This window comes from Sulfurospirillum multivorans DSM 12446 (assembly GCF_000568815.1).
Taxonomy (GTDB): Bacteria; Campylobacterota; Campylobacteria; order Campylobacterales; family Sulfurospirillaceae; genus Sulfurospirillum; species Sulfurospirillum multivorans.
In genome coordinates, this window is record NZ_CP007201.1 from 2,688,955 (window position 1) to 2,746,625 (window position 57,671).

The 57,671-nt window shown below is 42.4% G+C and carries 56 protein-coding genes and 2 pseudogenes (2 of these 58 only partly in view); 26 read left to right on the forward strand and 32 right to left on the reverse strand.

Annotated features, from left to right (window positions below):
* The 6 genes and pseudogenes from SMUL_RS13955 to SMUL_RS13975 form a co-directional block, all read right to left on the reverse strand.
* Positions 1 to 1,206: the 5' portion of a PAS domain-containing sensor histidine kinase gene (locus SMUL_RS13955; protein WP_025345873.1), read on the reverse strand. Its footprint begins 486 nt before the window's first position; the window shows 1,206 of its 1,692 coding nt (coding positions 1-1,206); it begins with the start codon at positions 1,204 to 1,206; its stop codon lies off the left edge, out of view.
* Positions 1,207 to 1,214: 8 nt separating this feature from the next.
* Entirely contained in the window at positions 1,215 to 1,583 is a 369-nt protein-coding gene (locus SMUL_RS13960; protein WP_025345874.1) for a response regulator, read from the reverse strand.
* A gap of 3 nt (positions 1,584 to 1,586) precedes the next feature.
* Positions 1,587 to 2,021, reverse strand: a complete 435-nt coding sequence (locus tag SMUL_RS17580) for a CZB domain-containing protein (RefSeq protein WP_235674122.1) — start codon at positions 2,019 to 2,021, stop codon at positions 1,587 to 1,589.
* Positions 2,013 to 2,411 (reverse strand): annotated as a pseudogene (locus SMUL_RS17830) (methyl-accepting chemotaxis protein); the annotation flags it as partial. The gene SMUL_RS17580 and the pseudogene SMUL_RS17830, both read right to left, overlap by 9 nt.
* A 612-nt stretch (positions 2,412 to 3,023) precedes the next feature.
* Positions 3,024 to 3,554 carry a hypothetical protein gene (locus SMUL_RS13970; RefSeq protein ID WP_148295310.1) on the reverse strand — a complete coding sequence of 177 codons (531 nt, stop codon included), beginning with the start codon at positions 3,552 to 3,554 and terminating at the stop codon, positions 3,024 to 3,026.
* A gap of 6 nt (positions 3,555 to 3,560) precedes the next feature.
* The gene (locus SMUL_RS13975; protein ID WP_025345877.1) at positions 3,561 to 4,061 is read right to left on the reverse strand and encodes a NifB/NifX family molybdenum-iron cluster-binding protein; all 501 of its coding nucleotides are present in this window, start codon (positions 4,059 to 4,061) and stop codon (positions 3,561 to 3,563) included.
* Between the two features lie 256 nt (positions 4,062 to 4,317).
* On the opposite strand from SMUL_RS13975, the gene SMUL_RS13980 reads away from it, so the two are divergent.
* The gene (locus SMUL_RS13980) at positions 4,318 to 4,902 is read left to right on the forward strand and encodes a DUF134 domain-containing protein (RefSeq protein WP_025345878.1); all 585 of its coding nucleotides are present in this window, start codon (positions 4,318 to 4,320) and stop codon (positions 4,900 to 4,902) included.
* A 1-nt stretch (position 4,903) separates the two neighbouring features.
* Here the strand turns inward: SMUL_RS13980 and SMUL_RS13985 are convergent, their stop codons facing one another.
* Positions 4,904 to 5,671, reverse strand: coding sequence for an undecaprenyl-diphosphate phosphatase (locus SMUL_RS13985; RefSeq protein ID WP_025345879.1), 768 nt, complete (start codon positions 5,669 to 5,671; stop codon positions 4,904 to 4,906).
* A gap of 266 nt (positions 5,672 to 5,937) precedes the next feature.
* On the opposite strand from SMUL_RS13985, the gene SMUL_RS13990 reads away from it, so the two are divergent.
* The 11 genes from SMUL_RS13990 (at position 5,938) to SMUL_RS14040 (ending at position 17,708) form a co-directional block, all read left to right on the forward strand.
* The gene (locus SMUL_RS13990) at positions 5,938 to 7,257 is read left to right on the forward strand and encodes a double-cubane-cluster-containing anaerobic reductase (RefSeq protein WP_025345880.1); all 1,320 of its coding nucleotides are present in this window, start codon (positions 5,938 to 5,940) and stop codon (positions 7,255 to 7,257) included.
* Positions 7,257 to 8,015, forward strand: a complete 759-nt coding sequence (locus SMUL_RS13995) for an acyl-CoA dehydratase activase (protein ID WP_025345881.1) — start codon at positions 7,257 to 7,259, stop codon at positions 8,013 to 8,015. The genes SMUL_RS13990 and SMUL_RS13995 overlap by 1 nt, the downstream gene beginning before the upstream one ends.
* A 56-nt stretch (positions 8,016 to 8,071) precedes the next feature.
* Complete coding sequence (locus SMUL_RS14000) at positions 8,072 to 8,743, forward strand: hypothetical protein (RefSeq protein WP_025345882.1); 672 nt, start codon at positions 8,072 to 8,074, stop codon at positions 8,741 to 8,743.
* 89 nt (positions 8,744 to 8,832) lie between these two features.
* Positions 8,833 to 9,093, forward strand: coding sequence for a type II toxin-antitoxin system prevent-host-death family antitoxin (locus SMUL_RS14005; RefSeq protein ID WP_025345883.1), 261 nt, complete (start codon positions 8,833 to 8,835; stop codon positions 9,091 to 9,093).
* A complete protein-coding gene (locus SMUL_RS14010; RefSeq protein WP_025345884.1) occupies positions 9,083 to 9,358 on the forward strand; it encodes a type II toxin-antitoxin system RelE/ParE family toxin in 276 nt (91 codons plus the stop codon). The genes SMUL_RS14005 and SMUL_RS14010 overlap by 11 nt, the downstream gene beginning before the upstream one ends.
* A gap of 106 nt (positions 9,359 to 9,464) precedes the next feature.
* Entirely contained in the window at positions 9,465 to 10,895 is a 1,431-nt protein-coding gene (aspA, locus tag SMUL_RS14015) for an aspartate ammonia-lyase (protein WP_025345885.1), read from the forward strand.
* Positions 10,896 to 11,076: 181 nt separating this feature from the next.
* Positions 11,077 to 12,483, forward strand: coding sequence for an aspartate ammonia-lyase (aspA, locus tag SMUL_RS14020; RefSeq protein WP_025345886.1), 1,407 nt, complete (start codon positions 11,077 to 11,079; stop codon positions 12,481 to 12,483).
* Between the two features lie 123 nt (positions 12,484 to 12,606).
* Complete coding sequence (locus SMUL_RS14025; protein ID WP_025345887.1) at positions 12,607 to 13,908, forward strand: anaerobic C4-dicarboxylate transporter; 1,302 nt, start codon at positions 12,607 to 12,609, stop codon at positions 13,906 to 13,908.
* 229 nt (positions 13,909 to 14,137) lie between these two features.
* Positions 14,138 to 15,130 (forward strand): type II asparaginase, encoded by a 993-nt coding sequence (locus SMUL_RS14030; RefSeq protein WP_223809829.1) that lies wholly within the window; start codon positions 14,138 to 14,140, stop codon positions 15,128 to 15,130.
* Positions 15,131 to 15,213: 83 nt separating this feature from the next.
* Entirely contained in the window at positions 15,214 to 17,064 is a 1,851-nt protein-coding gene (locus tag SMUL_RS14035; protein WP_025345889.1) for a sensor histidine kinase, read from the forward strand.
* Positions 17,061 to 17,708, forward strand: coding sequence for a response regulator transcription factor (locus SMUL_RS14040; protein WP_025345890.1), 648 nt, complete (start codon positions 17,061 to 17,063; stop codon positions 17,706 to 17,708). The genes SMUL_RS14035 and SMUL_RS14040 overlap by 4 nt, the downstream gene beginning before the upstream one ends.
* Here the strand turns inward: SMUL_RS14040 and SMUL_RS14045 are convergent.
* Entirely contained in the window at positions 17,703 to 18,323 is a 621-nt protein-coding gene (locus SMUL_RS14045; RefSeq protein WP_025345891.1) for a lytic transglycosylase domain-containing protein, read from the reverse strand. The two genes, SMUL_RS14040 and SMUL_RS14045, sit on opposite strands and share 6 nt — an antisense overlap.
* Positions 18,324 to 18,724: 401 nt before the next feature.
* Here SMUL_RS14045 and SMUL_RS17530 point away from each other — a divergent pair, with 401 nt between their 5' ends.
* The 7 genes from SMUL_RS17530 to SMUL_RS14075 all read left to right on the forward strand — a co-directional run bounded on the left by SMUL_RS17530 (position 18,725) and on the right by SMUL_RS14075 (position 28,511).
* On the forward strand, positions 18,725 to 19,180 hold the full coding sequence (locus tag SMUL_RS17530) for a hypothetical protein (protein ID WP_223809718.1): 456 nt from the start codon (positions 18,725 to 18,727) through the stop codon (positions 19,178 to 19,180).
* Positions 19,158 to 21,011 carry a putative bifunctional diguanylate cyclase/phosphodiesterase gene (locus SMUL_RS14050; protein ID WP_223809719.1) on the forward strand — a complete coding sequence of 618 codons (1,854 nt, stop codon included), beginning with the start codon at positions 19,158 to 19,160 and terminating at the stop codon, positions 21,009 to 21,011. The genes SMUL_RS17530 and SMUL_RS14050 overlap by 23 nt, the downstream gene beginning before the upstream one ends.
* Positions 21,012 to 21,151: 140 nt before the next feature.
* Entirely contained in the window at positions 21,152 to 22,231 is a 1,080-nt protein-coding gene (locus SMUL_RS14055; protein WP_025345892.1) for a Fic family protein, read from the forward strand.
* Between the two features lie 9 nt (positions 22,232 to 22,240).
* A complete protein-coding gene (gene rhuM / locus SMUL_RS14060) occupies positions 22,241 to 23,173 on the forward strand; it encodes a RhuM family protein (protein WP_025345893.1) in 933 nt (310 codons plus the stop codon).
* Positions 23,174 to 23,221: 48 nt separating this feature from the next.
* Positions 23,222 to 26,056, forward strand: coding sequence for a type I restriction endonuclease subunit R (locus SMUL_RS14065; RefSeq protein ID WP_223809720.1), 2,835 nt, complete (start codon positions 23,222 to 23,224; stop codon positions 26,054 to 26,056).
* A gap of 136 nt (positions 26,057 to 26,192) precedes the next feature.
* Positions 26,193 to 27,029, forward strand: coding sequence for a universal stress protein (locus SMUL_RS14070; protein WP_025345895.1), 837 nt, complete (start codon positions 26,193 to 26,195; stop codon positions 27,027 to 27,029).
* 12 nt (positions 27,030 to 27,041) lie between these two features.
* The gene (locus SMUL_RS14075) at positions 27,042 to 28,511 is read left to right on the forward strand and encodes a potassium/proton antiporter (protein WP_038534062.1); all 1,470 of its coding nucleotides are present in this window, start codon (positions 27,042 to 27,044) and stop codon (positions 28,509 to 28,511) included.
* A 9-nt stretch (positions 28,512 to 28,520) separates the two neighbouring features.
* Here the strand turns inward: SMUL_RS14075 and SMUL_RS14080 are convergent, their stop codons facing one another.
* From SMUL_RS14080 to SMUL_RS14150, 15 genes and pseudogenes are all read right to left on the reverse strand, one after another.
* Positions 28,521 to 29,030: a hypothetical protein gene (locus SMUL_RS14080; protein WP_025345897.1), complete on the reverse strand. Its 510-nt coding sequence runs from the start codon at positions 29,028 to 29,030 to the stop codon at positions 28,521 to 28,523.
* Positions 29,027 to 29,980, reverse strand: a complete 954-nt coding sequence (locus SMUL_RS14085) for a hypothetical protein (RefSeq protein ID WP_025345898.1) — start codon at positions 29,978 to 29,980, stop codon at positions 29,027 to 29,029. The genes SMUL_RS14080 and SMUL_RS14085 overlap by 4 nt, the downstream gene beginning before the upstream one ends.
* Positions 29,977 to 30,654 carry an ABC transporter ATP-binding protein gene (locus SMUL_RS14090; RefSeq protein WP_025345899.1) on the reverse strand — a complete coding sequence of 226 codons (678 nt, stop codon included), beginning with the start codon at positions 30,652 to 30,654 and terminating at the stop codon, positions 29,977 to 29,979. Before SMUL_RS14090 ends, SMUL_RS14085 begins: the two co-directional genes overlap by 4 nt.
* Positions 30,651 to 31,763: an ABC transporter permease gene (locus SMUL_RS14095; RefSeq protein ID WP_025345900.1), complete on the reverse strand. Its 1,113-nt coding sequence runs from the start codon at positions 31,761 to 31,763 to the stop codon at positions 30,651 to 30,653. The genes SMUL_RS14090 and SMUL_RS14095 overlap by 4 nt, the downstream gene beginning before the upstream one ends.
* Complete coding sequence (locus SMUL_RS14100) at positions 31,753 to 31,941, reverse strand: hypothetical protein (protein WP_025345901.1); 189 nt, start codon at positions 31,939 to 31,941, stop codon at positions 31,753 to 31,755. The genes SMUL_RS14095 and SMUL_RS14100 overlap by 11 nt, the downstream gene beginning before the upstream one ends.
* A complete protein-coding gene (locus SMUL_RS14105) occupies positions 31,938 to 32,804 on the reverse strand; it encodes a nitrous oxide reductase accessory protein NosL (protein WP_223809721.1) in 867 nt (288 codons plus the stop codon). Before SMUL_RS14105 ends, SMUL_RS14100 begins: the two co-directional genes overlap by 4 nt.
* A gap of 21 nt (positions 32,805 to 32,825) precedes the next feature.
* Positions 32,826 to 33,659 (reverse strand): SEL1-like repeat protein, encoded by an 834-nt coding sequence (locus SMUL_RS14110; RefSeq protein ID WP_025345903.1) that lies wholly within the window; start codon positions 33,657 to 33,659, stop codon positions 32,826 to 32,828.
* Between the two features lie 21 nt (positions 33,660 to 33,680).
* On the reverse strand, positions 33,681 to 36,374 hold the full coding sequence (gene ccsA, locus SMUL_RS14115; RefSeq protein ID WP_025345904.1) for a cytochrome c biogenesis protein CcsA: 2,694 nt from the start codon (positions 36,372 to 36,374) through the stop codon (positions 33,681 to 33,683).
* Positions 36,375 to 36,404: 30 nt separating this feature from the next.
* A complete protein-coding gene (gene nrfD, locus SMUL_RS14120) occupies positions 36,405 to 37,367 on the reverse strand; it encodes an NrfD/PsrC family molybdoenzyme membrane anchor subunit (RefSeq protein ID WP_025345905.1) in 963 nt (320 codons plus the stop codon).
* Between the two features lies 1 nt (position 37,368).
* On the reverse strand, positions 37,369 to 38,040 hold the full coding sequence (locus SMUL_RS14125; RefSeq protein WP_025345906.1) for a 4Fe-4S dicluster domain-containing protein: 672 nt from the start codon (positions 38,038 to 38,040) through the stop codon (positions 37,369 to 37,371).
* A 36-nt stretch (positions 38,041 to 38,076) separates the two neighbouring features.
* A complete protein-coding gene (locus tag SMUL_RS14130) occupies positions 38,077 to 38,859 on the reverse strand; it encodes an FKBP-type peptidyl-prolyl cis-trans isomerase (protein ID WP_025345907.1) in 783 nt (260 codons plus the stop codon).
* An 81-nt stretch (positions 38,860 to 38,940) separates the two neighbouring features.
* Positions 38,941 to 41,010: a cytochrome c gene (locus tag SMUL_RS14135; RefSeq protein WP_025345908.1), complete on the reverse strand. Its 2,070-nt coding sequence runs from the start codon at positions 41,008 to 41,010 to the stop codon at positions 38,941 to 38,943.
* A 166-nt stretch (positions 41,011 to 41,176) separates the two neighbouring features.
* Complete coding sequence (locus SMUL_RS14140; RefSeq protein WP_025345909.1) at positions 41,177 to 42,592, reverse strand: ATP-binding protein; 1,416 nt, start codon at positions 42,590 to 42,592, stop codon at positions 41,177 to 41,179.
* A pseudogene (locus SMUL_RS14145) lies at positions 42,582 to 43,270 on the reverse strand (response regulator transcription factor). The gene SMUL_RS14140 and the pseudogene SMUL_RS14145 overlap by 11 nt, the downstream one beginning before the upstream one ends.
* Positions 43,271 to 43,391: 121 nt before the next feature.
* Positions 43,392 to 45,020, reverse strand: coding sequence for a methyl-accepting chemotaxis protein (locus SMUL_RS14150; protein ID WP_025345910.1), 1,629 nt, complete (start codon positions 45,018 to 45,020; stop codon positions 43,392 to 43,394).
* A gap of 203 nt (positions 45,021 to 45,223) precedes the next feature.
* Between SMUL_RS14150 and SMUL_RS14155 the strand changes: the two genes are divergently transcribed.
* From SMUL_RS14155 to SMUL_RS14170, 4 genes are all read left to right on the forward strand, one after another.
* Complete coding sequence (locus SMUL_RS14155) at positions 45,224 to 45,448, forward strand: hypothetical protein (protein ID WP_025345911.1); 225 nt, start codon at positions 45,224 to 45,226, stop codon at positions 45,446 to 45,448.
* Positions 45,449 to 45,551: 103 nt separating this feature from the next.
* A complete protein-coding gene (locus SMUL_RS14160) occupies positions 45,552 to 46,976 on the forward strand; it encodes a hypothetical protein (RefSeq protein WP_025345912.1) in 1,425 nt (474 codons plus the stop codon).
* 129 nt (positions 46,977 to 47,105) lie between these two features.
* Positions 47,106 to 47,360, forward strand: a complete 255-nt coding sequence (locus SMUL_RS14165) for a type II toxin-antitoxin system HicA family toxin (protein ID WP_025345913.1) — start codon at positions 47,106 to 47,108, stop codon at positions 47,358 to 47,360.
* Positions 47,353 to 47,697 carry a type II toxin-antitoxin system HicB family antitoxin gene (locus SMUL_RS14170; protein WP_025345914.1) on the forward strand — a complete coding sequence of 115 codons (345 nt, stop codon included), beginning with the start codon at positions 47,353 to 47,355 and terminating at the stop codon, positions 47,695 to 47,697. The genes SMUL_RS14165 and SMUL_RS14170 overlap by 8 nt, the downstream gene beginning before the upstream one ends.
* Before the next feature lie 60 nt (positions 47,698 to 47,757).
* Here SMUL_RS14170 and SMUL_RS14175 read toward each other — a convergent pair whose 3' ends face one another.
* Positions 47,758 to 49,059 (reverse strand): DNA polymerase Y family protein, encoded by a 1,302-nt coding sequence (locus SMUL_RS14175; protein WP_025345915.1) that lies wholly within the window; start codon positions 49,057 to 49,059, stop codon positions 47,758 to 47,760.
* Positions 49,060 to 49,387: 328 nt separating this feature from the next.
* On the opposite strand from SMUL_RS14175, the gene SMUL_RS14180 reads away from it, so the two are divergent.
* Complete coding sequence (locus SMUL_RS14180) at positions 49,388 to 49,960, forward strand: DedA family protein (protein ID WP_025345916.1); 573 nt, start codon at positions 49,388 to 49,390, stop codon at positions 49,958 to 49,960.
* Here SMUL_RS14180 and SMUL_RS14185 read toward each other — a convergent pair.
* From SMUL_RS14185 to SMUL_RS14220, 8 genes are all read right to left on the reverse strand, one after another.
* Positions 49,957 to 50,307: a hypothetical protein gene (locus tag SMUL_RS14185; protein ID WP_025345917.1), complete on the reverse strand. Its 351-nt coding sequence runs from the start codon at positions 50,305 to 50,307 to the stop codon at positions 49,957 to 49,959. The two genes, SMUL_RS14180 and SMUL_RS14185, sit on opposite strands and share 4 nt — an antisense overlap.
* Positions 50,308 to 50,446: 139 nt before the next feature.
* Positions 50,447 to 52,432, reverse strand: coding sequence for a TonB-dependent receptor (locus SMUL_RS14190; protein ID WP_025345918.1), 1,986 nt, complete (start codon positions 52,430 to 52,432; stop codon positions 50,447 to 50,449).
* Positions 52,433 to 52,518: 86 nt separating this feature from the next.
* Positions 52,519 to 53,160, reverse strand: a complete 642-nt coding sequence (locus tag SMUL_RS14195) for an energy transducer TonB (protein WP_025345919.1) — start codon at positions 53,158 to 53,160, stop codon at positions 52,519 to 52,521.
* The gene (locus SMUL_RS14200) at positions 53,157 to 53,525 is read right to left on the reverse strand and encodes a biopolymer transporter ExbD (RefSeq protein WP_025345920.1); all 369 of its coding nucleotides are present in this window, start codon (positions 53,523 to 53,525) and stop codon (positions 53,157 to 53,159) included. Before SMUL_RS14200 ends, SMUL_RS14195 begins: the two co-directional genes overlap by 4 nt.
* Positions 53,512 to 53,928 (reverse strand): MotA/TolQ/ExbB proton channel family protein, encoded by a 417-nt coding sequence (locus SMUL_RS14205; protein ID WP_025345921.1) that lies wholly within the window; start codon positions 53,926 to 53,928, stop codon positions 53,512 to 53,514. The genes SMUL_RS14200 and SMUL_RS14205 overlap by 14 nt, the downstream gene beginning before the upstream one ends.
* 206 nt (positions 53,929 to 54,134) lie before the next feature.
* Positions 54,135 to 55,166: a selenide, water dikinase SelD gene (gene selD / locus SMUL_RS14210; protein ID WP_025345922.1), complete on the reverse strand. Its 1,032-nt coding sequence runs from the start codon at positions 55,164 to 55,166 to the stop codon at positions 54,135 to 54,137.
* 115 nt (positions 55,167 to 55,281) lie between these two features.
* A complete protein-coding gene (gene yedF, locus SMUL_RS14215; protein ID WP_025345923.1) occupies positions 55,282 to 55,869 on the reverse strand; it encodes a sulfurtransferase-like selenium metabolism protein YedF in 588 nt (195 codons plus the stop codon).
* 77 nt (positions 55,870 to 55,946) lie between these two features.
* The gene (locus tag SMUL_RS14220) at positions 55,947 to 56,135 is read right to left on the reverse strand and encodes a hypothetical protein (protein WP_025345924.1); all 189 of its coding nucleotides are present in this window, start codon (positions 56,133 to 56,135) and stop codon (positions 55,947 to 55,949) included.
* Between the two features lie 122 nt (positions 56,136 to 56,257).
* Between SMUL_RS14220 and SMUL_RS14225 the strand changes: the two genes are divergently transcribed.
* Both SMUL_RS14225 and SMUL_RS16825 read left to right on the forward strand, forming a co-directional pair.
* Positions 56,258 to 57,040 carry a substrate-binding periplasmic protein gene (locus SMUL_RS14225; protein ID WP_025345925.1) on the forward strand — a complete coding sequence of 261 codons (783 nt, stop codon included), beginning with the start codon at positions 56,258 to 56,260 and terminating at the stop codon, positions 57,038 to 57,040.
* A gap of 9 nt (positions 57,041 to 57,049) precedes the next feature.
* On the forward strand, positions 57,050 to 57,671 hold the 5' portion of the coding sequence (locus SMUL_RS16825; protein WP_025345926.1) for a diguanylate cyclase domain-containing protein. 1,622 nt of this gene lie beyond the right edge of the window; only the first 622 of its 2,244 coding nucleotides appear in the window; it begins with the start codon at positions 57,050 to 57,052; the stop codon falls past the right edge of the window.

The following is a 57,671-nucleotide window of genomic DNA, read 5'->3' on the forward strand; positions in this document are numbered from 1 at the left end:
ATTGACCTTCTCTTTTTGTTCACGACTCTTTTGCGATGCCTCACGCATCGTCTCGATAATGCTTTCTATTCGCTCAATGCCCTCTTGAATGGATTTGCTATCTTTGAGCATCAGATTTTTACGAGAAGAATCCGGCAGCGCCGCCATAATGTCTTCCACCAGCATCTCAAAATTGCCTTTGACATACGTCAGTGGCGTGTTGATCTCATGCGTAATGCCCGCTGCCATTTGACCAATGGCGCTAAATTTGGCATTGCGTACCATCTCTTCTTGGTAGATTGCTTGAATTTTAAGATTTTTATCCAGCTCTTCACGAATACGATTTTGCAGGTAGATTTCTTGTTTTTCCGCTTCGGTCATATCGATGAAAACACCCACAAACCCGTCAAAAATACCATTGCGCATCATCCGTTTTTTTTGGATTTCCAACGTTACTTCTTGGTTGGTAAGGGGTGCGATGGTCGTGGTTTTATAGACGTGAAGGTTACATGTAAGCATCTCTTGGTCTTTTTTAGAGAGCCTCTTAGCGATCTCGGCAGGGTAGAGATCAAACACCGTTTTGCCCAGAACATCCTCTTTTTTCAAACCAAAATAGGCACAATACGCCCGACTGCATCCGATGTAGCGAAAGTGGCGATCTTTAATAAAAACAGGCACAGGAATAATGTCCAAAATCGTTTCGATGTCGCGTAATTGCTTTTGGTATTTGAGGTTGAGCTTTGCAATGGTATTGCGTGATTTGACGCGTAAATTAATATCTCGAATGCTCCAAATACTGTAGCTTTCTTCTGTATCGACAAAGCGCCTGCCATAAAGTTCCGCCCAGAAACTTTGACGGTTTTTGGTGCGCAAACGATACTCAAGGCTTGAGATACTTTCAAAATTTCCCTCATGAAGGTACTCTCTCCACCATTTCTCATAACGCTTAGGCGTTGTAAAGAGTTTTTTAACGTACAAGCCCAGTATCTCGTCGCGCCCATAGCCCAAAAGCTTGCTAAAGGTCTCATTCACTTCAATAATACATTGGTGTGCGTCTAAAACCATATAGGTAAGATCGGAATTGTCAAAGAAGAGTTTGGCTTTACTCGCTAAGCGCTCTAGCTCTTTTTTTTCAGCAATGGCGCACTCTAAAATGCGCCTGTTTTGGCTTTTAAGAACGGTAATTTCTTGCTCAAGATCGCGGATCTTAGAGAGTAAATCTTTCATACAAGACGCTACTGAACCAGTTCGTAAATCTTCTCTTCTAAGGCTTTCATTGAGGAAAATGGTTTCATAATGTAGTGGGTTGCCCCTTCGCGGTGCGATTTGAGCACTTTATCAAGCGTGGAGTACGCTGTCATCATGATGATTTTAAGCTCTGGTGCTTTTTCATGCAAACTTTTAAGCACATCCAACCCATTCATCTGTGGCATCATAATGTCTAAAAGCACCACATCGTAGCTTTTATCGATGCGAGAAATTGCATTATGCGGGTTGGAAAAGGTCGTGACCGCAAAACCTTGCGTTCGACTCAAATACTTTTCGATCATATCCAAGATCTCTTGCTCATCATCAATGACCGCTACTTTAATCGTTTTTTTCATTCATTATCCCCTCACCTGTTTGTCAAAAAGATGCTCTTTGGCTTCGAGCATCAACGTTTTTGCTTTTTCATCGACCATCGCGTCCAGTGTCGTAAAAACAGTTCCACTCGCACTTTCGATCTCTTTGACCATTGCTTCAATTTCAGCTTTTGAACAGATCGCTTTCTCGCCGCCACACTCTTTGGCTAAACGATTGGCTAATTCATGCACTTTTGCATGCGGGTTTTCCAGTTTTCCAAACGAAGCTGTTTTGACAAATTCCTCTTTGCCGATTCCCTGTTCATACCAATGCCCCAAACGGCACTCGTGATGTGTGGTGGCTTTAAAGTCAGTGTGTTCACCAAACAGAAGTGCATAGAGATTGTTTTTATAGATCACATGGTCGATTTTCGCGAGCGATGCGAAGATTTTATCGCTCAGATGACTCACTTCAAACATCGATCTCGTCGCATTTTTCTCAAAAGAGATGATCTTGATTTTAAGTGCGTCGGTCTGCTCTTTGGTGGTACGCGCAATCACGCTCACCTCTTCGGTACTATGCTCAGAGTGCGAAGACTCTTGTTGCATCGTTTGAACGACCATTGCGATCTCTTTGGTCGCTTTTTGCGTACGTTCAGCTAAGTTTCGCACCTCATCGGCAACGACAGCAAACCCACGCCCATGTTCACCTGCGCGCGCGGCTTCGATGGCGGCATTGAGCGCTAAAAGGTTGGTCTGATCGGCAATATCTTCGATGAGTTGCACCACACCAGAGATCTCTTTGCTTCGGGTTAAAAGCGACTTTGCATTGCTGAGCACATCACTCATCAATAGACTTAGTTTATCCATGGCGGTGGAAGAATCATTGGCAAGGTTGAGTCCTTCGCGTGATTCTTGAGAGATTTGAGCTGACTCTGTTTTCATCACTTTTAGGTCATCCAAAATTTCAGAAAAGGTCGTTTGAGAGTTTTTAAGCGCTCCTGCAATGGAGTTTTGATGCAGGCTTAAGATGTTGCTGTCTTTGGCGTTGCGAACATCGGTTTTGATGATGCTATACGCGACAAGTTCAGGGCTTAAACGTTTGGAAAGAACTGATCCTTGGCAACCATCCATGCTGACATGTTCCATCGATTCGTTCAAAAGTGAGGCTAATTTAGCAGGCTCTTTGATCGTTATTTTGGCAAGGTCGTTTTGCATCACGATCTTTTTAGCGCTATCAATCACAACGATCATCTCTTCTTGCGAGAATTGAGAAAGTGCGAGAAGACGCTCATTTTCTGCTTTCAACTGTGCAACTTCATTTCGCAAAATCGCAAGTTCTTCAGGCTCTTTTTTCTTAAAAAACATTAATGACTCCACTGAAAATTAGTTAAAGTATAGAATATAATTCTAACATTAATATTACGTTACATGTAAATAAAAATGATGCTATTTTAACCTTTTTGTCACGCGGTGTTACATTTAATGCAAACTCGTCACAGACGCATAGGCACACTCAATTTTTGACGCAATATCGCCTCCTTTTCTATCCATGAAATCTATTTGTATTTTATAGATTAATTCGCCTTGAAGGTGAAACGCAAAGACCAAATAGCCTGCATACTTCTTTGCATCTTTGGTTTTTTTGCCAGGATCTAAAAGATCATTTTCATACAGTAAAACCGATAGCACAAGATCACTCTTTTCCTCTTCTTCTCCAAAACGTTTGACGATTTTCTCCTGAAGTGCTTCGGTATCGACATAGTTGAAAAGCTGCGTAGGTGTGTAACGAGATGGCTGGATGGAAAAGAGAAGATGAATGCGCTCCGTTTTCAACTGCTCTTTGAGCGCTTCAACACGATCCGTGTGATAAATTTTTTCAAACACAACCACTTCTTGATGGCACGCTATTCGTTGTGCTGTAGCTTTTGGCTTGGTAATCTGCTTGTAGATAGCAGATCCCAAAACCAAAACAAGCCCAAAGAGAATTAAATATGTACCTCTTTTAAGCATGAGAAATTACGCGTGGGCATGAAAATGGTTGCACGTATGTGCCAACCCTCTTTTAGAGAGAGCATTGTCATTTCCATGTTGATGGTTGTGCGCATGTTTGCCACAACAGTGGTGCTTTTTCCCGTGATGAGAAGCACCCTCTTCCTCACCGTGCTCGTGCTCTTCACCCAAAAGGTTCATGTAATTCACAACAGTGACCTCTTCAAGCAATCCCTCTTTGAATTTTTGAAGCACCTCTTCAAGCTCAACACGCCCAGCACCAGCAAAATAGATTTTAATGCCAGCACTTTGCAACGCATGAAATGGTTTCTCACCCAAATGGTTTGCGATGATGCTCTTAATGCCTAAGCCTTGAAGCCAACGCGCTACTTTCATACCACCTTCGGCTGCATTAGCGTGTGTGGTTATCGTCCCTGCATCATCAATGATAGAGAAAAACTTTGCTTTTCCAAAAAGAGGTGAAAGTACCCCTTTTTCTTTGTCCGTCTTAACTGCAACTGCGATCATTTTAAACTCCTTATTTGGTCATATGTTCAGAATCATAGCACTTTAAATGAACATATGTCAAGTATATTTCAAACAATCTATGCTATGATACTTTTACAATTAGACTTTTTGCACAACACATTTTGCAAAAAGAAAAAGCACCAAAGGTGCGTGGGCTCTCTGCCAAAGAGAACCCAGTGTTAACGTAGTCTTTGGAGCTTTGCTTTAAAGACGTGTAAAGCGTTCTGCAAGGACGCTATTTAAAAAAAGGAATGCAATGCCTCGCCACAAATGCCGACGTGCTACTTCGTATCAACCGCTGATTACCCGTTTTATGCCCAAAGGTGGCGTACAGGAGGAGTCTGTTACGTTGATTCCTGAAGAGATAGAAGCACTGTATTTGATGGATTTGTTGGATTTGTATCAAGAAGCTGCTGCGGCTAAGATGGAAGTTTCCCGTCCAACTTTCGCGCGCATCATCAAAACCGCACGTCAAAAGGTCGCTTTAGCCCTTCTTTGCGGACATCAGTTGCACCTCGAAGTGAAGCGTGATCGTTATGTGATTGCGTTTTGTTGCGATGAGAAAGAGCGCTATGAGAACCTTCATCCGAAGGGAAAATACCTCTTTATTTTTACCGTGCAAGATCAAAAAATTGAGCACTTTCTCTGCTTGGAAAATCCAGCGCATGAAAAAGAGGTCAAGCCACCGCTCTGCCTCACCCCTCTTTTTCAAAAACACGGCGTGAACTTTTTTCTCACTGCAACGTTAGGGCAAGGACTCAAAAATACCCTTGCGAGCGGAGGCATTCAGGTTATCTCCAAAGCGAGCATTTCAGAAGAGGAGATCCCTAAACTTTTTTGACCTAATAAAACGCCAACAACGCGACACCAAAAAGAATGCGGTAGATGCCAAAACTGACAAACGTAAAGGTTTCTAAGAATTTCAAAAAAAGTTTGATGGTTGCGTACGCGACGAGGAAAGAGACCACAAATCCCACGGCTAAAACCGCAAAATTTGTATCGGTAAACAGCTCGCTTCGATGCTTCACAAGGTCATACGCTGTCGTGGCGCACATCACAGGAAACGCGAGTAAAAACGAAAACTCAGCACTCGCTTTACGTGTCAAACCCACAAGCATCGCACCGATGATGGAAGCTCCTGCACGCGACGTGCCCGGAATCAGTGCAAAAACCTGCGCGATGCCGATCCAAAGGGCTTGTGTGTAACTCACCTTTTCCACATCATCGATAAAATGCTCTTTAGGCGTGTAAAACTTCTCCACCACCAAAAAGACGATGCCGCCGATGATGAACATTAGTGCGACGATCTCAACGCTAAACATCGCTTTGACCTGTTTGGCAAAAATAAATCCCACTAAACCAAGAGGCACAAATGCCACCGCAAGCTTCATCCACAGATCAATTTTTTTAGGAGAAAACTTCTCTTTGTAGTTCAAAACCACCGCCAAAATCGCCGCAAACTGGATGATAACCTCATACGCTTTGACCATACTGTCTTGTTTAACACCCAGCCAATCCCCGACGATAATCATATGCCCCGTTGAAGAAACAGGTAAAAATTCGGTGAAACCCTCGACGATTCCCATAATGATTGATTGAAAAATATCCACAAAAATTCCTACATGTAAAATAAGAATGGATTGTAACATAAGCCATGTTAGAGTTTTAAAAAACCTTTACATGTAAGATGAAACGGAGAAATTTCCTCCTAATTTGGTAAAAGATATTTTACCTCTTTTTAATGTTAAGCAGATTACAATACTTTAAACGCTGTTGGTCTAAGGCTTAGACATACATGAAGTAGCACCTCTTTTTTACCTGCTGACCGCTTTACATGTAAACCCCCACAGCACATATTTTCACACAAGGAAAGACAATGGGTGTTGAACTTCACAAAGAGTTATTGAGTAGTATTGGTGTTGACGTTGAGCGTCATGCAAAGATGATGGGTATGGGACTTGCAGGCTATCAAGCAGGTTTTATGAGCCAACAAAACCGTCCAAAAGGTATGGCATATTTTGACTGGTTTATGAGCGAAATCCAAGCAGAACGCATTGCTGAGATCAACGCACTTAAAGCGCAAAAAAAACCTGCGGTGGGAACCTTTTGTATCTTCGTTCCTGAAGAGATTGTTGTAGGAGCAGGAGGGGCGTGTTTTGGACTGTGTGGCGGAGCCAATCCTCCCATCGCAGATGCAGAAACCGAACTGCCTCGCAATATCTGCCCTCTCATCAAATCAGCCTACGGCTTTAAACTTCAACACACCTGTGCGTACACACAATCAGCCGATTTTATCTACGGTGAAACCACCTGTGAAGCGAAGAAAAAGACATGGGAACTTTTAGGAAAACATCACCCTGTGCATGTTATGAACATCCCACACATGAAACGTGAACGTGATCTTAAAATGTGGCAAGAGGAGATCAAAGAGTTTAAAGAGCACATTGAAGAGGTGACGGAGAAAAAACTCAGCCTTGCTGAAATGTTGAATGGTGTCAAACTTATCAACGCGAAACGTGACGCGATGAAACGCCTTGATACCCTTCGCGGCATGCACCCAGACATCATGCCTATCAGTGGTAAAGACGCGCTTTTCATCAGCCAAATGAGCTTTTTAGATGACCCGAAACGCTTTACTGGGAAAGTAAATGAACTCTGCGATGAACTTGATGAACGCATTAAAAACAGAGTGAGTGTTTTCCCTGAAAACACCCCTCGCATCATGGTTTTAGGCACGCCTATCGCGCCACCAAACTGGAAACTTCACACGGCGGTTGAAGGCTCAGGTGCGTGCATCATCAACGAAGAAGGGTGCATCGGACATCGTTATTTTAAAGACAATGTGGACATCGAAGGAGTACAAAGCGAAGACGAGCTTTACGCGCGTTTAATGCAACGCTACTCCAAAATCGACTGTGCCTGTTTCACGCCAAACACAGGCAGAACCGATAAAATCGTTCAAATGTACAAAGACCGCAAAGCCGATGGTGTCATCTACTACACACTCTCTTTCTGCCACACCTACAATGTCGAGTCACACCTTGTCACCGAAGCGTTAGCGAAAGAAGGCATTCCGTGTCTTGTCATTGAGTCGGATTATTCTCCCGAAGATGCAGGACAGATCAAAACGCGTGTTGAAGCCTTTTTGGAGAGCATCACGTTTAAACAAAAAGCCGAAGCGTTCGCAAACAAATAATGTTTTGGGGCGTAGACATAGGTTCGACCTATACAAAAATCATTGGTATCGGAAGAGAGAAGGAGATCACCCATCATGCGGTGATCCCAACCATTTTTAACCAAGATGTCATCGTCGGCGAGTATTTGGCAGACAAAGAGGTTAAGATGCTCGTCGCCACAGGCTATGGACGGCATATGCTTGGAGATTCGCACGGTGCGCCCGTCATCTCCGAGATCAAAGCCCATGCCAAAGGGGCATACTTTTTTCACAACGAAGTCAAAACGGTCATCGACCTAGGCGGACAAGACAGCAAAGTGATCAAAATGGGTGATGATGGCGGATTTACCGACTTTCGCATGAACGACAAATGCGCGGCTGGAACGGGAAAATTTCTCGAAATCGCCGCCAATCGTTTAGGGCTTGACATGCAAACCTTCGCCAACGCAGGCTTTGATGCCGACAAAGAGCTGACCATTTCAAGCATGTGTGCCGTTTTTGCCGAGTCGGAGGTCATCTCCCTCATCGCCAAAAAAGAGAGTTTGGCAAACATCTGTTGGGGTGTCCACGAATCCATCGCCTCACGTTTAGCTTCGATGGCTAAAAAGTTCGTCGTCAAAGAAAAGGACTGCATCGTCTTCACAGGCGGTGGCGCACTCAATCCTTTTTTACACCATATGCTAGAGCTTAAACTTGAACGTACAATCCTCGTCCCAGCGCATCCACAACTCATAGGCGCAGTGGGTGCGGCACTTTCGGGATTTGAGGTGGTGCAGTAATTTTTTTACATGTAAAGGTTTGGATATAATTTTGTAACTCGCTAAAAAGGTTGTTTATGAATATCAAATCTTTACCTAAAAAAATTGGGAATGACTTAAAAGCTGATGCTAATGCGATCTTTCATGCACTCGATATAGCAAGTGACGGTTCTCTTTCTTTAATTAAAGAGTCTATCGTCAAGAGTTACCAAGGCTTTTTAGACGCTAAATTTAATAACCTCATCTTAGATATGGCGAATAACAATATTAAAACTGATGAGCTACTCAACTTTATTAATTCCTCATCTCATTCGGATAGAGAATTTATGAGCAGTCTCATCATTAAAAATCTCCACGCCGATAATTGCATTACTATTTTTATCCTCGCTAAACTTTGGGAAAATAAAATCAAAAACGGCTCACTCAATTATTATGAATCTTCCCTGTTTACAAATATCAATACATTTACACATGAGGACTTTGAAATTTACTATTATGCTATCCAACATATGATTCAGCCTGAAAAAACAAACATGGCACCTTATATTTTAGTACCTTTAGAAAATGAATATTATATTCTTGCCATGAATAAATTTTGTAGTTTTGGAATCTTACAAACTGCCTATACAGCAGATGGGAGCTACTATAAAGAAGAAAATAAAATTTATATCTTTTTTTTCAAAACACCCTACTCCGATACGCTTTATCAAATACTTGACGAGTATTTTAAGAATACTCCACCATCGTAAATTATTCTTACATGTAAACCCAAACTCTCAGCCAACTTTCCAAAAGTATTCTTTATAATACGCTAAATAGTACTATTAAGGATACTCTTATGATCGTATCAGCCAATGACATTAAAACCAAAGGGGTCACGCTGCTTGACAAACTCTTCGAGAGTGTAAGCGAAGTGGTCATCAATGTGCGAGGAAAAAACAAGTATGTGGTCATCGACATTGAGCGCTATAAGCAATTGCGAACCTTGGAACTTGACCGTCTTTACGAAGAGACGATGCAAGAGATTAAAGAAGGCAAGTACACGACAGATGTTGAGGAGCACCTCAAAGAAGTAAGAGCCATCGCTAATGGCTTATGAAATCCGCTTAAGCGAAAGCTACAAAAAGCGGCTTCGTAAATTTATTCAATCCCATAAAGATATGGCGGTGCGTTATGAAAAAACCCTTCGTATACTCCAAGAAAACCCCTATCATCCCTCTTTGCGCTTGCATAAACTCAAAGGAAATTTAAGCGAGTATTACTCTATTTCGATTAACATTGAGTATCGCATTATCATGGATTTTATGATTGTAGATGAAGTGATTATCTTGCTCGACATTGGCGCACATGACGAGGTTTACTAACTTCTCCCAAAAACTAAAAATTAACCTTTACATGTAAAGATTTTGCAGTTGGTGAATGCTATAATGTGCCCACACAACGAGACTTAAAAATGCAAGGAGCTAAAGCGTGTCAACCAGAATCGAACATGATCTTATCGGCGATAAAGAGATTTCTAATGCGTGTTATTACGGTGTTCAAACAGCGCGTGCTGTGGAAAACTTTCACATTACAGGCGTGACACTTGGGAGCTTTCCAACTTTTATTGAGTCCATCGCCAAAGTTAAAAAAGCAGCAGCGCTTGCCAATTTTGAGTTAGAACTTTTAGCAGAGAACAAGAAAAATGCGATCGTGCAAGCGTGCGAAGCCATTATCGCGGGTAAATTCCATGACCAGTTTGTGGTCGATATGATCCAAGGAGGGGCTGGAACTTCGACCAATATGAACGCAAATGAAGTGATCGCCAACATTGGTTTGGAGATTTTGGGTCACCAAAAAGGCGAATACAAGTACCTGCATCCCAACAACGACGTCAACCTTTCGCAATCAACCAACGATGCTTATCCAACCGCCCTTCGCGTCGCGCTGTATGAAAAACTAGGCGAACTGGGTGAGTCGATGGCAATTATCAAAAGCTCATTTGCCAAAAAAGCGAGTGAGTTCAAAGATGTTATCAAGATGGGGCGAACACAACTCCAAGACGCGGTTCCTATGACCTTAGAGCAAGAGTTTCGAACTTATGCGGTCATGATCGGCGAGGACATCCAACGTGTGCATGAAGCACGACAATTGGTGCGCGAGATCAATATGGGCGCTACCGCGATTGGAACGGGCATCAACGCGCATCCTGATTATGCTAAAACCGTGGAAGCTAAACTGCAAGAGGTGACGGGGCGTCCGTTTATCACCGCGGGCGATTTGATCGAAGCGACGCAAGATACGGGCGCTTATGTGCAAATCTCAGGTGTTTTGAAACGTGTTGCGACCAAAATGTCCAAAATCTGCAACGATCTTCGTCTTTTAAGTTCAGGTCCAAGAACGGGTTTTGGCGAGATCAATCTGCCTGCGATGCAACCAGGAAGCTCCATTATGCCCGGTAAAGTCAACCCCGTTATCCCCGAAGTGGTGAACCAAGTCTGTTTCCAAGTCATCGGCACTGACATCGCCGTTACGATGGCGTGTGAAGCGGGACAACTGCAACTCAATGTTTTTGAGCCACTGATTGCTTACAATCTTTTCAACTCGGTCAATATGATGAAAAACGCCTTTGAAGCACTCGCGTACACCTGCGTCGATGGCATCACGGCAAATAAAGAGCACTGCAAAAATTTGGTGCTCAACAGCATCGGCCTTGTCACCGCACTCAATCCTTATTTAGGCTACGAAAACTCCACCATCGTTGCCAAAGAGGCGTTGGAAACTGGCGGTTCGGTGTATGACATCGTTTTAGCTAAAGGGTTGCTCGCCAAAGAAGAACTCGATGAGATCATCAAGCCAGAAAACATGATCCAACCCCACAATTTCGGTCTTTCTGAAAAAAGCAAGTTCGTAAAACTCTAATCAAATAGGAGCACTTGCTCCTATTTTTTCCTTTACATGTAACCTCTAGTATCACTTAAATTTTATATCTGCATATTAATTTCATTCTTTCAATATTTTTTTAAAATCTTTTCCAAAAAGTCATTTTCAAGTCTCTTTAGGGGTTTAAACTTCCACTACCTTTAAATCTTAAGGAGACACAATGTCAACTAGAATAGAACACGATCTAATCGGCGATAAAGAAATATCGAACGAATGTTATTATGGCGTGCAAACAGCGCGTGCGGCTGAAAACTTCCACATTACAGGTATCACACTTGCAAAATTCCCAACGTTTATCACTTCCCTTGCTAAAGTAAAAAAAGCGGCAGCCCTTGCCAACTTTGAACTAGGACTTCTTGCAGAGAACAAAAAAAATGTGATTTGTGAAGCGTGCGATGAGATCATCGGTGGTCAATACCATGACCAATTTGTTGTAGACATGTTCCAAGGTGGAGCAGGTACATCTACTAATATGAATGCGAACGAAGTCATCGCAAACATCGGACTTGAAAAAATGGGTCACAAAAAAGGTGACTACAAATACCTTCACCCAAACAATGACGTCAACTTGTCTCAATCCACCAATGATGCGTACCCAACCGCACTTCGCGTAGCCCTTTTTGAAAAACTTGGCGAGCTTACTGTTTCGATGAGCATCATCAAAAATTCATTTGCTAAAAAAGCATTAGAGTTTAAAGACATCATCAAAATGGGTCGTACCCAACTTCAAGATGCCGTTCCTATGACGTTAGAGCAAGAGTTTAGAACCTATGCGGTTATGATTGGTGAAGACATTCAACGTGTGATTGAAGCGCAACAATTGATGCGTGAGATGAACCTTGGTGCCACAGCGATTGGTACAGGAATTAATGCGCATCCAAGTTATGCAAAAACCGTTGAAGGCAAACTTCAAGAAGTCACAGGACGTCCTTTTGTAACCGCAGGTGATCTTGTTGAAGCAACGCAAGATACAGGCGCTTATGTGCAAATCTCGGGTGTGCTTAAACGTGTTGCAACCAAAATGTCTAAAATTTGTAATGACCTCAGACTTCTAAGCTCAGGACCAAGAACAGGTTTTGGCGAGATTAACCTCCCAGCTATGCAACCAGGCAGCTCCATTATGCCAGGTAAAGTCAATCCTGTTATGCCTGAAGTGGTAAACCAAGTCTGCTTCCAAGTGATCGGTACCGACGTTGCAGTAACGATGGCGTGCGAAGGGGGACAACTCCAACTGAACGTTTTTGAGCCTGTTATCGCGTTCAACCTTTTCAACTCTGTCAACATGATGAAAAACGCCTTTGAAGCATTGGCTTACACGTGCGTTGATGGCATCACAGCTAATCCTGAGCGATGTAAAGCACTTGTGCTTAACAGTATTGGTCTCGTCACTGCGCTTAATCCTTTCATCGGTTACGAGAATTCAACATCCGTGGCTAAAGAAGCGCTTGAGACAGGCGGTTCTGTGTATGACATCGTTCTTGCGCGTGGTCTTTTAGCCAAAGCGGAGCTTGATGACATCATCAAGCCAGAGAACATGATCAAACCTCGTACTTACGAAAAAAAGTAATAACAAAAACTGCTCTTGCTAAAGCTTCTGCCGACTTGTTCGGCTAGCTTTAGCACCACAGCGGTTAGCGTATTACCAAGAGCTTTGCGCTTGGTGCGTTATGAAAATAAAAAAGGAGTTCCCATGTTATGGTTAGAAGTCATCGTTGTTCTTGGCGCCATCTTTTTTGGTGCAAGACTGGGTAGTATTGGTATCGGGTATGCGGGCGGTGTAGGCGTTTTGATTTTAACGCTTGGAATGGGTCTTAAACTAGGCGCGATGCCTATTGATGTTATCCTTATCATCATGTCTGTTATTGCGGCTATTGGCGCGATGCAAGTGGCAGGTGGACTGGATTATATGGTCAGTATTGCGGAGAAAATTTTACGTAAAAATCCTAAACAGATCACGTTTCTAGCACCTGTTGTCACCTATGTGATGACATTTTTTGCAGGAACGGGACATACTGCGTTTGCAACACTACCGGTTATTGCAGAAGTGGCTAAAGAGCAAGGCATTCGTCCTTCTCGTCCTTTAAGCATTGCCGTTGTTGCGTCTCAAATTGCGATCACCGCGTCTCCAATTTCAGCGGCCGTTGTGTTTGTGAGTGGTGCATTAGAGAAACAAGGTATTGGGTATTTGGAGCTTTTAGCGGTTTGTATCCCTTCTTCATTTCTTGCATGTATGTGTGCCGCTGTTGTGGCAAACTTCTTGGGAAAAGATCTTAAAGATGATGAAGTCTACCAAGAGAGATTGGCGAAAGGATTGATTAAAACAAGAGGTACTGCAAAAGTAGAGATCAAACCAGGGGCAAAGCTCTCTGTTGTGATCTTCCTTGTTGCAATTTTGTGTGTCATCACCTATGCAACGCTGATCAGCGGTAAAGTAGGTTTGATTAAAAACCCTGTGCTTGGTCGTGACGCGGCGATTATGCTCTTTATGTTTGCAGCGGCTACGTTTATCTCTGCCTTTACACGCATTGATACGGCGCAAGTATTGAACTCTTCCACGTTTAAATCCGGTATGAGCGCATGTATTTGTGTACTCGGTGTTGCGTGGCTTGGCGATACCTTTGTTGCAAATCACATCACTGAAATCAAAGCGTTCGCAGGCGATCTTCTCAATGTGTATCCATGGATGCTTGCAGTGGTTCTTTTCTTTGCAAGTACCCTGCTCTACTCTCAAGCTGCAACGGCGAAGGCGCTGATTCCAAGTGCCTTATTACTGGGTGTTTCACCCCTTACCATCGTAGCTTCATTTGCAGCGGTGAGTGCACTGTTTGTCCTTCCAACCTACCCAACACTGATTGCAGCGGTGGAAATGGACGATACAGGCTCAACACGCATTGGTAAATTTGTCTTCAACCATCCTTTCATTGTTCCTGGTGTTGTGGCGATTGCACTCTCAGTTGCTTTTGCCTTTGTCATCGGCGGTATGATCTTATAAAAGAGTCCTTTCAGACTCTTTTGACACGGCTTTGGGGCAAAGCTCCAAAGCCTACGCTCGCCGCTTGGCGCTGAAGCTTGCCTCTTCGAGGCAGAATATAAAGTAGCCTTCTTATCGGCTCTTTTGGGAGCCGATCCTTTTTACATGTAAACCAACTTTTCAAAGGAGTATAAGAATGAATTTTTTACGCACTTCACTGATGGTGACACTCATTGGTGTCTCTTCACTCATGGCAAAACCAACCATTGCCATTTTAGCAACCGGAGGAACCATCGCAGGTTCTGGTACATCTGAGCTTAAAAGTTCTTACTCAGCGGGCGCTGTTACGGTCGATAAATTACTCGCTGCCGTTCCTGCTATCAATGACATGGCAACCATTAAAGGTGAGCAAATCTCTAGCATTGGCTCTCAAGAGATGAACAACAAAGTTTGGCTCAAACTAGCAAAACGTGTCAATGAGCTTTTGGCACAACCTGACATCGATGGTGTGGTCATTACGCATGGAACCGACACCGTTGAAGAGACTTCGTACTTTTTAGATCTCACCGTTAAAAGTAAAAAACCCGTTGTTTTTGTAGCAGCAATGCGCTCTTCTACCTCTATGAGTGCCGATGGTCCGATGAATCTTTACAATGCGGTTAATGTTGCGATCAATAAAGAGACTGCGGGCAAAGGTGTTGTCGTTGTCATGAACGATGAAATTCACAGTGCACGTGAAGTCACGAAAGTCAATACAAGCTCCGTCAACGCATTTGCCTCTCCAAACAGCGGTAAAATCGGTACAGTATATTATGGCAATGTTGAGTACTACATGCAACCAACCCGTAAACACACCGTTGCGTCTGAATTTGATGTGAGCAAACTCGAAGATTTACCACGCGTTGACATCGTTTACGCCCACCCAAATGACACCGATGTCATGGTCAAAGCAGCCGTAACGGCAGGTGCTAAAGCGATCGTTCATGCCGGTATGGGCAATGGCAATCCTTTCCCACTTACCCAAGACGCTCTTGCAGACGCGGTTAAAAAAGGTGTGGTTGTCGCTCGTAGTAGTCGTGTCGGCAGTGGAAGTACCACACTTGAAGGTGAAGTGGACGATGCCAAATACGGATTCATCGCAACTACAACCCTCAATCCTCAAAAAGCACGTGTTCTTTTAATGTTGGGTCTAACGAAAACCAGCGATAAAAAAGCACTTCAAAAGATGTTTTTAGAGTATTAGAAAAACACTCCATCTCTCTTGGCGGGGAGATGGAGAACCCTTTACATGTATGCTATAATAGATGTAAAAAAGAGACCATTTCAATGAGAAAATTTGCCCTACTTTTAATGGTTTTTAGCTTCTTTTACGCACCTTCTCTCTTTGCGCATGACAAAAAAATCCTCATCATCAACTCGTACCACCGAGGCTTTCAATGGAGCGATGACGTTCTTGTTGGAATGGAGGAGGTTTTTTACAACCATCCTGAAATCACCACAAACATTTTATACATGGATTCTAAGCGCATTAGCTCTGAGGAGTACTACGCAAAACTGCGTGAACTCTACAAACTTCAACTCAAAAATCATCAGTATGACCTTATCGTTGCAGTTGATAAATTCGCGTATGATTTTATTGTCAAATACTACCATGAACTTTTTACCACGGAGCCTGTTTTGTTTACAGGGTTGGAGCAATTTGAGATCGAAGATATTCAAAAAGAGGGACTGGAAGATCGAGTTTATGGCATTTTAGAAAGACGCGCTATTCCTGAGACGATTCCGATGATTGCTAAAATGATGCCCGGTCTTAAAAAACTTTACATCATCAACGATGCGAGTGCCAATGGCGATGACAGTGAACCCTTCATTCGCCAAGCGATGAGTGAGCACAACAGTGAATTTGAGATCGAGTATATCCGCTCCGCCACACTCGAAGAGCTTGAAGAGCGCTTTTCCAAACCGAACAAAGAAGAAGCGGTCTTTTTCATCCGCTTTTACAACGACAAATACGGCAATCTGTATAAAAACAGTCAAATCGCTTCCATGATCAACAAAAGCGCTTTGCCCATTTTTATCACTGACACACTTTTCATCGGCAAAGGCGCGTTTGGCGGGAAACTGGTTCCTGTCAAAAGTGTGGGACGGATCACGGGTGATATGGTGATTGATGTGCTCGATAAAAAGCTAGAACCTTTACATGTAAAGACACTCATCGAGTACCAATACCAATTTGATGTGCAAAAAATCCAACAGTTTGGACTCTATCCCAACGCCAGTGTTAAAGCGTTTGAGCTCGTAAATGCGCCGCTAACGTTTTTTGATAAACACCGAAAATTCGTCGATGCGGTCTTTTTGATCTCTCCTTTTTTACTCTTTTTGGTTTTGGGGCTTATTCATAACATCTACATGCGCATTCGCAGCGAAAAAGAGCTTAAGGCGATTGAACTGCAAAAGAACAAACACCAGCAGTTCATCATCCAACAGTCCAAACTCGCCGAAATTGGCGAAATTTTCTCTTCCATTGCGCATCAGTGGAAAAACCCACTGGTTGAGATCGCGACCATCGCGCAAGAGCATGTTTATGGCTCTGACGATCAAGGCGATGAGCAGAGTAATGAGTATGTTAACGCTATCATGGTGCAAGTGCGTTACATGACTGACACGATTAACGACTTTCAAAAATTCATTATGCCGTCCACGCAACGAACGGTTTTTGATGTCAGTGAGGCGATTGAGACGATGATGAAAATCATCAGCCATAACATCAAATACAACTACATTGACGTCAGCATCGATGTAAGCCATGCCACAAATTTAATGGTCAGCGGCTATAAAAATGAGTTTATGCAAACCCTGCTCAACATCGTCAACAACGCCAAAGATCAAATTAAAGAGGCAAGAGAGACCAAACAGATCAAGCGAGGGGTCATCTTCATTCAAATTTACAATCATTCCAAAAAAGTCATTATCGACATCAAAGATAACGGCGGAGGCATCCCCATTGATAAACTCCCCAATATTTTTGATGCGTACTACACCACCAAAGAGAGTGGTCATGGGATCGGTCTTTACATGTCAAAGCTCATCATCGAAGATAAAATGGGCGGAAAAATACGCGTAAGCAACACCGCTGAGGGCGCTTGCTTTTCAATTACATTAGGAAATATATCATGAAAATTTTGGTTTTAGAAGACAACGAACGCTTAGCCAATGTCATCAAAAGTGTCCTCGTTAAAGAGGGCTATCACGTCGATCTTTTTATAGACGGTGAGCAAGCACTCGATGCACTCAACCGAGGTTATCACTGCTTTATTTTAGACATCAATGTCCCTTCCATCGATGGACTCTCCATCTTGGAGACGATTCGTATCTATCATAAAGAGATTCCTGCCATTATCATGAGTTCCAACCATGAGTTGGAAAAGATCCAAGCCTCCTATGAAATCGGCTGTGATGACTACCTCAAAAAGCCTTTTTTCATCTATGAACTCGTCCAAAAAGTGAAAAAACTCTGCCACAAGCCTTCTTCTACGCTTTCTTTGTGGATCGGCTACACGTATGACTATGCCAATCACCGTTTGTTTGACCCGAACATGGAAGAGATCAAACTCGCCAAAAAAGAAGGATTGTTTTTAGACCTTTTTATCAAAGATCGCCACCGCGTGATCACCTTTAGTGAACTCGAAGAGTATGTCTGGGAGGGCGAAGAGACAAGTGTTTTAAATATGCGCGCACTTATTAAGCGTTTGCGTAAAAAACTCCCTGAAGGCGCCATAGAGATGATCAAAGAGGTAGGCTACCGCTTAGGTGAGCTATGATGGATCGCGGTAATAGAGCTTTGTTTTATCTTTTTTATACGAACTGTAAAGTTTTTGAAACTCTTTAAAGACTTTCGCAGAGTACGGATTGTCATTGATCTTGCCATTGTACGCGTTAATGGCATCTTTATTGTTTTTGTGTCTCGCAAAACAGGTCGCTAAGATGTAGGCTCCGACTTGAATGTTGATCTTCGGCTCAAAAAGATCGTACAACGAGATATTGGCTTTATCAAGAAGTGGCTTATGAATCGAGTTGATTTGCATGATGCCCATGTCAAAGCGAGGGTAGTTATTGGTATAGAGAAAATGCACCACGTGACTCGCTTCATACTTGTTTTTGCTCTTAATCGCAATCACTTTCGTGTGTTGCTTGCTCTCAATCCCTTTTTGCTTTAAAAAGGTGTTGAGCCTTTGCGCTTGTGATGGTGTCATTTTACTAGCACTAAACGCCACCACATAGCGGTCAAGATCACTCTCAACTTTAGCGATAGAGTACAAAAGACGCGGCTCAATGCCATAAATCTGCCCCACTTTGACCCAAATATTTTCACCTTGATTTGCCTGCGCCGCCCACATAAAAAGAGGGAAAAATAGGAGCATGAGTATGCGAAACATCTGTAATTTCCCCCTTTTTCTTGAATTGACTTCATTATAAATAAAGCAAACTTTATTCTCTATAAAGCTCTTTTTTACTTTGACTTGGTTAGAATATTCCTCCTCTTGCGGGGGGTATGTGACTCTGGTGTGCACCACGGCCTTCAAAGCCGATTGGGTGGGCGGTTGACCGTCTGCTGGTAGGTTCGATTCCTACACCCTCTCGCCGTATTTTAGATAATAATGCCAATGATTTTTTTGGCATTATTATCTAAAATACAATCTCCTTCTTGATTTGTAACGCATTTACAACAATTCTTTGGTACCATTTTCATAGTTAAAAACTCGATTGAGAAATCTGTCAAATTCTCATTTTTTCAGATAACTTGATCTCAACGTTAGGGAATGATTAAGGATTGACCATGGCAATTATAAAGAAAAATATTTGGTTTATTTTTTATGTCTTTGCACTCTTTTTTCTTGTCCTCTTTGCTACGTTATCTTACTTAAGCTGGACCAATATTTACAAAGACTATTTGAACACACAAGAGAATATGGTCAAGCTTATCGCTGACTCTACCCGCTCTTTATTTAAAACGCAAGAAACGGTTCTTAACATCGTAGGAAACCGTTTTTTAGAAGATGAAAACTATAAGAACAATCCTCATGCCATGATGACCCTGAATGCTACGCTGATAGACAACCCTTCGATAGACGCTATTGCGCTTGTAACGCCTAATGGCACGATGACGTTTGTGAGTGGCGGTTATGATGTCACAACATTTCCCAATCTTTTAGAACAAGAAAGTAGCAGAGACTCTTTTTTAGAAACACTTAAAAGTCATAAGATGGTATTTGGGCGTACTTATTTATTTTAAACCTATCCAACAATGGATCGTACCGATACGAAAAGCGATTAGAGATAAGAACGACAACATTGTCACGATTATAACAGCAGCACTTAGAATCAAAGATTCATTTGGAAGTGTTAAGACCGAAGATCAATCCCATAACCATAATATTTTTATTGTTCGAGATGAAGATTTTTATTTTCAATATGTCTCCGATGATGATACAGACAATACATTAGCCTACTCCGCCCCGATGCAAATGAAAGAGAAAGAAGCGCTTCAAGAAGCCATCATGCAGACGCATCATTTTACGATGGATGAGTTTCGGGAGCATGAGTATTTGGTCTCTTTTACCAACGCTGATTTAAACGGGAAGCAGTACCTTACCTCACTCAAATATGACAAAACCTACAAACTTTGGATCAGTGTACGCATTCCTTTAAGCATTATTCAGCAAGATTTTTTACAAAGATTTGGTGTCTATTTTGCGATTTTTGTCTTTATCAGTGCTATTTTCTTTTTGCTCTTTAGAACCATTGCCAAAGCAGATGCAAAACGCAATGCTGATCTTGTTTTTCAAGCAACCCACGATCAACTGACAAGCCTTTTCAATCGAAGTTACCTTCAAAAAAACATGAGCGATTGGCTCTCTAAAGGGCATCCTCCCTTTAGCATCCTTTATATCGATTTGGATCATTTTAAAAATATCAATGACAATTTTGGACATCACTATGGGGATTATCTTTTAGTGGAGCTTTCAAAACGACTCAAAACCGTAACACCCCAAAACGCGACCATTATCAGGCACGGTGGTGATGAGTTTGTTATTTTTACCGACATCACTAATGATGAAACACTTTTAGCGCTAGCAAACATGCTGATCGATACGATCTCCAAACCGTATTACTTCAATCAACTCACGCTGATTGTGGGTGCCAGTATAGGTATCTCAAAATACCCCGAGCATGGGGAGTCTCTTGACATTCTTTTACGTGCCGCGGACATTGCCATGTATGAATCTAAAAAAATTCAAAACCATGCTCTAATTTTTCAAGGCAGCATGCAAGAAGAGTACCTAAAACATGTCAAAATTGAACATGAACTGAGAAAAGCTATAGCACATAATGAGCTCTTTATGGTCTATCAGCCTCAAATAGATAATGCTGGCTATATTCATGGCGTCGAAGCGTTAGTAAGGTGGAAAAGTGGCACACTTGGCATAGTTCCACCCGACCAGTTTATACCGGTGGCAGAGGCGTCTGGACAAATGGTAAAGATCGGGTATTTTATTATTTCGCGTACCCTCAAAGAGATGAAAGAGGTGCAGAGGGCTTTGGGAACAACCTTTCAAACATCGATTAATATCTCTGTACGTCAATTTATGGAAGCGGAATTTTTTGCACAGCTCTTAAACGCCCTTCGTGACAGTGAAATGAATCAACTTTCTCTCACCATCGAAATTACCGAAAATCTTTTTATCGAAGATATTGACTACATCGTTCCTCTGTTACATGCGATACAAAAATGTGGCATTCAAATTTCAATGGATGACTTTGGAACAGGCTACTCGTCGTTAAATATGTTGAGACGATTGCCTATTGATGAGTTAAAAATAGATAAAAGTTTTATCGACACCATCGTCGAAGATGAAACCGCTCAAAAAATGGTTCAAAATATTATAGCGATTGGGAAAAATCTCAACATGACCGTTTTAGCTGAAGGGGTTGAAACCAAAGAGCAAAGAGCTTTGCTAACCACTTTTGGATGTGATCGATTTCAAGGATACTACTTTTCAAAACCCTTGCTCAAAGATGACCTGATCGCTTTTTTTCAAAAGAATCAGAATAAACCCACATAAAAATTATTAGCTTCTAAAAACCTCTACACTAGAAAAAATGACCCATTTTCTAAATACTTGGGTAAAATAATAAAAAAATTACCCACGTTTGTAATACTTGGGTAATTTGCTACAAAAATGACGCACATCAAAGGGGTTTCATGGCTGATGAGTACATACCCGCACCGCTTCCGCTCACCATAGAGCTAGAGACAAAAGCAATTCTTAAAAAAGTCATCAGCGCTAACCGTGCCTTAGCCGAACTCAAAGGTGTGGCGAACTCCATCCCCAATCAGCACATCTTGATCAATGCCCTCTCGTTGCAAGAAGCCAAAGACTCTTCGGAGATTGAAAATATCATTACCACGCACGATGAATTGTACCGTGCGAGTGTGAGCAGTGTAGCTATTTCACAGCAAGCCAAAGAGGTGCAACGCTACCGCGAAGCACTTTATACTGGGTTTTCACTGATTGGGGAGCATCGTTTATTGCTTAAAAAACATATCATCGAGATTCAAAAAGTGTTAGAGGGCAATGATGCAGGTATGCGCTCACAAAGCGGAACGGTGCTTAAAAATGAACAGAGCGGCGAAGTCGTTTTTATGCCACCGCAAAATCCACAAACCATCCATGAGCTGATGGATAATTTGGAGCAGTACATCAACACGCCCAAGCTCGATGACCTTGATGCGCTCATCAAAATGGCGATAGTGCATTATCAGTTTGAAGCGATTCACCCTTTTTACGATGGCAACGGACGAACGGGGCGCATCGTCAACATCCTTTTCCTGATGCTCAGTGGACTTTTAGATATACCCATTTTGTACCTTAGCTCTCACATCATCAAAAACAAGTCGGAGTATTACCGTCTTTTAAGAGCCGTGAGTAGCGAGGGCGCATGGCAAGAGTGGGTGCTTTATATGCTTGAGGGCGTAGAGCAAACAGCACAAAAGAGCATCGTGCTTATCAATGCTATCAATACAACGATGCAAGAGAGCAAAGAGATTATTTTAAAAGCCTTGCCAAAACTCTACTCTAAAGAGTTGTTGGAGTTACTTTTCAAACACCCCTACACCAAAATCAACTTTTTAGTCGAAGAGCTTGGCATCACACGCAAAACTGCTACAAACTACCTCAAAGCGTTGGAAGAAATAGGCATATTGGCAAGTGAAAAAAAAGGAAGGGAAGTCTATTTTATTAATAAACGTTTGTTTGAACTACTTAAAAATAGTAGCATCTAAGGAAACTCTATGGAAAAAAACAATCTTATCATTTACAACACCGTCGATGGCAAAACATCGGTATCACTCTTAGCTAAAGAGAGCACCGCATGGATGAGTCAAAACCAACTTGCGGAGCTTTTTGCGACATCTGTACCCAACATGAGTATGCACATCTCCAACATATTTAAAGAGGGTGAGCTTGAGCGAAATTCAGTTGTTAAGGATTACTTAACAACTGCCTCTGATGGTAAAAATTACAGTGTCTCTTTTTATGCCCTTGAGATGATTTTAGCCATTGGGTTTCGGGTACGGAGCAAGCGAGGAACGCAATTTAGGCAATGGGCAAACAAAAACCTAGCTGAGTATATGGTCAAAGGTTTTGTGATGGATGATGAGCGGTTGAAAAATCCAAACGGCAAGCCTGATTATTTTGATGAACTTTTAGAGCGCATTCGTGACATTCGTGCTTCTGAGAAACGGTTTTACCAAAAAGTGCGCGATTTGTTTATGCTGAGCAGTGATTATGACAAGAGCGATAAAGCGACACAGCTTTTCTTTGCCGATGCACAAGAGCCCAATATGGCACTAACGCGTTTTAAAGGCTCCATCGTTCGTAAACAAGACATTTATATCTCAAAAAATTATTTGAATGCCGATGAGCTTGATAGCCTCAACCGTTTTGTTGTGGTCTTTTTAAAAACTGCCGAACTTCGTGCAAAAAATCGCCAAGAGATTACGATGGATTTTTGGAGAGAGAACATTGACCGTATCATCGAGTTTAATGATAAAAAAGTGCTTCAAGGACATGGTAGTGTGAGCCATCCCAAAATGGTAAAAGTTGCTGATGCGGTTTATGAAACATTTGATGCCAATCGTAAAGTCATCGAAGCAAAACAAGCAGATGTGGATGATATGGAAGAGCTTAAGCAGATAGAAGCAAAAGTTAAGAAACGAATATAGGTAAAAAACTCGAAAAATTACCCCTATTTTGAAGATAGGGGTAAAATCTTGAAAAAAGAAGAGCCGATGAATCAAACCCAGAGTGAAGCCATCTTAGAAGAAAATCTCATTACGCAACTGGTGGGACTAGGCTATGAAAAAGTCACCATAAACGATGACAAAGCACTCGAAGCCAATCTTAAAAGCCAACTGGAAAAACGCAACCAAACGACTTTTAGCGAAATGGAGTTCAAACGCATTCTCAACCATCTTTCCAAAAACTCTATCTTCGATAAAGCCAAAACACTACGCGATAAATTTAACTTAGAAAGAGATGATGGCACGATCAAATATGTGGAGTTTTTAGACTCGGAGCGCTGGTGTCAAAACCTGTTTCAAGTCACGAACCAAGTCAGTGTTGAGGGTATGTATAAGACACGGTACGATGTCACTTTACTCATCAACGGCTTTCCGTTGGTGCAAATCGAACTCAAACGAAGAGGCTTGGAGCTTAAGCTTAAAGAGGCGTTTAACCAAACCAACCGTTACCAACGACACTCGTATGGTTTTAACAGTGCTCTGTTTCAGTACATTCAGATTTTTGTTATCAGCAATGGGGTCAATACCAAATACTACTCCAACAACAAAAAGCAGACCTTCAAACAGACCTTCTTTTGGGCGGATGTGGACAATAAAAATATCACCAACTTAGAAGAGTTTACCCAAAGCTTTTTAGAACGATGCCACATCTCCAAGATGATCTGCAAGTACATCGTTTTAGCCGAAGCGAAAAAGATACTCATGGTGCTACGACCTTACCAGTTTTACGCTGTTGAAGCCATCATCAGCCGTGTGAAAGAGACCGACAAAAACGGCTACATCTGGCACACGACAGGCAGTGGAAAAACACTCACTTCGTTTAAAACAGCCCAAATTTTAACGCAAATGCCAGAAGTGCATAAAGTCGTTTTTGTAGTCGATAGAAAAGACCTTGACATTCAAACCACTAAAAAGTTTAACTCGTTTTCCAATGGCTCGGTTGATGGCACAGACAATACGGGGAAATTGGTCACGCAATTTTGCGATGAGACAAAACTCATCGTCACAACCATCCAAAAGCTTAATAGCGCCATCAGCAAGAAAAACCACCTTGAAAAGATGGAAAATCTCAAAGACAAACGCATCGTTTTTATCTTCGATGAATGCCACCGTTCTCAGTTTGGGCAAACGCACAAAAGCATCAACAAATTCTTTACATGTAATCAAATGATAGGCTTTACGGGTACGCCCATTTTTGCTGAAAATGCGGTGAGTAATGAACTTGGTAAACGAACGACCAAAGAGCTTTTTGATGAACGACTGCACAAATATGTCATCACCGATGAGAATGTTTTGAAGTTTTCCATAGAGTATATTGGAAGGTACAGCGAAAAGCACAACAGTGCAACCAACATCGACATTGAAGTTGAGAGCATTGACACCAAAGAGTTGCTTGAAAGCGATGAGCGCATTGGGAAAATAACTGATTATATCATCGCGCACCATGACCGAAAAACTCACGCAAAAGAATTTACTGCGATGATGTGTGTGAGCAGTGTGGATATGCTCATCAAATACTACGAAACCTTTAAAGCCAAAAAACACAACCTCAAAATCGCCACGATTTTCTCTTACAGTGCCAACGAAGAAGACAAAGATGCCAATGGCATTTATGAGATTGATGAAAGCGATGGTGCGTATGTAGATGAAGCGCACATCAACAAACACAGTCGTGAAAAACTGGATGAATTCATCAAAGATTATAATGCGATGTTTGGCACCAAATACAGCACCAAAGATAGCCAAAATTTTTACAACTACTACAACGACATTTCAAAAAAAGTGAAAAACAGAGATATAGACATCTTACTCGTGGTCAATATGTTTTTAACAGGCTTCGATAGCCCAAGCCTCAATACGATGTATGTCGATAAAAACCTACGATACCACGGGCTCATTCAAGCCTTTTCACGCACAAACAGAACACTCAGTGAAGAAAAATCGCAAGGAAATATCGTCTGTTTTAGAAACCTCAAAAAAAATACCGACGAAGCCATCGCGCTTTTTTCCAACATCGATGCTAAAGAGATTATCTTGATGAAGCCATATGAGGAGTATGTGGCGAAGTTTAACGAGGCATTTGCAGAGCTTTTAAAAATCGCCCCAAGTGTTGCCAGTGTCGATGCACTTGTGGATGAAGAAGAAAAATTGGCATTTGTCAAAGCGTTTCGAGCGTTGATGCGCCTCAAAAATATACTGGTTGGATTTAGTGATTTTAAATGGTCGGATGTATCAATGCGCGCACAAGCGTTTGAGGACTATAAGTCCAAATACCTCGATATGTACGATGCGACGCGCGCGAAAAAAGAGAAAGTCTCCATCCTTGAAGATGTGGATTTTGAATTAGAGCTTATTGTTACCGATGAGATCAACGTCGCTTATATTTTGAAGTTACTGGGCAAATACAAAAATGCGACCACGGAAGAGCAACAAAAACAAAAAGAAGCCCTTATCAAGACCATCAGTGGCACGGTTCAACTCAGAAGCAAACGAGAACTCATCGAAAAATTTATCAACGACCATTTGATGCACATAGACGATAATGACGAAATCGAAAATGCGTTTGAAATCTTTTGGGATGAAGAGAAGCTTAAAGCCTTTGATGCGTTGTGTAAGGATGAAAATCTTGTCAGCGATGAGCTTAAAAAAGTCATGGAAACGTACATCTACGATGAGCGAATCCCCCTAAAAGACGATGTGGCAAAAACGCTCAACGTCAAACCAAAACTCTTAGAGCGAAAAGTGATTTTACCGAGAGTTTTGGATAAAATCGTTGCATTTGTTGAGAAGTTTTATACATTTTAAATAATACTCCTTATCTGATTCACCTGCGTATACTATTTTCTTAAATTGACACATTTATCAAAAGAAGTTATAATAAGTTATACCCTAAAAAAGTCTATTAAAGGAATTCAATCATTTCTAAAAAGGAGAAAACACCATGGAAAAATTGACTATGTTAGTCGCTACGGATTTTGCAGAAAGTAGTGCGGCAGTATTAAAAAAAGCAATTGATTTTGCACAGAAAACGCAAGCAACACTCCATGTTGTGCATGTGGTTGAGAACACTTTTTTTCAGAAAAACCAAAATATCGATTTTATTAAAGAGCATTGTTGGGATAGCATGCTTTCGCACTATCCCTCGTTACATAAAGAACATTTTTACTGCTTTGAGGGCAATGTTGAAACAGTGGTTGCCATTGTGGCACAAACCATTGGTGCTAAGATCGTCCTTATTGGCGACAACAGAGATAAACATCCGCTTGAAGCTATTTTTATTAGCTCTGACACCAAAGCGATTATTCGCGAATCACATACGCCTGTTTTGGTGGCTAAAAACCATGAAAATCGCGTGTATAACACAATTCTTATTCCAACCGATCTGTCCAAAGACTCTTGGGCAATGATTCAGCATATGACATATCTTTTCCCTGAATCTTTATTGATCCTACTGCATCTTTACAGTGTGCCGTTTGAGTTTAGGTTAGGAATGTATGGCTTTAATGAAAGTGAAATCATCAGTTTTCATGAAGAGAGCCGAAAAGCTGCGGAGACGGAACTGAACACATTTATCCAAGCACTGGATGTTCCTGCGAAAAATATCATTCCCATTGTACGCAAAGACCTTTTAAATTCAGAGCGATTTGAAGCGAACCATAAAGATTTAAGAGCTGACCTTGTCGCCATTCATACTACTGGAAACATTAGCTTTTTTGCCTTTGATCTTTTGGAAAAATCGCAAAGTGACGTTCTCATTTACAAAGTCAATCATGACTAGGTACGCGCCATGATGATTATTGAAAATTTAGAATTTTACATTGTTCTTGCAGCATCCTTGATGCTTCTGAGTGTTTTTTCGAGTAAAATTTCAGATAAATTTGGCATTCCTACGCTCTTCATTTTTTTGGGGCTTGGAATGCTTGCAGGCTCCGATGGCATTCTTGGCATTCATTTTGACAATCCTAATTTAGCGCAAAGTATCGGCACCCTTGCATTGATTTTTATTCTTTTTGGCGGAGGAATCGACACCTCATGGAAGGCCATTAAACCCGTCCTCAAAGAGGGGTTGCTGCTCTCAACCATCGGTGTACTGTTAACCGCACTCCTAACCGCTGTTTGCGCTTATTATCTCTTTGATGTGAGTATGCTTGAAGCGTTATTGATGGGAGCGATTATCTCTTCAACCGATGCGGCGGCTGTTTTTGCTATTTTACGTGCTAAAGGAATCTCTCTCAAACGCCCGTTAGCGCCTCTTTTAGAGCTCGAATCGGGAAGTAATGACCCTATGGCTATCTTTTTAACACTCACCATTCTTCAGCTCATTTTCATGCCAGAGGGCACCTCTTTTTTTGAACTCATCAGCAGTTTTGTGCTCCAATTTCTAATCGGCGGCCTGATGGGCTATCTTTTTGGTATTTTACTGCCTGCGATTTTAAATCGGCTTCATTTAAGCTACTACGGACTCTACCCCGTCTTTAGCATCGCATGGATTCTTCTTCTTTTTGGGGCAACCGCACTCTTAGGTGGCAATGGCTTTTTAGCTGTCTATATCGCAGGAATTGCTGCGAATGCACGTGAGTTTACCCATAAAAAAAATCTTGTGGGCTTTCACGATGGTTTAGCATGGATCATGCAGATTTGGGTTTTTCTCACCCTTGGCTTACTCGTTTTCCCATCAGAACTTCCCACGATTGCGTGGCAGAGCGTTACTATCGCTTTGTGGTTAACCTTTATCGCACGACCGATAAGCGTTTTTCTAACATTGGTACGTACCCATTTAAATCTCAATGAAAAACTGTTTATCGCGTGGGTTGGACTCAGAGGTGCGGTTCCCATCGTCTTGGCGACCTATCCATTTTTAAAAGGGTTAGAACACTCCTCAATGATTTTTAACACCGTCTTTTTAGTCGTGCTTATTTCACTTTTGATGCAAGGTATGTCACTTCCTTGGGTAGCGCGATTTTTGGGTGTGGAAGAGAGTGTTCCTGCACCATACACCGCGGAGGTACCTTCTTCGCCACTTTTTTATGCTGCACTCAAACAGCTCTATGTGCAAAAAGGTGCAGAAGTCATCGGAAAATCGTTAGCAGAACTGGAACTGCCTTCAGAGTTTTTAATCGTCTTGATCGACAGACAGGGAAAAAGCTTGAAACCCACAGGTTCCACCTTGTTTCAAGAAAACGATCTTTTGCTCATCTACTGTGATAGTAAAGAGCACTTTGACGCGGTTTCAAAACGCTTTAAATCTTTTTACATGTAAAACGCTTGCTTAGAGCTTATTGCTCATTAAAAGCGCATTGACCATCGGATGCAACAAGGTTTCGCCACGCAGTGCAAAGAGCTGTACTTCGTTGAAGTAGTAGTCAGATTTGCCGTAAAGGCGGTATTCGTAGGCGCCAAAGCCGTAGCCCATCGGGGTGATTTCGACGCGTGAGTACCATGCGTCTTTGGCTAAGACGTAGCGCTCGGTATCTTGGGCGTAGACCCACACGACGATCTCTTTTTTGTTTTTTTGACGCTCTAGCCATAAAAGGACATTGCCAACATCATTGAAAAAGTAGGTGTCGCCATTGGGTAAAACGGCTTGGGCGGAGTTGAACAGATCGACGATGGGCACGCGACTTTCGATGCAGATGTACTGCTCTAAAACGATATCCAAAGGCTCTTTTTGCGTATTGCCATGGCGTACCAACACACGGCTTTCGCTGATGTCCATGGTGACAATAAGCAGGGCTAAAACGCCTAAAAGAAGCACCGTGGCAAAGGAGGATTTCATCATAGAAAAACCCCTGTCATGAGGTAGTAGCGCACCACGTAAAAACTACAGATGAGTGCGGTGATGGTGAGGCAGATGGAAGAGTATTTAAGCAGATAAACGTACGATTTTTGGGTGATTCTCTCGATCAAAAAAGGCATGATGCCAAAAAATATTCCCAAGAAGAGCGATCCCCAAATGAAGTAACCGATGTAATAATACTCCTTTTGAAGCATGCAGTACGGGCACTTGTGGTTGGGCATTTCATAGACGTAAAGCCCGAAAAAATAGGTGATCGCGTAGTAGGCAATGAACAAGAAAAGCAGATTACATGTAAAGCTTGCCATCGTCTGTTTGAGCGTGTTGAAAAGTACAATGACACCAAAGAGCGTGTAAAAAAAGAGCACCAAAAGTGTTTGGGTGTAGCCAAAAGGAAGCTTGGGCGCTTGAAAAACAACGCTGCAACAAAAGACGGGAACGGTGAGCGGAATGTTGGAAAAGTAGAGAATTTCCAGTACAAATTCACCTAAAACACCGACAAAGAGCAAGGTAAAAAGAAGGTATTTGCGTTTCAAATAGGGGAAGATGATGGAAGCAAGATCGAGTTTATTGACAATCAGCCAGAGTCCAAATCCAAAAATCAGCAGTAATTTTAAAAGAAGAAGCGCGTTGCCATAATGATTCGCGCCCACAACGCCTGCGGAGCACATGGCGCCTGGGACGATGCCCGCTAAGGAATTGAGCGATTGGATAAAAAAGAGGAACAAAATCACTTTACATGTAAGCGTAAAATAGAGAATCGTATTGACCAGATAGTTCTTTTTCTCCAGCGCATATTGCAACGGTGTCGTCGCGTCAAAATCCCAATGGCGCACAATGCTTACGATGTTCACCTGTGAAATCGCCATCAAAACAATGAGGATCAGCTCAATGAGTAAAAAAACGATGATCTCATTGGAGAGAAAGATACTCATTGCAAAAGCTCACCATCGCGCATATGTACGCATCGATCGATGCACGAAAGATCATCAAACAGCGTATCGTGCGTGGCAATGACGACTGTTTTATGAAGTAGCTTGAATTTTTTCAAAATTTCAATGAAGATTAACGAATTCTCTTTGTCCAAATTGGCGGTTGGCTCATCGGCTAAGATGATCTCAGGCTCCATTACCACGGCTCGTGCGATCGCGCAACGTTGTCTCTCGCCACCGCTTAAACTGCCCACCTTTTGATCTTTCTTATGCTCGATGTTGGCAAGTTCCATCGCCAGACTTACTTTTTCGTGGATCGCCTCTTTGCTAAAGGATGTCAAAGCCAAGGGCGCTAAAATGTTCTGATAAACACTCAAACCCTCTAAAAGGTTGAACGACTGAAAGATGAAGCCTATCTTTTGGTGACGAAAGGCGGAACTCATGATGTCGGGCAATTTGGCGATGTTTTGCGCATTCACCAAAATCTCGCCCGAACTGGGTTTACTGAGTCCTCCGAGAAGCGAAAGCAGTGTACTTTTGCCACTGCCACTCACCCCTTTTAAGATCACGATTTGCCCATCTTCGATGCTGAGATTGATATTTTTAAGCGCATAAAAAGCGTTGGGTTTATTGGGGTTGTAAAGCTTATTGAGGTTTTGAATGACGATTTGACTCATGATTTCACCGCCTCGCTCATGTCGCTGATCGCGATTTTCCACGCAGGCAAGATGACAAACGCCAAGAACGGAATGACGCCAAAGAGGAAGATCAAAAAGAGCAGATTGATATCCACCACAGGCGTGAGGGAGATGCTATTTTCAAGCTCATTGCCTAAAAAAATGTTGCGAAGGTAGGGCGCATTAAAGACAAACACATAAAGGTAAGCCAACGCTACACCCAAAAGGTACGCACTCACAGAAACAACGGTGTTTTGAATGAATTTAAGCGCGATGATGTCTTTGATGCAAAAGCCAAGGCTTCGTAAAATTGCGATCTCTTTTTTCTTTTCGCCATACACCAAGCTAATCTGGTTTTTAAGCAGAATGAAAAACGAAACCAACGCAATCACGTACAAAATCATAAAAATGCCCCCTTTGTAGTAGTACACATGACGCACCGCGCTCATGGCATCTTCTTGCGTGGTCGCTTTGGCACTGGGGTAAATCTCGACAATTTTAAGCGCAACATTGCCCACTTCATTGGGGTTGGGAACGCTCACATAGAGCTTTGAGTACTCATCCATCTCCATGCCCAGCACTGCGCGCGCCGTGTTGGGGTTGAGAAAGATCGCATCGTTGGAGAGGATGTTCGTTCCTTTGGGGGCGATTTTGTTGATTTTGACTTTAATGAGGCGCTCTTCGGTGAGGAAGTGAAACTCATCTTCGTAGTACAATTCCGCCATCGCTTTTTGCACACCCTGACCTATCACCATCTCATCTTTTGCCAAGCTAGCATCACCGATGATGTGAAACCACAGACGCTTTTGCGCAAAGTAGTGATAGCCATCGACCACGCCTTCGACACTGCTCACGCCTGTAATTTGAGAAGCGTCATACACATGCCCTTCGTGCATCTGATACGCTCGCCCTGCCCTTGTGTTTTCGACGACAATGGAAGGCTGAGCGTTGATGCTTTGGATCAAATCGTACTGCAACGAGTCCGAGATAAAAAGCACCGAACTTAAGATAAAGACGATAAACGAGAAGATCAAAAAGCTAAAAAGATGGTCATTTCGATCTTTAAAAAGCAGTAAAATCGCATACTCGACAAAGTTTTTACGGAACATACACAAACCTTTTGTATTCGTGTGTTGGGAAGCTCAATGACGGCTTAGCATCTTTTACATGTAACGAGAGTGCGGTGAGCTCTTCGGCTTTTTTTTGAGTAGGAAAACTAAACGCATGCACCACCAATACCAGATAAAGTATCGAAAAAGAGGCGGCGAGCATGGCTAGGAATTTCATAGACTTTTGACCAACGCTTCGGTGATTTCATCAAAAGCGATCACTTTTTGACCGTTATGATCGCGGGAAAATGTTTCTGCCTCTTCTTGCGTTGCAAATGGAATGAGTTCACTGCCCATCGGTCCATAAACATTCGAGCCAATGACATAAAATGCTTTGGTAGCTTCGAGTTTTGAGAGCTTGTAATAATCACTGACATAAAATTTATCGCTGCTTAATTTTCTGGCATACGCGTATTTCATCATATCTTTGACGCCATCAAAATAAAATTTTTTCTCTCCATCGTACAGCGCGACCCATTGCGGGTATTTGGCGACAAACATGCCACAGATGGGGCATTTTGCATCTTTGGGAACCTCTATTTTTGTAACAGACGCTACGGTTGGAGCTGTGGCTTTTTTCCCAAACTCGTTAGGAAAATCTTCCGCCGCTACGGCAAACGCCGCTTCAAAATTCATGATTTTACCACCGTTGTCCGAGACAAAAAGAAGCGCATCTTTTTCATTGCCAAACGCGTAACTGCTCGTGCGTGTCATCGTTCCTCGCACTTTACTTCCCACAACATAATAGGCTTTTTTCACATCAATGAGCTCTAGCGTGATCGTGTCCACCACTTTGGCATCCTGTGGAATCACGCCCTGTGTTGATTCGTAGAGGCAGTGAATGGAGCAATACTGATGGTTCTCGTGCGTATGACTCGTTTTGTAAAACTTGACTAAGTGCATTCCACAGTTGGGACATGCGTACTTCTCTTTGCCAGATTGTATCAGTGTAGCATTGCCTTCTGGAACGCTTTGGAACATCTGTGCATACGCAGAATTGAGCAAAATAAATAGAATTAAAACCGCCCGTAAAACCATCATTTCTCCTTTACATGTAAACCATTATTTGGTAATTGTCTCTAAAAGCGTGACGTTCTCACAGCCCTCTTTGAGCCCTTTGTCACAACTGCTTTTGAAAAGCTCTTTGGCTTTGGCATTGTCGGCACCAACACCTTTGCCTTCTGCGTATAAAATGCCAAGGTTGTTGCAGCTCTTCTCAAAGCCACTTTTGCACGCTTTGTCGTAAAATTGGCTGGATTTTTTATAATCCTGCGCAACCCCTTTACCCACAGCGTACAACAGCCCTAGATTGTCGCATCCAATGGCAAGATCGCCATCGCAGGCTTTTTGGTAGTATTCACTCGCTTTTTTATAGTCTTGTGGCACGCCACGTCCCTGTGCTAGAAGAAACCCTAAGTTGTTACAGCCCATTAAGTCCTCATTTTTGCACGCTTTTTTGTAAAACTCTGCCGCTTTGGCATAGTCTTGACTTACGCCTGCGCCATTCGCATACAAAAGCCCCAAGTTGGTACACCCTTCATCCTGTGCACAGGATTTTTCGTAAAACTCTTTCGCTTTGGCAAAATCTTGTTTGACACTCAGTCCACCTGCATACGCAACGCCCAAGTTATAGCATGCGGACGCAAAGTCAGCAGAACACGCTTTTTCATAGAGCTGAATCGCTTTTGCAGTATCTTTGGCAACATTACCCGTGCCTTCTGAATATAAAACACCCAAGTTATAACACCCAGAAGCTTTGCCTTCATTGCACGCTTTGTCATAAATCTCAACGAGTTTTTGATGATCGCCACTCTCTTTGGCGTCCATGCCCTCTTTGATAAAACCAGCGTGTGCCATGACGGCGCAGGCTATTAAAATGAGAAGTTCTTTTTTCATTGTTTTTCCTTTTTCATAAGACTAAATTGTTTTAACATCTCTACCCTTATACGCCAAGGCACACAGAGCAACTACGCATAATAGTGTGTAATAGACAAAACTAGGAACAGCAGGACTCGCCCCCGTTGCGGCGTACGAGTGCATGCCTGTGAGGTAAAAATTGACCCCAAAATAGGTCATCATAATGGAACTGTACCCCAAAAGCGATACTATTGAAAAAAGATACACGGAGTTTAGTTTGGGGATAAAGCGAAGATGCAAAATGAGCGCATAGACGATGATCGAGACAAACGACCATGTCTCTTTTGGGTCCCAACCCCAGTAACGTCCCCACGACTCATTTGCCCAGATGCCTCCAAAAAAATTGCCGATGGTAAGCATACAAAGCCCGATAATCAGGCTGATCTCATTGATCGCGACCAAATGCCTGATCTGCTCGTTCATAAGCGAAGCATTCTTTTTGTTTTTTAGCATCATTAACACCAACGTAATCAACCCAAGCAGTGCGCCCATACCCAAAAAGCCGTAACTTGCCGTAATGACCGAAACGTGGATGGTGAGCCAGTACGATTTTAACACTGGCACAAGGTTGGTGATCTGTGGATTGACAAAGCTCATGTGTGCAACAAGCATCACAATCGCCGCTAAAATCGCAGCAGCAGCTAAAGAGAGAATGGACTTGCGAAAGACCATCACACCTGCAAAACTTGCCGACCAACCGATATACACCATCGACTCGTACGAATCACTCCAAGGCGCATGCCCTGAGATGTACCACCTCAGAGCCAAACCAAACGTATGGACGATAAAGGCTGCGATAAAAAGCGATAAAACGACCTTTTCAAGGCGTGGATAACGTTTACATGTAAAGATGGAAAAGACCGCCAGTGCAAACGCGCCAAAGCCAAGCAAGAAGTAAAACCCAACGAGTTTTTGAAACAATCCCATGTGGTTGTACAGCACTTCAGCACGAATACGTGTTTCACTTGGCATGATCTCACCGCTTTGGATGCGTTGATTTTCTTTAAGCAGTGAGAGTGCTTTGTTGGCATTTTCCCAGTGATTATTGGCTACACCCTCTTGCAGTGCTACAAAGTAATCATTGAGGGTACTTTTGACTTCACGGCTCACCATTGGATTGCTAAACGCATCATTAGGAGCGATCCATGTGTGCGTTGCATCGTTGGGGATCGGAATAAATTTAAAAAAGACCCCTTTGAGGGTAAGGTACGCGATGTTGAGCTTTTCATCGAATTTAATTACATCGTTATCAAAGGTATCGCGTTTGGACCCAGCTTTTTGATTGGCAGCACTGACCTGTTTTGCCAATTTATAATAGCCCTCATCATCAAACATGGAGGCGAAACTCACATATTCGGTTTCAGGTGGTAAACTGAGCACTTTTTTAATGTTTGTATTGGAGAGCTTGATGATGGGAAGCTCTTGCCAAAGAGCAGCGTTGGAGCTCATACCCAAGATCATCTGCTCAGGGCTCAACCCAAAAAGGGAGCTTTTACCTGCTATTTTATGGACAATTTCAACAGCTTCGGTGCTAATGGGCTTGATACGCCCCGCGTAATCTTGCACCAACAGAGCGCTAAATGCGCCATTGGCGTGCTCATACGAGTTTTTACGAAACAGTTCCAGAGAGTCTGTCGTGTCTGCTTTTAAAGGCAAGCTTGAACTTAAAAGCAGTGGCAAAAGAAGGGCTAAAGCGCTTTTTTGCAAAAAGGCGCGCAGTTTTAGAAACCTGCTTCCTTTGGTAAAAAAGTTGCCGATAAAGCCAACACAGAGCAGAAAATACCCAAAATAAGTCGGCCATTTGCCTGGATCCTTGTTCACTTCCAAAATCGTTCCTTTCTCGTCTGTATCATAGGAAGATTGGAAAAAAGTGTACCCTTTATAGTGCAAAGGATGGTTCATAAAAATGCGGTACGGCAAGGCTCTCTCTTCTGCTTTGTCCAGAACTTCGATCTCACTGGCGTACGAAGAGGGACTTTTTGAACCTGGGTAGCGCTCTAGTTCAAACTTAATCAGTTTAAAAGAGAATGGCAATTCAACCACTTTTGAACCCCATGAAAGGGCTATTTCGACATCATCAAAGCGAAGCAAGGTTGGCGGCTCAATCCAGCCAGCGCCGCCTTCGATTTTCACTGTTTTTAATTTATTATCATACGTTGCTTCCACCATCAATGAACTCAGTTCACCTTTGGAGCCAGCATGGAAGCTTTTGTAGTTTACATGTAAAACTTTTCCATCGATCATTTCGCTGTACGAAAAGGCATTGTTACCCAGTTGTGCTAAAGCAAGTGGGTACTCAAAAAGCTCTTTTTCGGTTCTAATTTGAAAATAAGGCTGAACGCTGAGCATCTCATGTTCGCTCAACCCTTCGCGGATATGAATCACACCCTCATACCCAAAGTAACGCGTCAATGCAGCTCCTATTAAAATCGCAACGAAGGCGACATGAAGAACAAACGCACCAAACTTTTTCCACATTTTGTTTTTGTAAATAATGCCAAGCAATGAGAGGGTGAGCAGAAGCATCACCCCTTCGTACCATAAGGCATCATAAACCACGACTTTAGCACTTTGGGTGTCGTAAGCACTCTCGATAAACGTCGCAACGCCTGCACCCAAACCCAAAATAAACAACATGAAGAGGATAAACGGATACGAAAAAAAATGTTTTCCTAAAAGGGATATAAACTTCATGTTAAACCTTTAAAATCAAATTGATACGTCTTACACGCCAAACGTTTGTCCTGCGTAAATAATAAACATTCTTAAGCACAAAACGCCTGCCACACTCGCCATTCCAGAGAGGTAAAAAGCCGCATGCGAATGCGCCACATGTTTGCCCAACGCAAAGTTAAGCACCAAAGGAAGCCCGAAGCCAACACCCATCACACCAAACCAAAAGAGGTTGGCATAGACACCACTTTGAAACGCAACCGTCGTGGTTTGTTGAAACTCATTGCCGACTAAAAGCGAAACAAAGAGCATCGCAATAAGCATAATCTCAACCGCCATAATCGGCCATTCAATGACGTGCAAAGTTTTCATATCAGACGAATGGGCATCTTCTTTAAAGAACCACGTAGCCACCATACTCGCAGACGCCGTGCCTGCTGAAAGTCCTGACACGACAAAAAGAGCGGGTAAAATGGCGGTATTTAAAATCGGAAAACGTACCAAAACAGAGATCAAAAAGCCCGTATAGGCACAAATCACCACGGCAAAGACAACGCTTAAAACCTCGATCAAAGGACGGAATTTTCGTAAAATTCCCATGATAAGCGTGAAATAGCCCAAGAGTTGGCTCTTTTTAGCCAACACCACAGAGATCTCTTTTTCAAACAGATACAGACACATAATGAGTGTCAGTGGGATATAGACCGAAATCGCCATAACACCAATCGACATGACCGAAGAGAAATTGTAGTGAATCAAAATCTTCCAAAAATAGAGTGGTTTTTCCAAATCACCCACCAAAAAGACCATACCCAAAGCAATCGTCACAAAGGAGACCAAAGAGGCAGCTTTAAGAAGAGGTGTATCCTCGTGTTGTTTTTTATAAAAACGCACCAATAAAGCAACAATCAAAGCACCACCCGAAATACCCGCAAGCAGCAGATACACCGCGATCGGCCAGCCCCACTCAACACCATGTGAAAACCCGTATGTAAAATTAATGGCTCCATTCATATCACACCCCCACCTTTACAACCGGTATGTAGCGCAGACTTGGCTTCGTTCCATAGGTTGGTTTCATGCGCACGGAATCTTTTACATGTAAGATCTGATTGATGTACGCATTTTCATCGTTCAAGTCCCCAAACACGAGCGCTTTGTATTTACACGACTCCACACACGCGGGCTCTTTGCCTTTGGCTAAATTCGTATTGAGGCAGAAGTTACAGTTTTCAGCCGCTTTGGTTTTTTTATTGATAAAACGCACATCGTACGGACACGCGACGATGCAGTATTTACAGGCGATGCAATCATCGGGATTCATCGTGACAATGCCCGTTTTAGCATCTTTGTGACACGCTTTGCTTGGACACACCGCAACACAAGGGGCATCTTCACACTGCTGACATGAAACACGCACATACTTCTTTTCCATCGGTGTCTCAGGATCGGTTTTATTTTCAAGATAAAGGCGTACTTGACCTTCAGGCACATCATTGACTTTTCGACACGCTACTTCACAATCGGTACATCCCACACACTTGTTTTGATCAAAAATCATCCCATAGTGCGGTTTTTTTTCTGCTTTTTCTGCTTCCATTGCAACACTGTAACCCGCAGTGCCCAAGCTCACAGAACCAAGACCTAAAACTTTTAGAAAAGCTCTTCTTTTCCCGTCATTTTCCATCTTCTCCTCCAATTCGTGTAGATGAATACACAAGACCTACAGTTTCTTTTTCTCGATACCGTGGGCTTGTTTTATTTCCTCATCGCTCAGTGGTTTTGCACTATTAGCAAGCTCCCCTGGCTTCAATACTTTCAGTAACTCAACTTCAAAAACCACCGTTGAACCTGCTGGAATCTCTTGCATATCTGCATTGCCGTAGGCTAGTTCACTCGGAATAACCAACTTGTATTTAGAACCTTCATTCATCAACATCAAACCCTCTTGCAAGCCATCGACAATGTTGATCATCGAAAGATGAGACGGCTCTTTACGCACATACGTGTCATCAAACACCATGCCATTGACCAAATACGCCTTATAGTTCATCATCACGATGCTCTCTTTTTTAGGCTTTTCACCCGCACCTAACGTGAGCACTTCGTATTGGAGTCCTGACTTGGTTGTTTTGACATTTTTGTTTTTGGCATTCGTTTCAAGGTATTTTTTACCCTCGGCAATATTTTGATCTAAGGCTTGTTTGAATTTTGCTTGGCTCACTTTATTGAGCGTCTCTGCTCGGTCATTGAGGTACGTAACAATCTCTTCATCTTTGAGCTTTTGCTGTTTTTTCAAAGCATCGATAAACCCATCAATTACCGCATTGACATCCGATTTTGCCCCCATTTCAGACTGCTCAAAAAGTTGGTTGGAGATATAGCTTCCCGTGGATACACCAATACTGTATGACTCTTTTTGTACTTGTGTTTTTAGCTCACCAGCAGACGCCCCCGAAACCAAACAAATAAATACAAATAATCCTGTTGTGAGTTGTTTACGCATCATCTTCATACCTTTACATGTAAAATGAAGTGGGCTATGAAATGCATAGCCCACTTTAACGTCGCACATTAAGTGCAACACCTATTTGAGATTTTTATTCACCACGCGTTGTGCTTCGTTGATATACTCAACCGCCGCATCAAGTCGTTGTTTGGTGTACTTAAATCCGTGCATACCCCATGAACCATCTTTTTCAAGAAGGTCTACGGTATCTTGCGCTTTTTCGATCAACTCATAGACTCTGGTTTTATCCGATGCAGGAAGTTTTTTGACTTCGAGCATGGCGTAAAGACCTTGGATGCCGATTTTTACCTGTGTAAATTTCTCTTTCACAGGTGTTTGCCAGCCCATAACCTCATCGTACGCTTGTTTTTGATCTTTAAAGTGAAGTGTCTCTTTCAGTTCTGATAGTACAGGACTGTGACACCCTTTTGCCTCAACTTGATCTTTGTCAGCCCATGTTGTACGTGCACATGACCACATCAAGTCTACAAAGTTACGGCCCTCTTCATTACGATCAAAATGCCAATCTTTCGCATCTCTTGGACCCGTTGCGGCAGAACCTGCAACCAAAGATTTACGTTTTGGATCCACATCAATTTTCCAGATATGAGACCTTCGTTGCGTATCAAATCCCGCTTGATCTTGGAATTGGATGGCATAGAAGTTTTCACAACTCATCATAAATGGCATGTGACATGTTGCACAACTGTTTTTGCTATGCGTATCCGATTTAGACTGGATATACGCTTGCTCTTTGTGACAATCTTTACACTCTTTTTTGAGTTTTGGTTTGGTATAAAGGGAGCTTAAATAACCTTGGTTAGGGTTATAGTTCATACTTTTAATCTCTTTTTCGCCCGTTACAGGACCTGTGACATCGTGTGGATCATGGCAGGTTGCACAACGCATCCCTTTATCATAGTGTGCTGTAAAGTAGGTTTGAGCACCCTCCGTTCCACATCCAGGTCCCATAGATTTGAATTTTGAACTGAGTGCAAGGTCTGGCTTACCGATATTCGCTGGGTTTTTAGCCAAATCAGGACTGTAATCAAATCGTTGGTGACAGCGTTCACAATTTGAGATCAAAAGACCCGAACCACCTTCTAAGTGACCGCCTGCGCCATGACACTCTTCACAGGAGACGCCTTTAGAGATGGTGTGTTTTTGAAGCTCTTTCGCATTACCAAGTGCTGAGAAGAACTCGTTTTGGTTTTTAAAATCAAACCTCCAAGGGTGGCATACTTCACAATACGAAGTCGATGCTTGGAACGCCATTGATTTTTTGTATTTGGCCGCATACGACGCTAAGCCTCTTACATAACCACCATTTTCGCCATACTCTTCTAAGGTTACAGGAAAATCTGGGACCCATTTTTTGATTTTCTTTGCAACTTCAGGGGTAAGGTTAAGCGCCCATGTTCTTTGCCATTGGTTTGCACCCGCGACAATTTGACCTGTACCATTTTTAAGAAGACCGCCTTCAACATGGTACGTTCCACGAAGCAACCACGCATCGAAGAAACCTAACTTTGTTCTAACATGACCTACGGTACAATAGATGATATCAGGGGTAATTCCTTTAGGGAGAATTGACGCTGTATCTTTGTCAAACACAGGATCGGTCAAGTTGTTGTTAAACTCTGGATGTTCTCCTGGGAACCTGATTGTGGTGGCGTGTCGCGACCTGCTCCAAGTCTCATATTGCGCAGGGTGACACTCACCGCATTTCTCTGGCCCAATGAATTTATTGGGGTATTGAAGCATTGAACCACGTGCGACTCTGTACATCATAGAGCTAATGCCTTCGCCGTCACTTCGTTTAGAAGCTTTGGACATTGCTTTACCATGACCCTCAGCCACCCACTCATGTCCACGATCACCTACAGACATTTTACCAACCGTTTTTCCACCGTATTTGGTAAAAATAGGATGGTTTTTAAAGAGCCAATCATACATAACCTGCTCTTCGACAATATAGTCTTGCAACGAGATAACGCCTCTGCTTTCCTTTGTCCCTTTAGGATTAGCAATGACATCTCTTGCTTCCTTAGTCATTTGCATCCCCTCCATTCCTTCGGCGTTTAGACCAACGGAAAAGAGATTGATGCACATGAATAAACCAAGTAACACTTTGTCCCAATTTTTCATGTTTCCTCCTTTGAAAAATTGAATCTCTCATCACCTTTACCTTTTCATAACCATGAAAAAATGTCAATGAATTCAAGATCAACCAGCACGAATGCCTCATTGGAAATACTATCAGGAAAAAAGGGGAGAAAAGGGGGAAGTATTAAATTTGTGTTAAATATAAAAACTAAAAGATAATTGTAAACATAACGCCGTCATCAACATTTTCAACACGCAGTGTGGCACCATTTTTTTCGATGATCATCTGACTCATGTAAAGCCCAAGCCCACTGCTGGATTCTTTGGTCGTAAAGTAAGGGTCAAAGATTTTCTCAATGATCGCATCTTCAATGCATCCTGCATTGTTTTGAAGCGTGATGACAGGAATACCATTGTCTAAAAAAGCGGTAATTTTAATGGTTCGCTCTTTGATTTCACGCGCCAAAAACGCCTCTTTGGCATTATTCATGATATTAATGAGCACTTGGACAATCTCATTGGCATGCCCCAAGCGTGTAAAATTGTTCTGAATGTCGATCTGCACAGCAATGGCATACTTTTCCAACGAAGCACTGAGGAGCTTTTGGGCTCGGTAAATCACCTCTTGCGCACTAAACTCTTTGTTGGCAGTGTCAGGCACAAAAAAGTTTTTAAAATCATCAATCGTGCTTGACATAAAGCAAAGCTGCTCATTCGCCTCTTTGATCTTTTGCGTCAGCTTCTCTTTGGTGAGTTTGTCTTTGTCGCTGTGCAGTTCAAGATTGATCAAAATGGTTCCCACTTGTGCGAGGGGTTGGCGCCACTGGTGCGAGATATTGCCGATCATTTCCCCCATCGAAGCGAGGCGGTTTTGGCTCATCATCAGCATATTGGTCTTCTCTTTGAGACGCTGTTCATTGCGGTAAATTTTATAAAGAAATAAGATAAAAACAATAAAAACAATAAACATGACCGTTCCACCCACCACAAACTCTTTCACATGGTAGGTCAAAATGCTGTAGACGGGGATTTTTAAAGAGAGCATCGCGATCACATCGCCTACTTTACTCTCAAAGGTTGGAATATGGTGGTACTGCTCGATCATCGCCTTAGGTGCGCTGTTGGTCGTGTGGCACTGCAAACAAGACTCTTGAGAGTTATGAATCGGAAGGCTCACGTAAAAATAGCGTGTTCCCTTCTCATTAACGATGCTAGAGTACTCTTTACTTTTACCCTCTTTGAAAGTCTCTAAAATCTCATTTTCAAACGCATTGCCCTCGTGCTCAGGGTTGAGCGGATCGGTTGCGACCAGTTTATAGTCATAATTGATGTTCTTTTTCTCTTTTTGAATGTTGTAAATTTCACGGGTGATGTATGAAGAAGAGAGCAGTCTTGGATCGAAAAAATCTTCCACCAACAGCTTTTTCTCTTTTAACTCTTCAATCAAGGGGCGTTGCACCAACGAGACGTAATCGCGAATCGCGTTCATCGTATCCAAAACAAAAAAAGCCTCTTGTCTGGCATCTTTCATCGCAAGTTCGCGGTAAAAATTGAAAAATAGCAACGTGATGATCGCGTAAAGCACCACAAAAAGCGCTACGATGACTTTGAAACTATATTTCACACACGTACCCCACGCCGTAAAGATTTTTGATGAAATTGTTGTCGATTTTTTTACGCAGCTCTTTCACGATCGACTTGAGTGCCTCTTTGCTCGGCTGTTCAAATTCCCACATATAATCAAACAATTGCTCATACGTCACCATTTGGTTGAGGCGTTTGAGAAAGTACTCTAAAAGCCTGCTCTCACTTTTGGAGAGGTGGACGAGTTCATCTTTGTGAAAGACCGTTTTTTACAAAAGTCGTATTTACATGTAGGATTGATTTGAAACATCGGCGTGTGCCCAATAAGCTCCAACGCCACGTCTTCCAAGGCTTTAATAAGTGCATCTTTATCGTAAGGCTTGACCAAATAACGTGTGATCTTAAGCTCCACAGCCCTCCAGAGATACTCTTGCTCGGTGTGCGCCGAAAGAAGGATGATAGGGATTTTTTTATCAAATTCGCGGATTTTTTTCACCACTTCCAACCCATCCATGTGAGGAATGGAGATGTCAAGCATGATGACATCGTACAGATTGCTTTTGGCTTCATCAAGCGCTTCAATGCCATCTCGAACTCCAACCACTTTGCCAAAAAAGAGCTCCAAAGATTCAACAATGTTGTTCAAAATGCAGGCTTCATCTTCCACACAAAGCACTTTTTTATTCGAAAGAACATCTAAAAGATTGCAGTCACTCATCGTTTTTTAACCCTACTTCATTCAATTTAACGTTTACAGCAGAATAGGATAACGCATCGAAGCTTATAAAATTATTTTCTAAGTAATTTATAAGCTTCTTGAACGAGGGAGATTTTTGCGATTAAGTTCTAAATTGATTTAACCCTTTGTTTAACTCTTCAGTCAATCGAAACAGATGCTCTGACGCTTCAGCGATCTCTTCGACACTGCGTGCATTTTTCGTACTGATCTCGTTTATATTATCCATCTGTGACACAACCGTGGCAATGCTTTCATTGATGTTTTGCGAACTTTTCATCGAGTGTTCCGTAGCTTCAACAGCCTTGTGCATGACCGTTGTTACATCCACAATAGAATGGCTCACATCTTCAGCATTGTGCGTCATCTCTTTGAAAGATTCTGAATTTTTGTTCATCTCATCGGAGCTTTGATTGATGGACTGCACGACAATGTTGATCGTCGCATTGATGTCAACCAGCGCTTTTTGCGTACGTTCCGCTAGGTTTCTCACCTCATCCGCAACAACGGCAAATCCTCGCCCATGTTCCCCCGCGCGTGCCGCTTCAATCGCTGCATTGAGCGCTAAAAGATTGGTTTGGTCAGCGATGTCAGCGATAATCGTTAAAACGCTTTTGACTTGCTCGGTATCTTGGCTTAGCGCATTGAGTTTTTGCGCCAAATTCATCTCTTTTTCGCTGTTGGTGACAATGGTATCTGCCAGCGCTAAGACGATTTTTTTTGCCTCTTCCAATTTGGTATTTGCCATCTCGATTTCAGCCCCAACCCCTTGTGTCGCGGTATAATTCTCTTTCACAATGGCATGAATATGATTGGTGGTGCTCACTGCTTTTTGAATCGTTGCCACCTCTTCTTCCACTCTTTTTCCGATTTCAACCGCCGTCGTACTCAACTGCTCAGAAACCGCTACATTTTCACTGCTCGATGTTTTTCCCATTGAAATGAGTTTTTGCAACACTTCGATAAACGCATCAAAATTGCGCGATACTGAGCCAATCTCATCGTTGGCTTTAATGTTGATACGCTTGGTCAGATCGCCATTGCCTCGTGCCAAATCTTCGGTGACATTTTGAAGCGCCAAAATAGCCCCCAAAATAGAACGTGCCAAGATAAACCCACCACCCAAGACAAATAAAATCATAAAAAGAGTCACACCTACAATAGCGCTATTGCTTGTATTGGCAGACTCTTTTGCCTTTGCCGCCGCCTCTTTCGCCTCATTTAAAACAGATTCATACATTTTTTCAAGGGTTTGGCTCATCGTATCGCCTGCCGTATCGAGTGCGTCATCTAAGGCACTAAAGTCTGATGCCGTATCTGCACCTTTAAGCCCTTTGTCAATGGCGCTGACCAGATCTTTTGTCACCAATGTTTCCAAAACGCCACTCTCCTTCGCAAGCTTCGATGCCAATGCCTTCTCTTCAGATGTATCACTCAGCGTTTCAATTGATGATTGCAAACGTTTCATCTCGCTAAACGTTGTTTTCATCTCACTTTGGCGCTCTTTAGAGATTCCCTCTTTTTGATCGATGATAATATCCATTGCTAAAAGTGTTGCTTGTGTGACATGATGTTGATAGCGCTGGATGTCCATTAATTGGTTATTGCGCAACTGCGCAAGGTCGCTGTGTTCAATTAAACTCCCAATCGTCCTGCTAGCAAAAATATTACTCCCAATCACGATAACAAGAAGCACACTTGCTCCAACAATTAACTTTTTCCTGATTGTCATACATCTTCTCCTGAGTAAAATCGTCTCAAATTTGAATGGAAGTCGAGATTTAAATAGGATCTATTATAACAATTTATTTTCGTTTTTATGAAAAGCGTTTTCATTTTTATCGTTACATGTAAACATTTAGACCACGTTTATGCAACGCCAATATAACAATCACGTTTTATAATGTCTTTAACATTACTACGAAGGAGTCGAAAATGACATCTGCAACCTTAAGCTGTTCCCAAGAGACATGTAAACAAAAACGCTACCACCTTGAACGCCTCTCCTACAAAGCACTATCGACACAACTTGAAAAATGCGAAACCTGTGAAAATGGCCTCTTTAAAACCAACCTCGTCGCAGCACGAACCCACCAAATCATAGCACTCTACTGGGCACAAATCCACAATACCTTTACAGGCAAAGCCGTCGCACAATAAGGGAATTATTTCCCTTCCCTCTCTTTTATTTTTGCTACAATACAAACAATCACATAAACTTCTATGCCTTTAGTTTTACATGTAAAGATGAGAGGAAAAGCCAATGGAAATTATGATTAGCCTTTTGTTGATCGTTCTTATTTGGTTGTTGATGAGTGTTTATCTTATCGTGACGCTTTATATTGTGATTAACGTTGTAAAGTGTGTGAAAGCACTTTTTACCACGATGCCAAGACGTGGGTATAAACAGAGATTTGTTTCTAAGCTTTCACTCAATATTCGTACATTTTTACCAAAGCGGCGCTTTATACAGCTCATCATCGTTATGGCACTCATTAACATCGGGCTTTATGGTATGTCTCGCAACAGTTGGATTGATAATGAAGAGGCTTTACATGTAAAAGCAAAACACTATCTTGTAGCCGGCGATGTCCTCTCTCGTCAGCTTGAAGTTGTGTATGCCATCATTCATCCCGATAGTTACAAAATACGTCCGCTTGTTTGGCTTTTGCAAGGTATTTATGCGCTAGGAGAACAATATCTCCCCAGCGATGATAGTGAAAAAGCAATGTGGTATTACCGCTTTTTTATCTACCCCTATGCAAGTAAGGATATCTTGCCGTACTCTAACCTTGCGGTAAAAGAGTATTTTCGCCCTTATATGCCTCATTTTTTAGGACATATTTTTGTTGAATTTCCTCCTCTTGGACCAATGTTTTTTTATGACAATGGAATTCAAAATGATAAGCTAGTAGATAAAGACTACAGAGAACCACAAATACGTTTTTTAACAAAGAGTTTTGAAATACTAGAAGAACTCTCTACCAAACCTATTCATGATCCAAACATGTACCGAGCTTATCTTCAAGCCTACCCAGGATTTGCATTTTTCTACTCACTTAAACAAGGGTACTACTACAACGGCTTTCAAAACCGACAAGCGCTGTATAAAGAGCCGTGGTTTGTCGAGCAAGATCGTAAGCAGTTAGCATGGTATTTAGATTTTGAGAAAAAATTTACCGATGAAAAAGTGCAAAAACTCTACGGGAAGAGACTTGCAAAAAATAAAGTGCTTCTTTACTGTGCGCTTTTAAGTATGACGGAGGATTTTATAGAGATTACCCATATTAATCACACGTTTTCATGTGAGGGTGAACCTATGCAGACCTATGTACGGGTACGTAATCTGTTAGTGGGTGAAAATGCCAATAAAGCACCTTTATTACGCTCTTCAAAATACAAAGAACTTAGACAGCTCAATGCTTCTCAAAAAGAGAAAGGCGGTGTGTTGTTTGAACTCAGTAATCAAGAGATAGATACACTCTATTTTTCGTATATTAGCGGATATGGTGGTATGTATAAACATATCGGTACTAAAGTTTGTAATTATAGTATTTATGGAAATTCACATGACGGTGCTGACAACATAACTTATGTGGAAAAAAATGCAGAAAAATTTGTTGCAAACAGATATCAAGAATTCCTAGAAAAAATTAATAAAACAACCAAAACAGGAGAGAAACAATGAGTCAAACTATCGAAGAGATCATTTTAGAAAAAGAGCAAGAGTTGGGGCTAAACCAAGAACAATTAGAAGCCCAGCCTCGCCCTTATTGATTCCCTTGATTTTTGTAACTAAAAAATAGTATCATTTCGCATGAGTAAAAAAGATAAACTTTGGGCTAAATTTATGGAAGTCCCACCCAAAAAGAACTTAACTTGGAATGAACTCTCCGCATTGATGTTAGCGCTTGGTTTTGAAGCATTACAGGGTGATGGCTCACGAGTGAAGTTTTATCATAAAGCTAAAGACATAATGATCAATCTTCATAAACCCCATCCTGGCAATTTACTCAAAACGTATCTTGTAAAACAGATACAAGACAAACTAAAGGAGGCATTTGATGGCTAATGTATTGACCTATCAAAACTATACTGGCTCAGTAGAATACAGTCATGAAGACCGATGTTTCTTTGGAAAAATCGAATTTATTAATGACTTGATCACCTTTGAAGCGACGAGTGTTGATGAGCTCGAAACCAATTTTCAAGAAGCGGTTGAGAGTTATATGCTTACATGTAAAGAGCTAGGCAAAGAGCCACAAAAGCAATTTAACGGCGTGTTCAACATTCGCCCAGGCGTTGAACTGCATATGGCGGCTGCGCGTAAAGCGATGGAAGTGGGGATGTCTTTGAACGCTTATATCAAAAGTCTTATCGCTAAAGATACCCATCTTTCTATCAATTAGTCATCACAAGCATTTGATGGCTAATCCTTCTACACCCCAAAAAATTTTTACATGTAAACCCTAATCCGCACCATTTTCCTGCTTCTCTGCCCCGCTTCGGATGATGTCTGCGCCGTATTTATCGCGTAGTTTGGTGAGCTTTTCGGACAAGCGTTTTGACTTTTCGTCAGACTCTGCATACAAAAGCGAAAAGGTTTTGGTTTGCATGGGTGTGATAAAGTTTGAAAGTGCAAGTCCAAGGTGGAGCACGCCATAATGCGGATGGGTGTCGAGCGATGCGACCATCTGCACAACCCATTCGCGGTACATTCCTTCGCTAAACGAGCGATCGAGCGTTTGTGAGCTTTTCGATGAAATGCCATTTTCATAGCGCAAATAGAGATAATAGGTCGTTGGATGCAGATCAAGCTTGGCGATCGTGTAGGAGAGGTGGCGTGAGAGGATGATCGCACGGCGCAACACCTCTTCTCGGTTATGAATCACATGAAAATTGCGCGAAATGCCGATGGAACGGCGATCGCGTTTGGTAACAACGGGTTCGTTATCGGCTCCACTGATGCGCGCAATGAGATCTTTGCCGATGGTTCCCCATGTTAAGACGAGTTTAGCGTGCTCCAAAACCTCGCCCAAGGTGGCGATGCCGTAACTCTCAAACTTTTTTTGAAGCACGCGCCCGATGCCAGGAAACGTGGCGATGGGCATCAAAGAGACAAACGAAGCGATCTCATTTTTAGGCACCAACGTCAAACCGTAGGGTTTTCTAAAATCCGTCGCAAGCTTTGCGATCCACTTGGAACTCGACGCGCCAATCGAGATGGGCAGATCAAATTTTTCTAAAATCTCTTGTTGCAACGACGCCATAAAAGCATGCGTCTGCTCCTCTTTGACCCACCCTTTGAGATCGCCCCAAAACTCATCGATACTGTACTGCTCTAGAATGGGAATTTTCGTCTCCAAAAAAGCGCGAAGTTTGGTGGAGAGCAGTTGGTAAAAAAGATGGTCGCTGGGAATAATGAGCAGTTTTGGACACATCGCCAGCGCGTCATGAAGGGATGTTCCTGTTTTGATGCCGTATTTTTTGGCTTCGTAACTCTTTGCGATCACGATGCCATGCACCCTGCTTTTTTCGTCCAAAAATTCACGCTTCCATGCGTTTTGATCAAAGCCATGAAACGCTTTTTTATGCTGCATCAATCCATTAAAACCACCCACCGATTCAGTCATGACACTTTCGCTGTCGTGCGTGCTGAAAATTTTACTATCGCCACTTTTGCACACCACAACAGGTTTGCCCATAAGTTCAGGGATTCTCGTACGCTCAGCAGAGACAAAAAAACAGTCCAAATCCAGATGAATAATCACGCAAAACCTTTTTACATGTAAAGATAAAAAGAGTATAACGCCATTTTTTGCAAAGGTTTCAAACTATTTCACCTTGAAATATCACGGTTGTTTTTCTATTTACTTTAGGTTAACACCGCGTTTAATCTATTCGCCTATACTTTCTTTACCAAGACAATTACCTCCTTTTTGTGTATCACTCAATCACTTTAAAAGATGCACTCAGATTGCCCGGTCTGAGTGCAATTCTTTGCCCTTCCCCCTTTTTTTCAGCGCTTCAACCTTTGTAATCAAAATAAGTCTTACTTTTAAGTAGAATACGATACTTTAAATCAACGAAACGGCACTTATGGAAGAATTTTTACTATCAAGCATGCGAGAGTATGGGTATATCATCCTTTTTTTCTGGAGTATTTTAGAGGGTGAAAGTGGTTTGGTGATGGCAGGACTTTTAAGCCACACAGGCGATATGAACCTCTTTTTAGCGATTTTTATCGCAGGATTGGGTGGTTTTGCGGGCGATCAGCTCTATTTTTACATCGGACGGTTTAACAAAAGTTATGTGCATCGCACGCTTAAACAGCAACGACGCAAATTTGCCTTAGCGCATCTGTTGCTTAAAAAATATGGCTGGCCCATCATTTTTGTGCAACGCTACTTGTACGGACTTCGCACCATCATTCCCATTGCCATCGGACTCACAGGCTACAGCGCTCAAAAATACGCCTTCATCAACCTCATTGCAGCATGGTGTTGGGCAGCGTTGATCATCCTTCCCGTGTGGTATTTTGGCGATGTCATTTTGGGTCTCATTACGTGGGCGAAAGCGCACTGGTACTTTGCACTTCCTTTTGTTTTTATCGTCGTTGGAACACTTTTTTTCTACTTCAAAAACCTCACACACAAAACGCTTCGTGCTTAAACCACTTTTTTCAAAAAGGCACTTCCACATTTTGGGCAGTTGCCATCCCACTCAAGCAGATGCGCACTATGGCACTTGTGACAGAAAGGTTTTTGCAACATTTTGGGCAAAAACGCAGAGGCGTTGTGCTTACGTCCTTTTGAGACAAAATGCTTTACATGTAACCATAACACTTTAACCGTTTGAAAAAAAAGGCGTTTGGGGTGGGGCTTCTCTTGGAGATGACGACAGTCAAGACAGACCATCCATTTTTTTTGTAGTCGCATGTGACGGGATATTCGAGCCAGAGAGATGTGTTCTGTTTCATAACTACAAAGCGGGCATAAGAGATAGTATTTTGCTTCCATAAAGTCTCCTTCACAAGCCATCCCTGCTTCTACTAAGAAGTGTAGCACAAAAAGGTTAAAGGATTTTAAATTTTCAAAGAGGGCATTGACTCAAAATGAGGCACCCATATAAGGTACCTCATCTCTTTACATGTAACGCTTAAAACGTGTAGCGAAGGTTCGCATAGAGGTAACGACCTGGCTCATTGATCAGCATTACGTCCCCGTCCGTTCCAGTTAATAAACTGAGGTCTTTATACGTATTGGAGACGGCGTAGGTTTTGTCGAAGAGATTGTCAACGCCAAGGGTAACATCAAAGTGTTTGGTCACTTTGTAGTTGTATTTGACATTTAAGATGGCATACCCTCCAAGGATTTGCTCTCCGTTGTCGCTATCGACGTTATCCCAACGTTTAGCCGCGACCACTTCCGTTTTTAAACGATGGTCTCCCTCATGATATGCGAGTGAAGTGACGGCGCGAAGTGGTACAATGTCCGCTAAATCTTTATCGGTTTGTCCCGCAAGTGGCGTGTCTTTTTCGCCTTTCAAGTAGCTCATGCCATAACCGAGTGTCCATGTCTTTGCAATATCGTAAGAAGCATCCAGTGTCGCACCGTAAATTGTCGCATCGATGTTAACGTATTTTTGCGCCGTAGCGTTATAATAGATATAATCTTGCAAGTCCGAATAGAAAATCTTCCCTTTTAGGTCAAGGTTTTCATAATGCACTCTAAATCCCAAGTCGGTTTCGTAATTGGTCGTTTGTTCTAAAATACCCGTTGATTTGGTCGCCCCGTAAAGCTCTTTACCATCAGGTACACGAGATGCCTTACCGAAACCGATAAAATAGTCCACGTTATCGGTCGCTTTATAGGTTACAATCGTATTGGCTGAAAGTGCCTCATAATCGTTCTCATAACGTGTTACTGTCGCTACGCCTTGGCGATGGGCTTTAATATCCGTATCGTCATAACGCACGCCTGCTTGAACGTTCACGCGATCGATTGTTTTGTCGTAATGAGCAAAAAGTGCTTTATTGGTCGTATCGACATCGGGCATTCCCGTTCGCGTCACACCACTTTCCGCTCCGGTTGCAATGGTATAGGTGTATTTCTTGCCATCCCAATTACGTTTACTCGCATCAACACCGTACGTGAGTTCTCCGCCACCTAAATCCATCACGTTTTTAAGCTTGGAACCTTTGACTTCCGTTTCGAGTTTATTGACCGTATAACTGGTTGACGAACTTGTTTTACGGTATTTATTCGACATTGGGTGTTCTACTGTGGAGTAAAACGCTTCTAAAGCAAGTTCTTTAGAGAGCGTTCCCAAATCGTAGAGACTGTAACCTAAGGTATAAATATCGCTATCGTCATAGTCTGCATCCATCGTACGCGAAGGATAGAGCACGTTATCACTTCGATTGAGTGTGTAGCCTAAACGAAGTTCTTGATTTTCTGCAGGAGTGATGAAAACTTTTCCCATAAACGTTTTTTTCTCATAGGCGCGTAAATCATCTGTTTTATACTGATAGGTTCCCGTTGTCGTTTTAGCGAGTTGGTCGTAAAACGTATCGCCGTTACCGTCTTTGTACTGATCACTTCGTTCGGTTGATGCACTAAACAAAGCTTGAATATACTCGTTTCCACCACCCGCACTAGCAGAGGCTTTACGATAGCCGTAACTGCCGATACCTAAATTAACATCTCCGTTTGGCTCTTTAGTCGGATTTTTGGTTTCCGCAACAACCAAACCACTCAGTGTTCCAAAATGCTCAACATCATATGGACCTTCAATGATTTTCACGCTTTCAATATTGTCTGCATTGATGTGCGTAATAGCAGGATCCATACGATTGGGGCAAGCACCGTAAATCTTGGCATCATCCATTAAGATGTTGATATTATCTCTTTTTTGCCCGCGTAAAATAATATCATTGGCAATGCCACTACCGCGAATCATCGTAATCGATGAACTTTGACGCGAAAGTGCCTCTGCAAGATCGGCTGATTTTAACTCTTCCCCGCTAATGTCTTTTACCTCTTTTGAGAAGGTTTCACCTTCAACGGTAATGGTTTCCAAAACACCCGTTTCTGCCATTAAAAACGTCGATACGACCAACGAAATACCCAAAGCTCTTTTCATATTACCTCCCGTGATTTTACGAATTTTGGAGTATAAAAAGTCTTTGTTAAATCACTGTTAAATTAGTGTCAAATTTGTGTTAAACCCTATTTTAGATGATAAACGATTGGCACTTTAATCGTCACATTTTCCAAAGGTAGCGGAAAATAACCTTTGGCTTTGTGTACACTCTCTATGGCTGCACTGCTTAAAAGCTGACTTTGAGAGATTGCTTCTACGCCTTCGACTTCGCCCGTAGGTTTAATGGTAAAACTCAGTTCCACCACGCCTTCAATGGAGCGTCTTCGTGCAAGTTCAGGGTAAGATTTAGCACGTTGAAGCGCTTGGGCGATTTCATTTTTGTGTAGGTCTAAATACGTTGGTGTTTCTGAGGAAGATTCGCTTATTTGTGGTGTTGTAGGTGGAAGCGGTGAGGTGTCCGCAATAGGCAATGAGGCGTTATTTTCAATAGCCGTGCTTGCCGATGGAAGAGAAATGGGCTTGGATGGTTTCTCTTTTTGAGGAAGTTTTTTTAAGGGTGCTGGTTCGTGCGGTGGCAGTGTCTCTTCTTGCGGACTTAGCTCTTGTTTTGGCGCTTCACTTTGCGCAATGACCGTACTGATTCGTAGGGAAACAGGCGTATTTTGAGACAATGTTTTTGGCTTTTCAAACGTAAATATCGTTAAAAACAGAAGTAACCCAAGGTGCAAAATTAAAGAGAGCAGTAAGGCAAAACTTAGGCGTCTCATTTTTCAATTACAATATCAATCGTTTTAAAATGGTGGGCATTGAGCATATCTAAAAGAGCTACAAAAAACTCAAACGGAGCTTGTTTAGCGCAGTTGATCGAAAAGCGTGTTTCACTGGCTAGGGTTTCAAGATGGCTTTGGAGTGCTTCATGAGAAATAGGAGATTTTTCTAAAAAGAGCGCGCCCTGCTCATCGATGCTTAAAACCACACTGGAAGGCTCTAGCGTCTGGGTTGAAGCCGATTTTGGCACATCAATGGGCAAAATTCCTTTGGCTATAAATGTCGATGTCATCAGCACAATCGTCAATAAAACGAGCAAAATATCGACAAAAGGGATGACGTTGATGCTATCAAATTTCTTCATCGAACACTGCTAAAAATCGCTCAGAGTAACGCACTAAAATGTTGTTAAACACCATCGATAAAATGGCGACAATAAGCCCAACTGCCGTCGTTTTAAGCGCAAGCGCAAGAGAGCTCATAATCTTGGAGGTTTCAATGCTCTGTTCTGACATGTTCGTAAAGGTGAGCATAATCGCAAGAACCGTGCCTAAAAGCCCGATATAAGGGGCATTGGAAGTGATCGTGGCGATGGTGGTAAGATGATTGCTCAGCGCAATTTCAAGTGATTTTTTGGTTTTATACGACGTTACATTCAAGGCTTTATAGAACAAAATGCGCTCAGCAAAGAGCCCACACGAGATGATGCTCATCGCAAAAAGCAGTCCCATAACGCCATAATCAATCGCAAATTTAAGATACTCCACACCCGCTCCTCACCCCTATTTTTCTAAGGGATGAGTTTATAAAGCAAGTGTTAAATTAGTGTTAAATACTCATGTTACGCAAACTGCGTAACGGTATCTTAAACAATGAGTAAAACCCATTGTTTAAGGTCAGGGATAAATCCCCGACACCCCCTAAAGCTTCATAAAACGTGTTTTATGAGAATAAAGAGTGTGACTCACACTCTTTACATGTAAAGCAGTGTTTTTTCCCCAAGAGGGAGAATTTCAGCGATAATCGAGCTATACGTTAGCCCTTCATCAAGCAAATGTTTCAAGAGTTTAGGCGCATCGTTTTGCGATACCGCGATCAAAAGTCCGCCCGAAGTTTGGGCATCGTACAAGATAATCTCATCTTTGTGAGGCACTTTCGCGTGTACTTTGGAGCTTAAATAGCTTTTATTATTGTACGCACCTGCGGGAATAATACCCATATCGGCTAGTGCTCTGGCTTCGTCTAAAATGGGGATATTTTTCATCTCAAATGCAATGGTCACTTGATTGAAACTCATCTCTGACGCATGTCCAAAGAGTCCAAAACCCGTCACGTCGGTACATGCACTGACATCGTACTTTCTCATGATTTGGGACGCTTTGTGATTCAGTGTTGCCAAGATAGACGCCACTTTTTCAATTACCGAATTTTCCAGCATATCTGCTTTAATCGCCGTCGTTAAAATGCCCATTCCAAGAGGCTTGGTCAAAATCAGCACATCACCAATGCGTGGTGTGTTGTTACGGTAAATCTTCTTTGGATGTACAAAGCCTGTCACACTCATACCATAGGTCATCTCAGGCGCTTCGATGGTATGCCCACCGATGATGATGCCACCGCACTCTTGAACCTTGTTTTGTCCACCTGCTAGGATCTCTTTAAGCACTGAACGCGGTTGATGACATCCATCAAAACCGACGATATTCATCGCCGTAGCCACCTCACCACCCATCGCAAATACATCGCTTAGCGAGTTCGCCGCCGCAATCTGTCCGTACACAAACGGGTCATCAACCACAGGGGTGATGATGTCTACCGTTTGCACGAGGGCGCGTTCTTCATCCAAGTAATAAACACTGGCATCATCACTCGTATCCATGCCGACCAAAACATTTTCATGCGCGCAAGAGAGCCCTCCCAATGCTTCTGTGAGGTCTCCCGGACCCAGCTTGGCAGCGCAACCCGCAGCTTTGACGTATTTGGTCAATTTTGCTTCGTTGTTCATTTAATACCTTAATTTCAACTTCTTGAGCATGAAATGATCAAGAAGTAGTGCGAGCCTTCCGCTTAGGAAAACCCAGTGTTAACGTAGTTTGAAAAGCTTTGCTTTGAAAGCGTTATTATAATGATATGGTGCCTTCTCCACCAAAAAGCATCTCTATCGTTCCAAAAGCGTTGCCGATTTTACCCACTTTGAGCTTGTCACTCACGCCAAAAAATTCTAAGCAAACACCGCATGAGTAGATCTCAACGCCTTTGGCTTCAAGCGCTTTAAGCACTTCCATAATAGGCGCACTCTCTTCGGCTGTGGTCAAAAGAACGGCTTGGTTAACACAAATAATGCGACGTGGAAGTTTTGGAAGCTCTAACGTGGATTTTAAAAAGCCGACGATCAGCTTGGAACCTAGTTCGCCCTCGCCTACTTTATCGCTTTTGAGAAACAAGGTTTTGTCTAAAAACTCATCTTTAGCATCGATAACGATTTTACATGTAAAGCCTTTGACGATGGTAATGAGGCTTTTGCCTTCCTCTAAATCTTGCGCACGCGCGTCAAATCCGCCATTTTGTGCAAAACGAATGACATTTTCTTTGGATGCCAATGAGCTAACGGTTACTTCAAGAACAGAGTCATTGGGGAGTTCTTCTAACGCTTTTTTGGTTTGTAAAACGGGTTCGGGGCACGCCAAACCACTGCAATCTAATTTCATGATTTTTTCTCCGTATGGTAAATGTGTTATGTCTACGCCGTAGACCTAAAAAGAGGAAGAGAGGATTGCTCCTCGTCTTATTTTTGGTTCATGGTTTTTTCAACCCACGCACTTGCTTTTTCAACGCTATCAAACTTATGGCTTTTTGCCACTTGATTTTGTCCTTCGTAAAAACGCACGCGAATCCCATCTTGCACTTCATCAATCTTGATGCGTGTGATGCGGTCTGCATTGAGGTAAACTCTATCATTTAACTTAACAAACATTGTAAACTCCTTTCGCTTTGTTGCCTTTATTCTAGCACGATTTGCGTAAATTATGAATTTAGAGAATCGTTTTGTGTTATACTACGAATCCTAATATTTGCGTTTATGAAAGGTTTTCGCACATGGCACATCTCCTTTTAATCGTTACGATGCTCACCACCTTGAGCGTTTCCCTGTCTGCTGATGTGCTCTCCACCATCTTGGAAACTCGAAAAATTCGTGTCTGTATCTGGCCTGAGTATTATGGTATTTCGTATGTTAATCCTAGGACGCAAGAACTCGTGGGCATCGATGTGGATCTTGCCAAAGAGTTTGCCAAGGAACTGGGCGTAACCCTTGCTTTTAAAGAGAGCTCTTTTGCGACGCTGATTCAAGACATTACGACTCAAAAATGCGATATTGCGATGTTTGCCATCGGACACACATCCGAACGCAAAGAGCGTCTTTATCTGAGTTCCCCTCATCTTGCAAGCGATGTGTATGCCGTCACATCCAAAAGCAACAAACGCATTCAAACATGGGATGACATCGACCAAGAAGGTGTCGTGGTTGCCGTGGCAAAGGGAACGTACCATGTAGCGCTGATGCAAAAAAGTCTGCAAAAAGCCAAATTGCTCATTGTGGATTCTCTGCACGCAAGAGAACAAGAGGTCGAAGCAGGACGGGCAGATGTGTTTATGACCGATTATCCTTTTGGGATTCGTATGGTCGAAGAGCGTGAGTGGGCAAAACTGATTACACCAACGCAAGCATTTCATGTGGTTCCGTATGGTTGGGCAATGGCTCAAAATGAACCCGCGTTGCATGAAAAAGTTGAAGCATTTATCGTGGCAATCAAACACGATGGAAGGCTTTTAGAAGCGGCTAAACGTCACCATTTAGAGCCGATTGTTTTTTCCAAGTAGGAGAGCCTTATGCAGACGTTCCTAAGAAGAGAGAAAAAAATCGTACGCTATTTGATAGCAGGGTTTATCATCGTTGCTCTTCTGATCGGACTCATTTTTATCGCTGTCTCCAACTTACGCCAAGAGGCGATTCAAACCCACCGCCACATTGCCAATCTTCATGCTTATACGCTTGAAGAGCACTTTTCACAAACGCTTCAACACATCAGCCTCACGATGGATCGTCTAGCCCCTCTTAGCCATGAAGAACCTTCGCAAGAAGGGCTCTCTTCCATTTTTAGCGAGCTTTTGCATAATGCACCGTATCTCAGATCACTCTCACTTTTAGATGAAAAAGGGGCGATTATCGCCAGTTCTCACGAACCAAATATCGGAGAGAAAATTTCTTTAGAGCATTTTTTGCCCATTCCTTTTGGAGAGACACCGCTCTTACGCATTGGTCTGCCCTGGGAAGGAAGGGATTTTGATGTAGCACGTGAGAGTAGCATCCAAAACCCCGTTCGAGCAGATGCCATTAGCTTTCTGCCTTTACTGAAAAAAGTCTCTTTTGAAAAACGCCCTTATTTTGTTATCGCCAACCTCAACATGGATTACCTCACTAACCGCTACACCTATACTCTTCCTCTTGAGC

Coding starts and splice junctions, on each gene's coding strand:
- SMUL_RS14025 (WP_025345887.1), top strand. CDS start 12,607: ATGTTATGGTTAGAAGTCATCGTTGTTCTTGGCGCCATCTTTTTTGGT.
- SMUL_RS13970 (WP_148295310.1), bottom strand. CDS start 3,554: ATGCTTAAAAGAGGTACATATTTAATTCTCTTTGGGCTTGTTTTGGTT.
- rhuM (WP_025345893.1), top strand. CDS start 22,241: ATGGAAAAAAACAATCTTATCATTTACAACACCGTCGATGGCAAAACA.
- SMUL_RS14195 (WP_025345919.1), bottom strand. CDS start 53,160: ATGAGACGCCTAAGTTTTGCCTTACTGCTCTCTTTAATTTTGCACCTT.
- SMUL_RS14225 (WP_025345925.1), top strand. CDS start 56,258: ATGGCACATCTCCTTTTAATCGTTACGATGCTCACCACCTTGAGCGTT.
- SMUL_RS14155 (WP_025345911.1), top strand. CDS start 45,224: ATGACATCTGCAACCTTAAGCTGTTCCCAAGAGACATGTAAACAAAAA.
- SMUL_RS14180 (WP_025345916.1), top strand. CDS start 49,388: ATGGAAGAATTTTTACTATCAAGCATGCGAGAGTATGGGTATATCATC.
- SMUL_RS14055 (WP_025345892.1), top strand. CDS start 21,152: ATGGCTGATGAGTACATACCCGCACCGCTTCCGCTCACCATAGAGCTA.
- SMUL_RS14080 (WP_025345897.1), bottom strand. CDS start 29,030: ATGATGAAATCCTCCTTTGCCACGGTGCTTCTTTTAGGCGTTTTAGCC.
- SMUL_RS14105 (WP_223809721.1), bottom strand. CDS start 32,804: ATGATGGTTTTACGGGCGGTTTTAATTCTATTTATTTTGCTCAATTCT.
- SMUL_RS14165 (WP_025345913.1), top strand. CDS start 47,106: ATGAGTAAAAAAGATAAACTTTGGGCTAAATTTATGGAAGTCCCACCC.
- SMUL_RS14030 (WP_223809829.1), top strand. CDS start 14,138: ATGGCAAAACCAACCATTGCCATTTTAGCAACCGGAGGAACCATCGCA.
- SMUL_RS17530 (WP_223809718.1), top strand. CDS start 18,725: ATGGCAATTATAAAGAAAAATATTTGGTTTATTTTTTATGTCTTTGCA.
- SMUL_RS13960 (WP_025345874.1), bottom strand. CDS start 1,583: ATGAAAAAAACGATTAAAGTAGCGGTCATTGATGATGAGCAAGAGATC.
- ccsA (WP_025345904.1), bottom strand. CDS start 36,374: ATGAAGTTTATATCCCTTTTAGGAAAACATTTTTTTTCGTATCCGTTT.
- SMUL_RS13975 (WP_025345877.1), bottom strand. CDS start 4,061: ATGATCGCAGTTGCAGTTAAGACGGACAAAGAAAAAGGGGTACTTTCA.
- SMUL_RS14085 (WP_025345898.1), bottom strand. CDS start 29,980: ATGAGTATCTTTCTCTCCAATGAGATCATCGTTTTTTTACTCATTGAG.
- yedF (WP_025345923.1), bottom strand. CDS start 55,869: ATGAAATTAGATTGCAGTGGTTTGGCGTGCCCCGAACCCGTTTTACAA.
- SMUL_RS17580 (WP_235674122.1), bottom strand. CDS start 2,021: ATGTTTGAAGTGAGTCATCTGAGCGATAAAATCTTCGCATCGCTCGCG.
- nrfD (WP_025345905.1), bottom strand. CDS start 37,367: ATGAATGGAGCCATTAATTTTACATACGGGTTTTCACATGGTGTTGAG.
- SMUL_RS14000 (WP_025345882.1), top strand. CDS start 8,072: ATGAATATCAAATCTTTACCTAAAAAAATTGGGAATGACTTAAAAGCT.
- SMUL_RS13995 (WP_025345881.1), top strand. CDS start 7,257: ATGTTTTGGGGCGTAGACATAGGTTCGACCTATACAAAAATCATTGGT.
- SMUL_RS14185 (WP_025345917.1), bottom strand. CDS start 50,307: ATGGAAGCAAAATACTATCTCTTATGCCCGCTTTGTAGTTATGAAACA.
- SMUL_RS14075 (WP_038534062.1), top strand. CDS start 27,042: ATGATTATTGAAAATTTAGAATTTTACATTGTTCTTGCAGCATCCTTG.
- SMUL_RS14010 (WP_025345884.1), top strand. CDS start 9,083: ATGGCTTATGAAATCCGCTTAAGCGAAAGCTACAAAAAGCGGCTTCGT.
- SMUL_RS14110 (WP_025345903.1), bottom strand. CDS start 33,659: ATGAAAAAAGAACTTCTCATTTTAATAGCCTGCGCCGTCATGGCACAC.
- aspA (WP_025345886.1), top strand. CDS start 11,077: ATGTCAACTAGAATAGAACACGATCTAATCGGCGATAAAGAAATATCG.
- SMUL_RS14040 (WP_025345890.1), top strand. CDS start 17,061: ATGAAAATTTTGGTTTTAGAAGACAACGAACGCTTAGCCAATGTCATC.
- SMUL_RS14150 (WP_025345910.1), bottom strand. CDS start 45,020: ATGACAATCAGGAAAAAGTTAATTGTTGGAGCAAGTGTGCTTCTTGTT.
- SMUL_RS14200 (WP_025345920.1), bottom strand. CDS start 53,525: ATGAAGAAATTTGATAGCATCAACGTCATCCCTTTTGTCGATATTTTG.
- SMUL_RS14190 (WP_025345918.1), bottom strand. CDS start 52,432: ATGAAAAGAGCTTTGGGTATTTCGTTGGTCGTATCGACGTTTTTAATG.
- SMUL_RS14170 (WP_025345914.1), top strand. CDS start 47,353: ATGGCTAATGTATTGACCTATCAAAACTATACTGGCTCAGTAGAATAC.
- SMUL_RS14135 (WP_025345908.1), bottom strand. CDS start 41,010: ATGAAAAATTGGGACAAAGTGTTACTTGGTTTATTCATGTGCATCAAT.
- SMUL_RS14070 (WP_025345895.1), top strand. CDS start 26,193: ATGGAAAAATTGACTATGTTAGTCGCTACGGATTTTGCAGAAAGTAGT.
- SMUL_RS14035 (WP_025345889.1), top strand. CDS start 15,214: ATGAGAAAATTTGCCCTACTTTTAATGGTTTTTAGCTTCTTTTACGCA.
- SMUL_RS14125 (WP_025345906.1), bottom strand. CDS start 38,040: ATGGAAAATGACGGGAAAAGAAGAGCTTTTCTAAAAGTTTTAGGTCTT.
- SMUL_RS14220 (WP_025345924.1), bottom strand. CDS start 56,135: ATGTTTGTTAAGTTAAATGATAGAGTTTACCTCAATGCAGACCGCATC.
- SMUL_RS14160 (WP_025345912.1), top strand. CDS start 45,552: ATGGAAATTATGATTAGCCTTTTGTTGATCGTTCTTATTTGGTTGTTG.
- SMUL_RS14130 (WP_025345907.1), bottom strand. CDS start 38,859: ATGCGTAAACAACTCACAACAGGATTATTTGTATTTATTTGTTTGGTT.
- selD (WP_025345922.1), bottom strand. CDS start 55,166: ATGAACAACGAAGCAAAATTGACCAAATACGTCAAAGCTGCGGGTTGC.
- SMUL_RS14095 (WP_025345900.1), bottom strand. CDS start 31,763: ATGTTCCGTAAAAACTTTGTCGAGTATGCGATTTTACTGCTTTTTAAA.
- SMUL_RS13980 (WP_025345878.1), top strand. CDS start 4,318: ATGCCTCGCCACAAATGCCGACGTGCTACTTCGTATCAACCGCTGATT.
- SMUL_RS14100 (WP_025345901.1), bottom strand. CDS start 31,941: ATGAAATTCCTAGCCATGCTCGCCGCCTCTTTTTCGATACTTTATCTG.
- SMUL_RS14045 (WP_025345891.1), bottom strand. CDS start 18,323: ATGTTTCGCATACTCATGCTCCTATTTTTCCCTCTTTTTATGTGGGCG.
- SMUL_RS14090 (WP_025345899.1), bottom strand. CDS start 30,654: ATGAGTCAAATCGTCATTCAAAACCTCAATAAGCTTTACAACCCCAAT.
- SMUL_RS14005 (WP_025345883.1), top strand. CDS start 8,833: ATGATCGTATCAGCCAATGACATTAAAACCAAAGGGGTCACGCTGCTT.
- SMUL_RS13990 (WP_025345880.1), top strand. CDS start 5,938: ATGGGTGTTGAACTTCACAAAGAGTTATTGAGTAGTATTGGTGTTGAC.